This is a genomic window from Streptomyces gottesmaniae, from assembly GCF_031845845.1.
Taxonomy (GTDB): Bacteria; Actinomycetota; Actinomycetes; order Streptomycetales; family Streptomycetaceae; genus Streptomyces; species Streptomyces akebiae.
This window is the reverse complement of sequence record NZ_JAVRFJ010000005.1, coordinates 230,185-287,855: the sequence shown is the minus strand read 5'-3', so window position 1 is coordinate 287,855 and position 57,671 is coordinate 230,185. Positions and strand designations below refer to the sequence as shown.

General features: G+C 72.0%; 48 protein-coding genes (2 of these 48 only partly in view). 33 read left to right on the top strand and 15 right to left on the bottom strand.

The window, feature by feature from the left end; translation table 11 throughout:
• Positions 1-1,540, top strand: partial view of a DNA repair protein RecN gene (recN, locus tag RM704_RS08705; protein ID WP_033528912.1) — the 3' portion only. 185 nt of this gene lie to the left of the window's left edge; only the last 1,540 of its 1,725 coding nucleotides appear in the window; the start codon falls outside the window, past its left edge; the stop codon is at positions 1,538-1,540.
• 290 nt (positions 1,541-1,830) lie between these two features.
• Positions 1,831-2,967, top strand: a complete 1,137-nt coding sequence (locus tag RM704_RS08700; RefSeq protein WP_033528901.1) for a glycosyltransferase family 4 protein — start codon at positions 1,831-1,833, stop codon at positions 2,965-2,967.
• A gap of 22 nt (positions 2,968-2,989) precedes the next feature.
• On the opposite strand, the gene RM704_RS08695 is transcribed toward RM704_RS08700, so the two are convergent.
• The 3 genes from RM704_RS08695 to RM704_RS08685 all read right to left on the bottom strand — a co-directional run bounded on the left by RM704_RS08695 (position 2,990) and on the right by RM704_RS08685 (position 8,049).
• A complete protein-coding gene (locus RM704_RS08695; protein WP_033528900.1) occupies positions 2,990-4,639 on the bottom strand; it encodes a PucR family transcriptional regulator in 1,650 nt (549 codons plus the stop codon).
• 21 nt (positions 4,640-4,660) lie between these two features.
• Positions 4,661-6,043: an FAD-binding oxidoreductase gene (locus RM704_RS08690; RefSeq protein WP_033528899.1), complete on the bottom strand. Its 1,383-nt coding sequence runs from the start codon at positions 6,041-6,043 to the stop codon at positions 4,661-4,663.
• Between the two features lie 203 nt (positions 6,044-6,246).
• Positions 6,247-8,049, bottom strand: coding sequence for a glycoside hydrolase family 15 protein (locus RM704_RS08685; protein WP_033528898.1), 1,803 nt, complete (start codon positions 8,047-8,049; stop codon positions 6,247-6,249).
• A gap of 566 nt (positions 8,050-8,615) precedes the next feature.
• Here RM704_RS08685 and pyrG point away from each other — a divergent pair.
• The 12 genes from pyrG (at position 8,616) to RM704_RS08625 (ending at position 22,553) form a co-directional block, all read left to right on the top strand.
• On the top strand, positions 8,616-10,274 hold the full coding sequence (gene pyrG / locus RM704_RS08680; protein WP_033528897.1) for a CTP synthase: 1,659 nt from the start codon (positions 8,616-8,618) through the stop codon (positions 10,272-10,274).
• A 95-nt stretch (positions 10,275-10,369) separates the two neighbouring features.
• The gene (locus RM704_RS08675) at positions 10,370-10,996 is read left to right on the top strand and encodes an NUDIX domain-containing protein (RefSeq protein WP_033528896.1); all 627 of its coding nucleotides are present in this window, start codon (positions 10,370-10,372) and stop codon (positions 10,994-10,996) included.
• A gap of 267 nt (positions 10,997-11,263) precedes the next feature.
• Positions 11,264-13,354: a tetratricopeptide repeat protein gene (locus tag RM704_RS08670; protein WP_311590409.1), complete on the top strand. Its 2,091-nt coding sequence runs from the start codon at positions 11,264-11,266 to the stop codon at positions 13,352-13,354.
• A gap of 166 nt (positions 13,355-13,520) precedes the next feature.
• The gene (ald, locus tag RM704_RS08665) at positions 13,521-14,645 is read left to right on the top strand and encodes an alanine dehydrogenase (RefSeq protein ID WP_033528895.1); all 1,125 of its coding nucleotides are present in this window, start codon (positions 13,521-13,523) and stop codon (positions 14,643-14,645) included.
• Positions 14,646-15,092: 447 nt separating this feature from the next.
• Positions 15,093-16,220, top strand: a complete 1,128-nt coding sequence (locus RM704_RS08660) for a ParA family protein (protein WP_078937234.1) — start codon at positions 15,093-15,095, stop codon at positions 16,218-16,220.
• Complete coding sequence (locus RM704_RS08655) at positions 16,205-16,774, top strand: hypothetical protein (RefSeq protein ID WP_033528893.1); 570 nt, start codon at positions 16,205-16,207, stop codon at positions 16,772-16,774. The genes RM704_RS08660 and RM704_RS08655 overlap by 16 nt, the downstream gene beginning before the upstream one ends.
• Before the next feature lie 18 nt (positions 16,775-16,792).
• Complete coding sequence (locus tag RM704_RS08650) at positions 16,793-17,953, top strand: segregation and condensation protein A (RefSeq protein WP_078937233.1); 1,161 nt, start codon at positions 16,793-16,795, stop codon at positions 17,951-17,953.
• On the top strand, positions 17,950-18,627 hold the full coding sequence (scpB, locus tag RM704_RS08645) for an SMC-Scp complex subunit ScpB (RefSeq protein ID WP_033528892.1): 678 nt from the start codon (positions 17,950-17,952) through the stop codon (positions 18,625-18,627). The genes RM704_RS08650 and scpB overlap by 4 nt, the downstream gene beginning before the upstream one ends.
• Complete coding sequence (locus tag RM704_RS08640; protein ID WP_033528891.1) at positions 18,627-19,766, top strand: pseudouridine synthase; 1,140 nt, start codon at positions 18,627-18,629, stop codon at positions 19,764-19,766. The genes scpB and RM704_RS08640 overlap by 1 nt, the downstream gene beginning before the upstream one ends.
• 262 nt (positions 19,767-20,028) lie before the next feature.
• Entirely contained in the window at positions 20,029-20,754 is a 726-nt protein-coding gene (locus RM704_RS08635) for an NUDIX hydrolase (protein ID WP_033528910.1), read from the top strand.
• A complete protein-coding gene (locus RM704_RS08630) occupies positions 20,754-21,776 on the top strand; it encodes an ADP-ribosylglycohydrolase family protein (RefSeq protein ID WP_033528890.1) in 1,023 nt (340 codons plus the stop codon). The genes RM704_RS08635 and RM704_RS08630 overlap by 1 nt, the downstream gene beginning before the upstream one ends.
• A gap of 15 nt (positions 21,777-21,791) precedes the next feature.
• A complete protein-coding gene (locus RM704_RS08625) occupies positions 21,792-22,553 on the top strand; it encodes a nucleotidyltransferase domain-containing protein (RefSeq protein WP_033528909.1) in 762 nt (253 codons plus the stop codon).
• Here RM704_RS08625 and RM704_RS08620 read toward each other — a convergent pair.
• Both RM704_RS08620 and RM704_RS08615 read right to left on the bottom strand, forming a co-directional pair.
• Entirely contained in the window at positions 22,470-23,321 is an 852-nt protein-coding gene (locus RM704_RS08620; protein ID WP_033528889.1) for a nucleotidyltransferase domain-containing protein, read from the bottom strand. The two genes, RM704_RS08625 and RM704_RS08620, sit on opposite strands and share 84 nt — an antisense overlap.
• A gap of 22 nt (positions 23,322-23,343) precedes the next feature.
• Positions 23,344-23,769 (bottom strand): Rieske (2Fe-2S) protein, encoded by a 426-nt coding sequence (locus RM704_RS08615; protein ID WP_033528888.1) that lies wholly within the window; start codon positions 23,767-23,769, stop codon positions 23,344-23,346.
• Positions 23,770-23,985: 216 nt separating this feature from the next.
• Here RM704_RS08615 and aroH point away from each other — a divergent pair, with 216 nt between their 5' ends.
• From aroH to der, 6 genes are all read left to right on the top strand, one after another.
• A complete protein-coding gene (gene aroH / locus RM704_RS08610) occupies positions 23,986-24,348 on the top strand; it encodes a chorismate mutase (protein WP_033528887.1) in 363 nt (120 codons plus the stop codon).
• Positions 24,345-25,430 (top strand): prephenate dehydrogenase, encoded by a 1,086-nt coding sequence (locus tag RM704_RS08605; protein ID WP_311590401.1) that lies wholly within the window; start codon positions 24,345-24,347, stop codon positions 25,428-25,430. The genes aroH and RM704_RS08605 overlap by 4 nt, the downstream gene beginning before the upstream one ends.
• A gap of 101 nt (positions 25,431-25,531) precedes the next feature.
• The gene (locus tag RM704_RS08600) at positions 25,532-25,660 is read left to right on the top strand and encodes a hypothetical protein (RefSeq protein ID WP_311590400.1); all 129 of its coding nucleotides are present in this window, start codon (positions 25,532-25,534) and stop codon (positions 25,658-25,660) included.
• Between the two features lie 388 nt (positions 25,661-26,048).
• The gene (gene cmk / locus RM704_RS08595; RefSeq protein ID WP_033531538.1) at positions 26,049-26,726 is read left to right on the top strand and encodes a (d)CMP kinase; all 678 of its coding nucleotides are present in this window, start codon (positions 26,049-26,051) and stop codon (positions 26,724-26,726) included.
• A complete protein-coding gene (locus tag RM704_RS08590) occupies positions 26,723-27,418 on the top strand; it encodes a lysophospholipid acyltransferase family protein (protein WP_033531539.1) in 696 nt (231 codons plus the stop codon). The genes cmk and RM704_RS08590 overlap by 4 nt, the downstream gene beginning before the upstream one ends.
• Before the next feature lie 108 nt (positions 27,419-27,526).
• Positions 27,527-28,987, top strand: a complete 1,461-nt coding sequence (der, locus tag RM704_RS08585) for a ribosome biogenesis GTPase Der (protein ID WP_033531540.1) — start codon at positions 27,527-27,529, stop codon at positions 28,985-28,987.
• A gap of 74 nt (positions 28,988-29,061) precedes the next feature.
• On the opposite strand, the gene RM704_RS08580 is transcribed toward der, so the two are convergent.
• On the bottom strand, positions 29,062-29,445 hold the full coding sequence (locus tag RM704_RS08580) for a hypothetical protein (RefSeq protein ID WP_033531725.1): 384 nt from the start codon (positions 29,443-29,445) through the stop codon (positions 29,062-29,064).
• A gap of 142 nt (positions 29,446-29,587) precedes the next feature.
• Positions 29,588-30,358 carry a DUF8842 C-terminal domain-containing protein gene (locus tag RM704_RS08575; RefSeq protein ID WP_033531541.1) on the bottom strand — a complete coding sequence of 257 codons (771 nt, stop codon included), beginning with the start codon at positions 30,356-30,358 and terminating at the stop codon, positions 29,588-29,590.
• 537 nt (positions 30,359-30,895) lie between these two features.
• On the opposite strand from RM704_RS08575, the gene RM704_RS08570 reads away from it, so the two are divergent.
• Complete coding sequence (locus RM704_RS08570; RefSeq protein WP_033531542.1) at positions 30,896-31,564, top strand: LysM peptidoglycan-binding domain-containing protein; 669 nt, start codon at positions 30,896-30,898, stop codon at positions 31,562-31,564.
• 94 nt (positions 31,565-31,658) lie between these two features.
• Here the strand turns inward: RM704_RS08570 and RM704_RS08565 are convergent, their stop codons facing one another.
• From RM704_RS08565 to RM704_RS08555, 3 genes are read right to left on the bottom strand one after another with little or no spacing between them, the layout of a single operon-like run.
• Entirely contained in the window at positions 31,659-32,300 is a 642-nt protein-coding gene (locus tag RM704_RS08565) for an ATP-binding cassette domain-containing protein (RefSeq protein ID WP_033531543.1), read from the bottom strand.
• Positions 32,297-34,996 (bottom strand): ABC transporter permease subunit, encoded by a 2,700-nt coding sequence (locus RM704_RS08560; protein WP_033531544.1) that lies wholly within the window; start codon positions 34,994-34,996, stop codon positions 32,297-32,299. The genes RM704_RS08565 and RM704_RS08560 overlap by 4 nt, the downstream gene beginning before the upstream one ends.
• Positions 34,996-35,484 (bottom strand): hypothetical protein, encoded by a 489-nt coding sequence (locus RM704_RS08555; protein ID WP_033531726.1) that lies wholly within the window; start codon positions 35,482-35,484, stop codon positions 34,996-34,998. Before RM704_RS08555 ends, RM704_RS08560 begins: the two co-directional genes overlap by 1 nt.
• 133 nt (positions 35,485-35,617) lie before the next feature.
• On the opposite strand from RM704_RS08555, the gene RM704_RS08550 reads away from it, so the two are divergent.
• The 4 genes from RM704_RS08550 to RM704_RS08535 all read left to right on the top strand — a co-directional run bounded on the left by RM704_RS08550 (position 35,618) and on the right by RM704_RS08535 (position 39,741).
• Complete coding sequence (locus RM704_RS08550) at positions 35,618-36,202, top strand: MTB12 C-terminal domain-containing protein (RefSeq protein WP_192829831.1); 585 nt, start codon at positions 35,618-35,620, stop codon at positions 36,200-36,202.
• The gene (locus tag RM704_RS08545; RefSeq protein ID WP_033531545.1) at positions 36,177-37,469 is read left to right on the top strand and encodes an ABC transporter substrate-binding protein; all 1,293 of its coding nucleotides are present in this window, start codon (positions 36,177-36,179) and stop codon (positions 37,467-37,469) included. Before RM704_RS08550 ends, RM704_RS08545 begins: the two co-directional genes overlap by 26 nt.
• A 173-nt stretch (positions 37,470-37,642) precedes the next feature.
• On the top strand, positions 37,643-38,905 hold the full coding sequence (locus RM704_RS08540) for a glycosyltransferase family 4 protein (RefSeq protein WP_033531546.1): 1,263 nt from the start codon (positions 37,643-37,645) through the stop codon (positions 38,903-38,905).
• A complete protein-coding gene (locus RM704_RS08535) occupies positions 38,902-39,741 on the top strand; it encodes a hypothetical protein (RefSeq protein ID WP_033531547.1) in 840 nt (279 codons plus the stop codon). Before RM704_RS08540 ends, RM704_RS08535 begins: the two co-directional genes overlap by 4 nt.
• A 177-nt stretch (positions 39,742-39,918) precedes the next feature.
• Here RM704_RS08535 and ctaD read toward each other — a convergent pair whose 3' ends face one another.
• Positions 39,919-41,649 (bottom strand): aa3-type cytochrome oxidase subunit I, encoded by a 1,731-nt coding sequence (ctaD, locus tag RM704_RS08530; RefSeq protein ID WP_033531548.1) that lies wholly within the window; start codon positions 41,647-41,649, stop codon positions 39,919-39,921.
• 384 nt (positions 41,650-42,033) lie between these two features.
• On the opposite strand from ctaD, the gene RM704_RS08525 reads away from it, so the two are divergent.
• The gene (locus RM704_RS08525) at positions 42,034-42,249 is read left to right on the top strand and encodes an I78 family peptidase inhibitor (RefSeq protein WP_033531549.1); all 216 of its coding nucleotides are present in this window, start codon (positions 42,034-42,036) and stop codon (positions 42,247-42,249) included.
• 106 nt (positions 42,250-42,355) lie between these two features.
• Here the strand turns inward: RM704_RS08525 and RM704_RS08520 are convergent, their stop codons facing one another.
• Together RM704_RS08520 and RM704_RS08515 are read right to left on the bottom strand one after the other, a co-directional pair.
• The gene (locus tag RM704_RS08520; protein WP_033531550.1) at positions 42,356-43,381 is read right to left on the bottom strand and encodes a phosphatase PAP2 family protein; all 1,026 of its coding nucleotides are present in this window, start codon (positions 43,379-43,381) and stop codon (positions 42,356-42,358) included.
• A gap of 238 nt (positions 43,382-43,619) precedes the next feature.
• On the bottom strand, positions 43,620-44,837 hold the full coding sequence (locus RM704_RS08515) for a glycosyltransferase family 39 protein (protein ID WP_033531551.1): 1,218 nt from the start codon (positions 44,835-44,837) through the stop codon (positions 43,620-43,622).
• 326 nt (positions 44,838-45,163) lie between these two features.
• Here RM704_RS08515 and RM704_RS08510 point away from each other — a divergent pair, with 326 nt between their 5' ends.
• Together RM704_RS08510 and RM704_RS08505 are read left to right on the top strand one after the other, a co-directional pair.
• Entirely contained in the window at positions 45,164-46,774 is a 1,611-nt protein-coding gene (locus tag RM704_RS08510) for an MFS transporter (RefSeq protein WP_033531552.1), read from the top strand.
• A 92-nt stretch (positions 46,775-46,866) separates the two neighbouring features.
• On the top strand, positions 46,867-48,036 hold the full coding sequence (locus RM704_RS08505; RefSeq protein ID WP_033531553.1) for an acyl-CoA dehydrogenase family protein: 1,170 nt from the start codon (positions 46,867-46,869) through the stop codon (positions 48,034-48,036).
• A 53-nt stretch (positions 48,037-48,089) separates the two neighbouring features.
• Here RM704_RS08505 and RM704_RS08500 read toward each other — a convergent pair whose 3' ends face one another.
• Positions 48,090-48,533 carry a cell division protein SepF gene (locus RM704_RS08500; protein ID WP_033531554.1) on the bottom strand — a complete coding sequence of 148 codons (444 nt, stop codon included), beginning with the start codon at positions 48,531-48,533 and terminating at the stop codon, positions 48,090-48,092.
• A gap of 303 nt (positions 48,534-48,836) precedes the next feature.
• Here RM704_RS08500 and RM704_RS08495 point away from each other — a divergent pair, with 303 nt between their 5' ends.
• The 5 genes from RM704_RS08495 (at position 48,837) to RM704_RS08475 (ending at position 56,749) form a co-directional block, all read left to right on the top strand.
• Positions 48,837-50,078 carry a DUF5685 family protein gene (locus tag RM704_RS08495; RefSeq protein WP_078937447.1) on the top strand — a complete coding sequence of 414 codons (1,242 nt, stop codon included), beginning with the start codon at positions 48,837-48,839 and terminating at the stop codon, positions 50,076-50,078.
• A 472-nt stretch (positions 50,079-50,550) separates the two neighbouring features.
• Positions 50,551-52,317 carry an FAD/NAD(P)-binding protein gene (locus RM704_RS08490; protein WP_033531555.1) on the top strand — a complete coding sequence of 589 codons (1,767 nt, stop codon included), beginning with the start codon at positions 50,551-50,553 and terminating at the stop codon, positions 52,315-52,317.
• 271 nt (positions 52,318-52,588) lie between these two features.
• Positions 52,589-53,542, top strand: a complete 954-nt coding sequence (locus RM704_RS08485) for an LLM class flavin-dependent oxidoreductase (protein ID WP_033531729.1) — start codon at positions 52,589-52,591, stop codon at positions 53,540-53,542.
• Between the two features lie 494 nt (positions 53,543-54,036).
• The gene (locus RM704_RS08480) at positions 54,037-54,939 is read left to right on the top strand and encodes a S1 family peptidase (protein ID WP_033531556.1); all 903 of its coding nucleotides are present in this window, start codon (positions 54,037-54,039) and stop codon (positions 54,937-54,939) included.
• 730 nt (positions 54,940-55,669) lie between these two features.
• Positions 55,670-56,749 carry a S1 family peptidase gene (locus RM704_RS08475; protein ID WP_052146476.1) on the top strand — a complete coding sequence of 360 codons (1,080 nt, stop codon included), beginning with the start codon at positions 55,670-55,672 and terminating at the stop codon, positions 56,747-56,749.
• Between the two features lie 7 nt (positions 56,750-56,756).
• Here the strand turns inward: RM704_RS08475 and RM704_RS08470 are convergent, their stop codons facing one another.
• Positions 56,757-57,671 carry the 3' portion of an ABC transporter permease gene (locus tag RM704_RS08470; RefSeq protein ID WP_033531558.1) on the bottom strand. 144 nt of this gene lie beyond the right edge of the window, so 915 of the gene's 1,059 nt are visible here — the last part of the coding sequence; the start codon falls outside the window, past its right edge — the gene reads right to left on this strand; its stop codon occupies positions 56,757-56,759.

Here is a 57,671-nt window from a genome sequence, read left to right as displayed (position 1 = left end):
CCGGATCACCGTGCCCGAGGGCGCGGCGGCGGCGGTCCGGGCCGAGGAGGCCGGGGCCGAACTCGACGACGGGGCGCTGTTGATCAGCCGTACCGTTTCCGCCGAGGGACGGTCCCGGGCACATCTGGGCGGGCGTTCCGTCCCCGTGGGCGTGCTCGCCGAGCTGGCCGACGAACTCGTCGCCGTGCACGGGCAGACCGACCAGCAGGGGCTGCTGAAGCTGTCCCGGCAGCGGGCGGCGCTCGACCGGTACGCGGGCGACGCGGTGGCCGTACCGCTCACCAAGTACGGCGAGGCCTACCGGCGGCTGCGGGCCGTGGCCGGTGAACTCGACGAGATCGTCACCCGGGCGCGGGAGCGGGCCCAGGAAGCCGACATGCTGCGGTACGGCCTGGACGAGATCGCCGGCGTCGAGCCCCGGGCCGGTGAGGACGTGGAGCTGGCCGAGGAGGCCGAGCGGCTCGGGCACGCGGAGGCGCTGGCCTCGGCGGCGACGGCCGCGCACGCCGCTCTCGCGGGCAATCCCGAGGACCCGGAGGGCGTGGACGCCGTCACCCTCGTCGCGGGCGCCCACCGCGCGCTGGAGGCCGTGCGGTCGCACGACCCGGCGCTGGCCGTGCTCGCCGAGCGGATCGGGGAGGTCGGGATCCTGCTGGGCGATGTGGCCGGGGAGCTGGCGGGATACGCCGACGACCTGGACGCGGACCCGCTGCGGCTCGCGGCCGTCGAGGAGCGGCGGGCGGCGCTGACCGGGCTGACGCGGAAGTACGGCCACGGCCGTGACGTGGCCTCGGTGCTGTCGTGGGCCGAGGAGGGCGCCCAGCGGCTCACCGAGCTTGACGGCGACGACGAGCGCATCGGCGAGCTGACCGCCGAGCGGGACGCGCTGCGGGTCGAGTTGGGCGGCCTGGCCCAGGCCCTGACGGACGCCCGCGCCGAGGCCGCCGAGCGGTTCGCCGCCGCCGTCACCGCCGAGCTGGCCTCCCTGGCCATGCCGCACGCGCGCGTGTCGTTCGAGATCCGCCAGACCGACGACCCGGAGGGCGTCGAGGTGGGCGGGCGCACGGTCGCGTACGGGCCCTTCGGCGCGGACGAGGTCGAGCTGTTGCTCGCGCCGCACCCGGGGGCGCCGCCGAGGCCCATCGCCAAGGGCGCGTCCGGCGGTGAGCTGTCGCGGGTGATGCTCGCCGTCGAGGTGGTCTTCGCGGGGACGGACCCCGTGCCGACGTACCTCTTCGACGAGGTCGACGCCGGTGTCGGCGGCAAGGCGGCGGTCGAGATCGGCAGGCGGCTCGCTCGTCTCGCCAGATCGGCGCAGGTCGTGGTGGTCACGCATCTGCCTCAGGTGGCCGCGTTCGCCGACCGGCAGTTGCTGGTGGAGAAGACCAACGACGGTTCCGTGACCCGGTCGGGTGTGAAGGTCCTGGAGGGAGAGGACCGGGTGCGCGAGCTGTCGCGCATGCTCGCCGGTCAGGAGGACTCGGAGACGGCCCGGGCTCACGCGGAGGAACTGCTGGCGGCGGCTCGCGCGGACGCCTAGGGCGGGATGTGCCGACGCGGGGGTGGGACGCAAGTGGTGTGGTGGGGCAACCTCGTGCGGGAGTTCACTCGTGTGGGTGACCCTGAGTCCGGGGTTGCCCGGACCTCCGGCTCGCCCCCCGTCCGGCTGTCCCGGAACACCCTTGCGGCCTGGCATCCTTGGACGGGAACGACGTAGCGGGACGTGCCGCGTGGACCGTGCGGAAGCACCTCGTAGGGTCCACCCCGCGGCGGAATCCCTCTGTGCGTTCCTTCGTGACCGTCCGACCCCGAACCAGGAGCCCCGGCCACGTGAGTCACGTGAGCAGCCACTCACCGCACGGCCAGGCGCCGCTGCGGACCGTGCAAGTGCTCGGCGGCGGCAGCGCAGTGAGTAGCACGCATGTGCGATCGCTGACCTCGGGGCTGGTCGCCAGGGGCGTTCGGGTCACCGTCTGCGCCCCCAGCGAGGCGGACGGCCTGTACGACTTCACCGGAGTCGGCGCGCACCACGTCCATGTGCCCCGCAGCAGCGACCCGGCCTCGGTGGCCGGCCTGCGCAGCGCCTTCGCGGACGCCGACCTGGTGCACGCGCACGGACTGCACGCCGGCTTCCGCGCCACTCTCGCGCTCGGCCGGCGCACCACCCCGCTCGTCGTCACCCTGCACACGCGGTCGTACGCCGAGGGGGCGCGGGCGCATCTGCTGCGGCTGCTGGAGCGGCGGGTCGCCAAGGCCGCCGCCGTGGTCCTCGGCACCTCCTCCGACCTGGTCGACCAGGCCCGCAGCCGCGGCGCGCGCGACGCCCGGCTCGCCGCCGTCGCGCTGCCCGTGCCGCGCCGGGTCGTGGCCGGTGAGGACCCGGACCGGCCCGCGTCCAAGGTCAGGGCCGAACTGGGCGCCACGGAACGCCCGTTGCTCATGACCGTCGGCACACTCGACCGCCGGCGGGGGTACGACACCCTCCTCGACGCCGCCCGGGAGTGGCGCGGTCTCGACCCGGCCCCGCTGCTCGTGGTCGCGGGCGAGGGACCGTTGCGGGGGACGCTGCAGCGGCGCATCGAGGACGAGGAACTGCCCGTACGGCTCGTCGGGCGGCGCGACGACGTCTCCGAGCTGGTCGCGGCCGCCGACCTCGCGCTGCTGCCCGGCGGACCCGAGGCCCGCTCGGTCCTCGCGCAGCAGGCGCTCCACGCGCGCGTGCCGCTCGTCGCCGCCGCTGTCGGATCGCTGCCCGACCTGGTCGGCGACGGCGCCGAACTCGTCCCGTACGGCGACGCCGGGGCGCTCGCCGGCGCGGTCGCACGCCTCCTCGGGGACCCCGCCCGCTGCGAGACGTTGCGGGAGCGGGGCACCAGGCAGGCGGCCACCTGGCCGACCGAGGACGAGACGGTGGCCCAGGTGCTCAGTGTCTACGACGAGTTGACGCAGCTCAGGCCCCTGACCTGACCCGCAAGCGAAGGGCCCGGCCTCAGCCGACGTGTCTGCGTGCCCGCAGGGCCAGGCTCAGGGCCAGCACCGCCTGCGGGTCGTCCAGGTCGGTGCCGAGCAGTTCGCCGATGCGGGCGAGGCGGTTGTAGAGGGTCTGGCGGTTGAGATGCAGCTCGCGGGCGGTCTCCGCCTTGCGGCCGGCGTGCGCGAGATAGGCCTCCAGCGTCGGCAGCAGCGGGGGCCTGGCCCGGTCGTCGTGGTCGCGCAGGGGGCCGATCGCGCGGTCCACGAAGGCGGCCAGGTCGGGATGGTCGCGCAGCCGCCACAGCAGCAGGTCGATGTCGAGGCGCCGGGCGTCGTACCAGAGGCGGTCGGCGAGGCCCTGCGCGGCCGTCGCCGTCTCCGCCGCGTGCCGGAGGCCCGCCGAGGCGGCCGCCCAGCCGCCGGGCGCCCCGACGACCACCACGGGCGGCCGTCCGCCCGGCCTCTGCATCCCGGCCCGCTCCACGCCGGCCCGGAGCGCCGACGCGACCTTGTCGGCCACCGGCTGGCGCTCCGACTCCGCGCGCAGGCCCAGCAGCAGCGGTACGCGGCCCTCGACGGGGCGTACGCCGAGCAGGACGGGTACGCCCACGGAGGCCAGCTCCTCGGCCACCGCGCGGGCCAGGACGGCCCAGCCCCCACCGGGGGAGAGGCCGTCGGCGAGCCGCATCACGACGGGCAGCAGGGGGCCGGCGCCCGGCTTGAAGCCGAGGACGCGGGCCTGTGCGGGCGCGTCCTCGGCCCGGACCCGGCCCTCGGCGAGGTCGGTGAGGAAGTCGCCGCGTCCGCGCGCCGCCAGTTCCTCCTCCTGCCGGGCCTGCATCAGGACGACGGCGAGGATGCCGGCCGCGCGTTCGGCCGCCATCCGGTGGACGGGCGCCGGCGGGGCCACGACGGGCAGGAGGACCAGACGGGCCCGTACCGAGCCGGTGCCGGGGCCGCCACCCGGTACGTCGACGAGGGTCGACCCGGCGGGCGGCTCGTCCTGGTGCCGGTCACGCAGCCCCTCCCACACCTGGAGCGGATCGGTGTCGGCCGGACCGGTCCCGGCGGCGTACAGGAGCTGTCCGTCGGGGGTCTCCAGGAAGACCGGGTTGCCGCTGAAGTCGGCCAGGATGCCGAGCACCTGCGGGACTCCGCCGCCCCCGAGCAGGGCCTCGGTGCAGCGGCGGTGGACCTCCTCGGCCTGCTGGAGGAGCGCGTAGTGGCCGTTGACGATCTCGGTGTGGATCTCCTCGGTGACTGTCACGAAGGCCACCTCGCGGTGCAGTTGGACGAGCGGGAGCCCGGCCGAGCGCGCCGTCTCGACGAGGGCCGCCGGGAGGCGGGCGAAGCGCGGGCCCAGTTCGACGACCAGGGCCGAGATCCCGCGCTCGGCGAGGGTCCGGACGAACGCCCGCTGGTCGGCGGGGCGGGTGCCGAGCCCGTAGCCGGTGGTCAGCAGCAGCTCGCCGCCCTTGAGGAGCGAGGCGATGTTCGGGACCTCGCCCGCGTGCACCCAGCGCACGGTGCGGTGCAGCCGGTCGCCGCCCGCCAGGACCTCCGGCAGCCCGCCGCGCAGTCCGGGCAGCTCCAGCGCCCGCCGCACGGTGATGCCGCCCTGCGCCTCGCGTCCGTCACCTGGTTCGCGGCCTCCACGGGTGTCCATGGAGCGGACGGTACCCGGTCGTCAGGCCGGTGGGATGTTGTGGTTGAAGCGGAAGACGTTGTCGGGGTCGTACGCGCTCTTCACCGCCGTCAGCCGCCGGTAGTTGTCGACGCCGAGACCGGCGACGACCCGGTCGGCGCCCTCGTCGCCGACGAAGTTGAGATAGACGTCGCCGGTGCTCCACGGGCGTACGTCGGCGCGCACGTCCCGTACCCACCGGACGCACCGGTCGTCGTCCTCGGGGCTCTCCCAGACGCCGAAGGGGTGGACGACCCAGGGGGAGTCCCGGTAGGGCACGGGGTAGTGGGCGGGGCCCTCCGGTATCGCGCCGCCGAGCGGGAAGAGCACGTGCTGGGTGCCGGTCGGCACGGGCATCGACCAGGCGCGGGTGGCGAGGACGTCCACCAACTCGTCCGGCAGACCGGTCAGGTACTCCGCCGACCAGTAGTTCCGCATCCCCGGCGGATCGTCGATCATGCACTGCACGTCCGCGTACGGCATCGCGCCGACCATCTCGGCCTCGTGCGGCATCGCCAGGAGCGGCTGGGCGACCTTGCGCATGTCGTCCTCGGTGCCCGCGTACGTCAGGAGCACGGCGCAGGTGAGCCCGCCCACCAGATGCCCGGGGACGAACTCCTCGGGCGGGGCGGTGAGATAGAGGACACCGCCGCTCGCCTCCCGCGGGCCGGTCTCGATGACGTCGCGGTACACGCGGATCACCTCGGGGCCGTGTTCCGGGGGGTAGAACAGCAGGGCGACGGAGAAGGCGGGCAACTCGTGCAGCCGGAGGGTGAGCGCGGTGGCCACCCCGAAGTTCCCGCCGCCGCCGTGCAGCGCCCAGAACAGGTCCGGGTTCTCCTCGGCGCTCGCGCGGACGGTGTGTCCGTCGGCGGTCACCATTGCGACGCCGAGCAGGTTGTCGACGGCGAGCCCGAAGGTGCGGTCCAGCCAGCCGCTGCCGCCGCCGAGCACGAAGCCGCCCACACCCGTGGTCGACGCCCGGCCGCCGGTGGTCGCCAGGCGGTGGGGCTCGGTGGCGCGGTCGAGGTGGCTCATGGTGGCGCCGCCCCCGACCCGGGCGGTCCTGGAGGCGGGGTCGACCGTGACCCCGTGCATCCGGCGGAGGTCGATGACGAGTCCGTTGTCGTTCAGTGCCATTCCGGCCACGCTGTGGCCGCCGCCGCGCACCGCGATCGGCAGGTCGAGGTCGCGGGCGAAGCACACCGAACGGACGACATCGGTCTCGTCGGTGCACTGAGCGACCACGGCCGGACGCCGGTCGATCATGGCGTTGAACACCGTGCGGGCGTCGTCGTACCCCGGGTCGCCCGGCGCGAACACCTCGCCGGCCAGATCCTCGCGCAGTGCGGCGAGGGCCGCCCGCGCCTTCGAGAGGGGAGCCATGGTGAGCCGCCCCCTTTCGGTCAGGGGACAGGGCTCCTTCCAGGCTAGGTGGGGCAGACGGATCGGGCCTGTTCGGTCGGTCGCCCGGCAACGGTGGCGACCGGGGCGGCGCAAGCACCCGTACCAGGGGCGCAAGCGCTTGCCGTGCGCGCCTGCGCGCGCCCCGGTCCGCCGCCGTGCGCGCCGGACCGGAGGGCGCGCGCTCAGCCTCCGTACGCCCCCGAGGCGGTCAGCCGCAGGGCCGTGTCGATGAGGGGGACGTGGCTGAACGCCTGCGGGAAGTTGCCGACCTGGCGCTTGAGCACCGGGTCCCACTCCTCGGCGAGGAGGCCCAGGTCGTTGCGGAGGGCGAGCAGCTTCTCGAAGAGCTTGCGGGCCTCATCCACGCGACCGATCATCGCCAGGTCGTCGGCCATCCAGAACGAGCAGGCGAGGAACGCGCCCTCGTCGCCCGGCAGCCCGTCCACGCCCTCGTCCTCGCCGGAGGTCGGGTAGCGCAGGATGAAGCCGTCCGGGGTCGACAGCTCCCGCTGGATCGCCTCGATGGTGCCGATCACCCGCTTGTCGTCCGGCGGAAGGAAGCCCATCTGCGGGATCAGCAGCAGCGAGGCGTCCAGCTCCTTGGAGCCGTACGACTGTGTGAAGGTGTTGCGCTCCTTGTCGTAGCCCTTCTCGCACACGTCCCGGTGGATGTCGTCGCGCAGCTCGCGCCACTTCTCCAGCGGGCCGTCCGCGTCACCGGACTCGATGAGCTTGATCGTGCGGTCCACCGCGACCCACGCCATGACCTTGGAGTGCACGAAGTGGCGGCGCGGCCCGCGCACCTCCCAGATGCCCTCGTCCGGCTCGTCCCAGTGGTCCTCCAGGTAGCGGATCAGCTTCAGCTGGAGGAGCGAGGCGTAGTCGTTGCGGGCCAGGCCCGTCATGTGGGCCAGGTGCAGGGCCTCGGTGACCTCGCCGTACACGTCCAGCTGGAGCTGGTGCGCGGCGCCGTTGCCGACCCGGACCGGTGCGGATTCCTCGTATCCGGGCAGCCACTCCAGCTCGGCCTCGCCCAGCTCCCGCTCACCGGCGATCCCGTACATGATCTGCAGGTTCTCCGGGTCGCCGGCGACGGCGCGGAGCAGCCACTCACGCCAGGCGCGGGCCTCGTCGCGGTAGCCGGTGCGCAGCAGCGAGGAGAGGGTGATGGCCGCGTCGCGCAGCCAGGTGTAGCGGTAGTCCCAGTTGCGGACGCCGCCGATGTGCTCCGGGAGGGACGTCGTCGGAGCGGCGACGATGCCGCCGGTCGGGGCGTACGTCAGGGCCTTCAGCGTGATCAGGGAGCGGATCACGGCCTCGCGGTACGGGCCGTGGTACGTGCACTGCTCCACCCAGTCACGCCAGAACTCCTCCGTGGCCTGGAGCGACGGCTCGGGCTCCGGCAGCGGCGGGGGCTGCTTGTGCGAGGGCTCCCAGGAGATCGTGAACGCGATCCGGTCCCCCGGTGTCACGGTGAAGTCGGCGTAGGTGGTCAGCGCCTTGCCGTAGGTCTCGCACTCCGTGTCGAACCACACGGAGTCCGGCCCGGCGACGGCCACCGTGCGCCCCTCGTGCTTGTGCACCCAGGGCACCACCCGGCCGTACGAGAAGCGCATCCGCAGCGCCGAGCGCATCGGCACCCGGCCGCTGACGCCCTCCACGATCCGGATCAGCTGGGGGGCGCCGTCACGCGGCGGCATGAAATCCGTCACACGGACCGTGCCGCGCGGGGTGTCCCACTCGGATTCCAGGATCAGCGAGTCGCCGCGGTACCTGCGGCGGGAGGCCGTGGGCGGCTCGGCGTCGGCCGCGTGCGCGGGACCCAGTCTCCAGAACCCGTGTTCCTCGGTGCCGAGCAGTCCCGCGAAGACGGCGTGGGAGTCGAAGCGGGGCAGGCACAGCCAATCGACCGTGCCGTCCCGGCAGACCAGCGCGGCGGTCTGCATGTCTCCGATGAGTGCGTAGTCTTCGATGCGCCCGGCCACGTGCAACTCCAGTCGAACGGCCACGTCGTCGCCCCCCGAGGGGCGGTCGCTGTGCGGTGTGCGGTCAAGGGACCCAAGGGATCGGCAAAGGAACCATGCTTCCAGAGTGATCCAAGGGACGGTGTCATGCGATGTCGCTCAACGATCCTCAACGCATATGAGGCGATCGTTGCTCAACGGACTGACGAGCTCTCATGATTACCGGAGACGGGCGGGGGTGTTGCCGTCGCGGCGGCCGCGCTCGGCAGCGAGTGTCCGAAGAGGATACGACGCACCGGAGGGCTCCGCGTGCCGCTCGAGGCAACACGAGTGAGCCGAACGGGTGAGCTAACGGTGAAGGCCGACCGGGATTCGCCGATGGTCGTACGAGCTCCGTGTCGGCCCGTGCGCGGAGCGTGGCCGGAAGCGATCGTGTCCTGTCGCTGATACCCTGGTAGCCCGTGGACCGGTGGGCGCCCCGACGCAAGAGGGACCCCCGAACCGCAGCGAAGGCACCCCCGAAGGATGAGTTCGGGCGGCGGCCGACCCGCACACCGAACCGCGACCACGGGAGCCCCCTCTTGGCCATGCCGCCCGCTGCTTTTCGAAACACGACGACAAAGCACATCTTCGTCACCGGGGGTGTCGCCTCCTCGCTCGGCAAGGGTCTGACCGCCTCCAGCCTCGGCATGCTGCTCAAGGCCCGCGGCCTGCGTGTCGTGATGCAGAAGCTCGACCCCTACCTGAACGTCGACCCGGGCACGATGAACCCCTTCCAGCACGGTGAGGTGTTCGTCACCAACGACGGCGCCGAGACCGACCTGGACATCGGCCACTACGAGCGCTTCCTCGACCGCGACCTGGACGGCTCGGCCAACGTCACCACCGGCCAGGTCTACAACACCGTCATCGCCAAGGAACGGCGCGGCGAGTACCTCGGCGACACCGTGCAGGTCATCCCGCACATCACCAACGAGATCAAGCACCGCATCCGGCGCATGGCCTCCGACGAGGTCGACGTCGTCATCACCGAGGTCGGCGGCACCGTCGGCGACATCGAGTCGCTGCCGTTCCTGGAGACCGTCCGCCAGGTCCGTCACGAGGTCGGCCGCGACAACGTCTTCGTCGTCCACATCTCGCTCCTGCCGTACATCGGGCCGTCGGGGGAGCTGAAGACGAAGCCGACCCAGCACTCGGTTGCGGCTCTGCGCAACATCGGTATTCAGCCAGATGCGATCGTGCTGCGCTGCGACCGCGAGGTGCCCGCCGCGATCAAGCGCAAGATCTCCCTGATGTGTGACGTCGACGAGGCCGCCGTGGTCGCGTGTCCCGACGCCCGCTCGATCTACGACATCCCGAAGACGGTGCACGGCGAGGGCCTGGACGCCTATGTGGTCCGCAAGCTGGACCTGCCGTTCCGCGACGTGGACTGGACGACCTGGGACGACCTGCTCGACCGCGTCCACAACCCGCTCCACGAGATCAACCTGGCGCTCGTCGGCAAGTACATCGACCTGCCCGACGCCTACCTCTCGGTCACCGAGGCGCTGCGCGCGGGCGGCTTCGCCAACAAGGCCCGCGTGAAGATCAAGTGGGTCACCTCGGACGACTGCAGGACCCCGGCCGGCGCCGCGGCCCAGCTCGCCGACGTCGACGCCATCTGCATCCCCGGCGGCTTCGGCGACCGGGGCGTCTCCGGCAAGGTCGGCGCCATCCGGTACGCCCGCGAGAACAAGATCCCGCTGCTCGGCCTCTGCCTGGGCCTGCAGTGCATCGTGATCGAGGCCGCGCGCAACCTGGCCGACATCCCGGACGCCAACTCCACCGAGTTCGACGCCGCCACCGCGCACCCGGTCATCTCCACCATGGCCGAGCAGCTCGACATCGTCGCCGGTGAGGGGGACATGGGCGGCACGATGCGGCTGGGCATGTACCCGGCCAAGCTCGCCGAGGGCTCGATCGTGCGCGAGGTGTACGACGGCAAGGAGTACGTCGAGGAGCGCCACCGCCACCGCTACGAGGTGAACAACGCCTACCGCGCGGAACTGGAGAAGAAGGCCGGTCTGCAGTTCACCGGCACCTCGCCCGACGGCAAGCTCGTCGAGTACGTCGAGTACCCGCGCGAGGTCCACCCGTACCTGGTCGCGACCCAGGCGCACCCCGAGCTGCGCTCCCGTCCGACCCGCCCGCACCCGCTGTTCGCGGGGCTGGTGAAGGCCGCCGTGGAGCGGAAGACCGGCAAGTAAATCCGAGCGGCGCGAGAGCTGTACGGTGACCGGGGTGCGCGTCTTTCGGGACGTGTGCCCCGGTTTTTTTCGCATGTGTGGGAGGACGAGTCGACATGACGATCAAGGACACCGCCGAGGCGTGGGAGGTCCGGGCGAGCGAGACTCCGTTCGTCGGCAAGAAGACCTCCGTGCGCACGGACGACGTGGTCATGCCCGACGGGTCGGTCGTCCGCCGTGACTACCAGGTGCACCCCGGGTCCGTCGCCGTCCTCGCCGTCGACGACCAGGACCGGGTGCTGGTCATCCGGCAGTACCGCCACCCGGTCCGCGAGAAGCTCTGGGAGATCCCGGCGGGCCTGCTGGACGTGCCCGGCGAGAACCCCCTGCACGCCGCCCAGCGCGAGCTGTACGAGGAGGCGCACGTCAAGGCGGAGGAGTGGCGGGTGCTCACCGACGTCTACACCACGCCCGGCGGCTGCGACGAGGCGGTGCGGATCTTCCTGGCCCGGGATCTCTCCGAGGCCGAGGGGCAGCGGTTCGAGGTGGAGGACGAGGAGGCCGACATGGAGTTGGCCCGGGTGCCGCTGGACGAGCTGGTGCGGGGGGTGCTCGCGGGGGAGCTGCACAACAACTGCCTTGTGGTGGGGGTCCTTTCCCTGGTGGCCGCGCGGAGTGCGGGCGGGGTGGAGTCGCTGCGGGCGGCCGAGGCGCCGTGGCCTGCGCGGCCGTTCGAGAACTAGGTCCGGGGGCGTAGGTGAACTGCGTCGGCTCTGGCTCGGCGCGCAGTTCCCCGCGCCCCTCGCGGGGCACGGTCGTCGGACCCTGAAGGAGACGCGGGGCGTCTTCACGGCCTCCTGATCATGCCGGTCGTACGATCTGTTGATCCGATCGAGCGATCTCACCGCCCTGCTCCGCCCAGATCGTCGCAGAGCGTGAACTAGGCTCGGGAAACGCCCGAACCGGAGTCCCGGCGGGCTTGCTCGTGCGGTGGGACGGGAGAGTGGCCCGTGGCGGATCAGGCGGTGGACCTCGGGGGTGCCCGGGTGTCCGGTACGGGGCGGCCCCCGGCTGTCGAGGCCGCCCCCACGGAGAGTCAGTTCCTGGGCCGCACAAGAGAGTTGAAGGAACTGCGGGCCGACATCGGCCGGGCCGGGCTCAACACCCTCGCGGGCCGCAAGGCGCCCCACGCGCGGGTGCTGCTCATCGCCGGCCGGCCCGGTTTCGGGCGCACCGCGCTCGCCGAGGAACTCGTACGGCAGGTTACCGACGGTTACCCCGATGGGGTGCTGCGGACCCGGCTCACCGAGCCCGACGGCACCCGGGTACCGGTCGAGCGCGCGGCGCGGGAACTGCTCGAGGGGCTCGGGCTGCCGGCGCCGGCCGGGGCCGACGAGGACGATCTCAGCGAGGCCCTGCGCGAGGCGCTGGCCGACCGCCGGGTGGTGCTCCTGCTGGACGACGCGGCCGACGCCGAGCAGGTCGACGCACTGCTCCCGGACACCCCCGACTCCCTGGTCGTGGCGGTCTCAGGCGGGCCGCTGACAGGCATCTCCGACGTCCGGCCGTGCACCCTGGGCGGACTGGACACCAAGTCCGCCGTGGAGTTGCTGGAACGCTTCAGCGGCTCGGTGCGCATCACCGTGGACCCCCGCTCGGCCGAGGGGCTCGCCGAGGTGTGCGGGGCCCAGCCGGCCGCGCTGCGGCTCGCCGGGGGCTGGCTGGCCGCCCGTCCCTCTGCCGCCGTCTCCGACCTGGCCAAACAGCTGCGTGCCGACGAGGACGACCGCCCGCCGCTCGCCAAGATCTTCAAGCTGTCCTCCGTCTCGCTGCCGACCGCCGCCGCGCGGATGCTGCCCCTGCTCGCCCTGGCCCCCGCCGGCCTGGTCGACCCGCACATCGCGTCCGGCCTCGCCGGCTGCTCGGTCGACGCGGCCCGCGGCACACTGGACGACTTCGTGGCCCTGGGCTTCCTGCACGAGGTCGACTCGTCGCTGCCGCAGTACGAGGTTCCCGGCTGTCTCCAGCCGCTGCTGCGGTCCCTCGCCGAGAGCCAGGAGCGGCCGGGCGAGCTGCAGCTGGCTCGTGCACGGATGCTGGAGCGGATCGTGCGGCTGCTGCAGTCCTGCCGCGCCATCACCGAGACCGACAGCTCGCTGGCCCGCGAGAAGCTCCTCGCGATGCCCAAGGCGCTGCGGTTCCCGACCCCCCGGGCCGCCGAGGAGTGGCTGCGGGTGAGCCGTCCCGCGCTGCTGGCCGCGGCCCGGCTCGCGGTCGCCGACGGCGAGCTGGACACCCTCGCCCGGCGCCTGATGTCGCAGTTGGTCCGGGCCCTGGTGGCGCACTTCGGCACCCGGGCCGCCGCCTGCGACCTGTACGACCTGCACGGCCTCGTCCTCGATGTCGCCGAGCGCCGTGAACTGCCCCGCGAGCAGGCGGCCGCCCTGCTGAACCTCGGCGACCTGGACGCCCGGACCGGCCGTACGACGTCGGCGCTGGCCCGCTACCGGGCCGCGCTCGACGCCGGACGGCGGGCGAACGACCCGTACGCGACCGGCCGCGCGATGGAATCCGTAGGCGGCGCCCATCAGGAGCTGGAGGACTACGAACGGGCCGCCGACTGGTACGGCAGGGCGCTCGCCCAGCGGCTCGCCCGTGACGAGCGCGAGGACGCCGCCAGGCTGTACGGCCGGATCGCCGCCGCGCACACCTACGCGGGCCGGTACGGCGAGGCGCTGCGCAGCTGGAGCTCCGCGCTCACCGGCCACCGCCGGCTCGGCGATGTGGCCGGCCAGGCAAGGGTGTTGAGCGAGATGGCACGCGTCCAGGAGTACGCCGGCCGGCCCGAGGAGGCGCTGCGGACGTGCCAGGAGGCCGCGGAGTGGGCCCGGCGCGCCGACGACGTCCGGCTGCAGGCCGCGATCCAGCTGCGGATCGCCGACACCCTGGAGCGGCTCGGCGACCCGGCGGCGGCCCGGCTGCACCGCGCGGCGGCCGAGCGACTGCTCGGCGACGAGGCCCCCGCCCCCCAAACCAACGAGATCGAGCCGGAACAGGGTGCTAACGCCTGCGAAATCCGTAGTGCATCCGCGAAAGATTGATGCATTGAAAGGCTAGACAGCGGGGACACCTTCATTAGACTGGCTGCGCCGCCGGTTCTCCTGCGGTGTCTCCCGGTGCGCTCAGATGCGTACGGGTATGTCCTGCATTAGGTGGGCATGTTCCGCCTGTGCGTGCGAGCCCCCACACCCCTGCGAGCCAAGGACCGTGATCGACGTGAAGGTCGGCATCCCCCGCGAGGTCAAGAACAACGAGTTCCGGGTGGCCATCACCCCCGCCGGCGTGCACGAGCTCGTGCGCCACGGCCACCAGGTCGTCATCGAGCAGGGCGCCGGAGTCGGCTCGTCGATCCCGGACGTCGAGTACGTCGCCGCCGGCGCCGAGATCCTGGCCACGGCCGACGAGGTGTGGGCCGCGGCCGACCTGCTGCTCAAGGTCAAGGAGCCCATCGCCGAGGAGTACCACCGCCTCCGCAAGGACCAGACGCTCTTCACCTACCTGCACCTGGCCGCCTCCAAGGAGTGCACGGACGCCCTCGTCGAGTCGGGCACGACCGCGATCGCATACGAGACCGTCGAGCTGCCGAACCGCGCGCTGCCGCTGCTCGCGCCGATGTCGGAGGTCGCGGGCCGGCTCGCCCCCCAGGTCGGCGCGTACCACCTGATGCGGGCCAACGGCGGGCGCGGCGTGCTGCCCGGTGGTGTGCCGGGGGTGCTGGCCGGGCGGGCCGTCGTCATCGGCGGTGGTGTGTCGGGCTGGAACGCGGCGCAGATCGCCATCGGCATGGGCTTCCACGTGACCCTGCTCGACAAGGACATCAACAAGCTCAAGGAGGCGGACAAGGTCTTCGGCACCAAGATCCAGACCGTCGTCTCCAACGCCTTCGAGCTGGAGAAGGCCTGCCTGGAGGCCGACCTCGTCATCGGTGCCGTCCTCATCCCGGGGGCCAAGGCCCCGAAGCTGGTCACCAACGAGCTGGTGTCGCGGATGAAGCCGGGAAGTGTCCTTGTCGACATCGCGATCGACCAGGGCGGCTGCTTCGAGGACTCCCGGCCCACCACGCACGCCGAGCCGACCTTCCCGGTCCACGAGTCGGTCTTCTACTGCGTCGCCAACATGCCCGGCGCGGTGCCCAACACCTCCACCTACGCGCTGACCAACGCCACGCTGCCGTACATCGTCGAACTCGCCGACCACGGCTGGGCCGAGGCGTCACGCCGCGACCCGGCGCTGGCCAGGGGGCTCAACACCCATGACGGCAGGGTCGTTTACCGCGAGGTGGCCGACGCGCACGGCCTGGAGCACGTCGAGTTGGCGTCGCTGCTCGGCTGATCCGCCGGCGACGGACTCGCCTTCGGGGGTGTCGACGCCCCGCTGACCGGCTGCTTTAAGTCACCTTTCGGTAAAAGGCGATACGTCAACACAGGTCGTCAACAGCACCTTCCCGGCCGGATCTTGCCCGACAAGGTCCGGCCGGATGTGTGTATGGTCACTTTGCGACACTCGCGCAACTCGCCTCGAACATAACCGTTCGGATGTTTCGCGCACCGGTGAAACCTGCCGTGCGACGGCCCTACGCCCTTGACAGCCGCATGTTTCATTGCCGACACATCGGGCCGGGTCCGGCGGATTGTGTTGCTGCGGACCGCCGACACGCCATAGAGTCGCCAACCGTCGGCATGGTGCCACGCTGACCTATCTAGAAGTTTCCTGGTCACCAAGGAGGTAAGACGACTTGTGAATGAGTCGACATTTACTCCCGGGGGTGGTCAACCAGGAATGCCTGCGCCGGTCTCGGGCCCTATGGGGTTCGCGGCTGTCGGCTCCGTCGCTGTCCGCACCTTCGCAGCCCACCAGAGTCCGCAGGCAACTCCGACAGCACTCCAGAGCATGGATGGCCAACACGTGAACGCCATGGCCGGCGACGGAAGTGGCGGGGTCCACAACCACTTCGCCGACTACGACGAGCTGCCCGACGGGCACTTCTACGACCCCGACGCCGAGTACGAGCCCGATCCGGAGTACGCGGCCACGCTCGCGCCCGACGCGGCCCGTCAGCGCCGCGAGCGCATCGGTCCGACCGGTCGCCCGCTGCCCTACTTCCCGATCCCGGGCCCGCTGACCGACCACGGTCCCGCGAAGATCATCGCGATGTGCAACCAGAAGGGCGGCGTCGGCAAGACGACGTCGACCATCAACCTGGGTGCCGCGCTCGCGGAGTACGGCCGCCGGGTCCTGCTCGTCGACTTCGACCCGCAGGGCGCCCTCTCGGTCGGCCTCGGGGTGAACCCGATGGAGCTCGACCTCACGGTCTACAACCTGCTCATGGAGCGGGGCATGTCGGCCGACGAGGTCCTGCTGAAGACCGCGGTCCCCAACATGGACCTGCTGCCGAGCAACATCGACCTGTCCGCGGCCGAGGTCCAGCTGGTCTCCGAGGTCGCGCGCGAGTCGACGCTCCAGCGCGCCCTGAAGCCGCTCATGGCCGACTACGACTACATCGTGATCGACTGCCAGCCCTCGCTCGGTCTGCTCACGGTCAACGCCCTGACGGCCGCGCACAAGGTGATAGTGCCTCTGGAGTGTGAGTTCTTCGCTCTCCGCGGTGTCGCGCTGCTGACCGAGACCATCGAGAAGGTCCAGGAGCGGCTCAACCCGGAGCTGGAGCTCGACGGCATCCTCGCCACGATGTACGACTCCCGCACCGTGCACAGCCGTGAGGTCCTCGCGCGTGTCGTCGAGGCGTTCGACGAGCACGTCTACCACACGGTCATCGGGCGCACGGTCCGCTTCCCGGAGACCACGGTCGCCGGTGAGCCGATCACCACGTACGCCTCCAACTCCGTCGGCGCCGCCGCCTACCGTCAGCTCGCCAGGGAGGTGCTCGCCCGGTGTCACGCCGAGTGAGTCTGCCGGGGGCCGACGAACTCTTCCGTACGACAGGGGGAACGGCGCTGCAGCCGTCCGCTCCCCGGCGGGGGCCGGGCGGAGAAGCCCGTGTGCCCGGTCCCGCCGGGGAGAGCGACGGGGCCGCCGGCGCGGAGGACGCGCCGCCGTCCGTGCCCGTGCAGGGCGGTGACGGCGAGGGGTCCGAGCACGTGGCCGCGGACGCCGAGTCCGACGGCGAGCAGCCGCGCAGCCGTAACGCCGCGGCGGGGGCCGAGCGGGCCGCCGCCGGGCGGCAGCCGAAGCCGCAGGAAGGTTCTGCCGCTCCCCGGAAACGGGGACGCGCCTCCGGGCGCCGGCCCAGCGGACGGGAGCGGCACGACGAGAAGATCACCGTGTATGTCTCCGCCGAGGAGCTCATGGACCTCGAACACGCGCGGTTGGTGCTGCGGGGCGAGCACGGACTGGCCGTCGACCGGGGGCGGATCGTACGGGAGGCCGTCGCCGTGGTGCTGGCGGATCTGGAGTCCCGTGGGGACGCGAGCATCCTCGTACGACGGCTGCGGGGGCGGTAGAGGTAGCCTGCGGGGGCTATGACCTCGTATGACTCCTCTGGCTCGGCTTCCGGTGGTTCCGGTGGTCGTCGGCGTGCGCTGGGGAGGGGGCCGACGGCTCCGCCCTCGGCTCCGCCGGTCGAGCCGGTTTCGAGCGAGTCCCCGGCCGGGGAGCGTACGGCGGCCGACGCCGGTCGGGCGTTCCCCCCATCCGTTCCGCCCTACGAGACGCCTGCCCGCGACGACGGCGGCGGCGGAGGCGACGAGAGGCCGCCGGTTGCCGTCCCGGCCGAGGCCGAGGCCGAGCCTGAAGCAGCGGCCGGAGCCGAAGCCGAAGTCCCAGCTGACGCCGAGCCCGGAGCCGGAGCCGGAGCCGGAGCCGAGGCTGGTGGTGGGGGTTTCAAGGTTCGGCTGGCCAACTTCGAGGGGCCGTTCGACCTGTTGCTTCAGTTGATCTCGAAGCACAAGATGGATGTCACCGAGGTGGCGCTGTCCAAGGTCACCGACGAGTTCATGGCGCACATCCGGGCCATGGGGCCGGACTGGGACCTCGACGAGACGACCGAGTTCCTCGTCGTCGCGGCGACGCTGCTGGATCTGAAGGCGGCGCGGCTGCTGCCCGCCGCCGAGGTCGAGGACGAGGCCGACCTCGCGCTCCTCGAAGCCCGGGACCTGCTGTTCGCCCGGCTGCTCCAGTACCGCGCCTACAAACGGATCGCGGACATCTTCAACCAGCGGCTCGACGAGGAGGCCCGGCGCTATCCCCGGACCGTCGGGCTGGAGCCGCACCATGCCGAGCTGCTGCCCGAGGTGGTCATCAGCATCGGGGCGGAAGGATTCGCCAGGCTCGCGGTGAAGGCGATGCAGCCGAAGCCGAAGCCGCAGGTGTACGTCGATCACATCCACGCGCCCCTGGTGAGTGTGCAGGAGCAGGCCGGGATCGTGGTCGCGCGGCTGCGGGAGCTGGGGGAGGCGTCCTTCCGTGTGCTCGTCGAGGACACCGACGACACCCTGACCGTCGTCGCCCGCTTCCTCGCGCTGCTGGAGCTCTACCGGGAGAAGGCCGTGGCGCTGGACCAGGAGACGGCCCTCGGGGATCTCATCGTGCGCTGGACCGGCGGTGAAGGGAACGCCGAGCCCGTGGTCACGGACGAGTTCGACCGGCCGCCCGAACCGCCGAAGGAGGAGACGAAGGCATGAGCGAGGAGACGACCAGGGGAACTGCGGAGGGGGCGACCGAGGCGCCCGCGGGGTCGCGTTCCGTCGCCGGCCTCGACCTCAAGCCCGCCCTGGAGGCCGTCCTCATGGTCGTGGACGAGCCCGCGACGGCGGAGCATCTGAGCAAGATCCTGGAGCGGCCGAAGCGGCAGATCTCCAAGGCGCTCAGGGAGCTCGCCGACGAGTACGCGACACAGGGGCGCGGGTTCGAGCTGCGGCTGATCGCCGGGGGCTGGCGGTTCTACACCAGGCCCGAGTACGCCGCCGCCGTCGAGAGGTTCGTCCTCGACGGGCAGCAGGCGCGGCTGACCCAGGCCGCGCTGGAGACGCTGGCCGTGGTCGCGTACCGGCAGCCGGTGAGCCGGAGCAGGGTCTCGGCCGTACGAGGAGTCAACTGCGACGGGGTCATGCGCACCCTGCTTCAGCGGGGGCTGGTCGAGGAGGCGGGCGCGGAACCCGAAACAGGTGCGATCCTGTACAGGACGACGAACTACTTCCTGGAGCGGATGGGCCTGCGCGGCCTGGACGAGCTCCCGGAGCTCGCGCCCTTCCTCCCGGAGGCGGAGGCGATCGAGGCCGAGACCCAGGAAGCCGTACCGTCGTTCGATCCGGATGCTCCGGATTCCGAGGACACAGACGACAAGACGGAACTTTGATGCGAAGCAGCAGCGGCAGGAACAGCGGCGGAAACAACGGCGGGAGCCGTGGTGGCAACAGCGGCGGCCGCGGCGGGAGCAGTGGTGGGCGCGGCGGGAGCGGTGGTGGCCGCGGCAACTACCGCGGCGCCGGGAACGACCGCGACGACAAGCAGGGCGGTCGGCCGAAGAAGCCCCGTCCCGAAAAGCGCCGTTACGACGTGGGCCCCGGCGCCGCCCAGGACGGTCCCAAGTCCGGGCGCGGCGCCTCGGCGCGCGGCGGAGCCAAGGGCGGTCCGAAGCAGTCCCAGCAGCAGCGCGGCCGGTCGGCCCCGGCGACCTCGCGCGAGTACGACGCGCGTGCCGAGGAGCGCAACCGGGAGCGGTACGCGGGCAAGAAGGACTTCAAGCTGCCCAAGACCTTCCCGGGTGCCGAGCAGGAGGGCGAGCGGCTGCAGAAAATCCTCGCGCGCGCGGGCTACGGCTCGCGGCGGGCCTGTGAGGAGCTGATCGAGCAGGCGCGGGTCGAGGTCAACGGCGAGATCGTGCTGGAGCAGGGCAAGCGCGTCGACCCGGAGAAGGACGAGGTCAAGGTCGACGGTCTGACCGTCGCCACGCAGTCGTACCAGTTCTTCGCGCTGAACAAGCCCGCCGGTGTCGTCTCCACCATGGAGGACCCCGAGGGCCGGCAGTGCCTCGGCGACTACGTGACCAACCGCGAGACGCGGCTGTTCCACGTCGGACGGCTCGACACCGAGACCGAGGGCATCATCCTGCTCACCAACCACGGCGAGTTGGCGCACCGGCTGACCCACCCCAAGTACGGCGTCAAGAAGACGTACGTCGCGCACATCGTGGGCCCGATCCCGCGCGACCTGGGCAAGCAGCTCAAGGACGGCATCCAGCTGGAGGACGGGTACGCGCGCGCGGACCACTTCCGTGTGGTGCAGCAGACCGGCAAGAACTACCTCGTGGAGGTCACCCTCCACGAGGGGCGCAAGCACATCGTGCGCCGGATGCTGGCCGAGGCCGGCTTCCCCGTCGACAACCTCGTCCGCACCGCCTTCGGGCCGATCACCCTCGGCGACCAGAAGTCGGGCTGGCTGCGCCGGCTGTCGAACACGGAGGTCGGGATGCTGATGCAGGAGGTCGACCTCTAGGCCTTCCTAGGCCTTCCTAGGCCTTCTTCCTCCTGGGCCTTCCTGTGCCTTCGGAGATCTCGGGCTTCGCCGCGGCGCGCGGCGCGTTCGAGCAGGAGCCGGTCCCCGCTTTGCCGTCGGGGCCGGCTCTTTGCCGTTCCCGGCGCCGCTCTTGACGCCGTTCTTGGCGTTCCTTTCCTCGTAAAGGGCTTGTGGCCCGTGGCCCGTCCCTTTATAGTCGTAATGACTATTAGTCATGGTGACCATAAAGGAGGCGATGGGCATGACCTCACCCGAGGGCTACGACAAGTACGCCTTCGAACCCTTCGCCGTCACCGTCGACCTGGCCGTCTTCACCGTCCGCGCGGGCACCCTGCAGGTGTTGCTCGTCGAGCGCGGACAGGAACCGTACGCGGGCCGCTGGGCGCTGCCCGGCGGGTTCGTGCTGCCGGACGAGTCCGCGGAGGAGGCCGCCTGGCGCGAACTCGCGGAGGAGACCGGCCTCAAGGACGACTCCGGACTCCACCTGGAGCAGTTGCGCACCTACAGCGAGCCCGGCAGGGACCCCCGGATGCGGGTCGTCACCGTCGCGTTCGCCGCTCTGCTCCCGGACCCGCCCGTCCCGCACGGCGGAGGTGACGCCGCGCAGGCCCAGTGGCTGCGTTTCAACGCCATCGGCCCGCTCGCCTTCGACCACGACCGCATCCTCGCCGACGCCCACGACCGCGTCGGCGCCAAACTCGAATACACCTGTCTCGCCACCTCCTTCTGCCCGCCCGAGTTCACCCTCGGCGAGCTGCGGCAGGTCTACGAGACCGTGTGGGGCACTCCGCTCGACCGGCCCAACTTCCGGCGCAAGGTGCTGGCCACGCCGGGCTTCGTCGAACAGGTGCCCGGCGCCGCCCGCCTGACCGGCGGCCGCGGCAAGCCCGCCGCGCTGTACCGGGCGGGCGGGGCCACCGCCCTGCACCCGCCCCTGCTGCGACCCACCACGGAAGGACGGCCCTGATGACCATGACGCTCCGTACGAAGCGCTCCGCCACCGGCTCCCTGCTCGGACTCGCCCTCGGAGACGCCCTCGGCTACCCGACGGAGTTCAACGACATTCCGTCGATCCTCGCCAAGTGCGGCCCCTGGCGGAAGATGGAGCTGCCGAAGCCCGCGATCGTCACCGACGACACCCAGATGACGCTGGCGCTGGCGCACGGGCTGCGCACGGCCATGGACCGCGGATCGCTCGGCGCCGAGGCGCTGGAGCGGGCCGTCCGCAAGGAGTTCGTGGAGTGGTCCCGCTCCCCGGAGAACAACCGCGCCCCCGGCAACACCTGCCTGGTCGCCTGCGACCTCCTCGCGGTCGAGCGGCACCCCTGGCAGCTCGCCAGCCAGATCCACTCCAAGGGCTGCGGCGCCAACATGCGGGTCGCGCCGCTCGGTCTGATCGGCCCGCTCAGCGACGAACAGCGCGCGGGCGCCGCCCAGTTGCAGGCCGGCCTCACCCACGGCCACCCCACCGCGCTCGCCGCCTCCGACCTCACCGCCCACGCGATACGGCTGCTCGCCCAGGGCGCCGAACCGATGGGTCTGGTCGGCCTGCTGCGCTCGTACGCGTACGAGAACCGCTCCCGCTACCACGCGCGCTGGCTCGGCGACCTGTGGACCTACAGCCAGGACCCCTCGCCCGAGCACTACATCGCCCGGGGCTGGGACGAGTGCCTGGAGGCCCTGGACCGGGTGCAGAGCGCCCTGCGGCTCCCGTCGCCCGAGACGGACCCCTGCCTGGCCACGGGGGAGGGCTGGATCGCCGAGGAGGCCCTCGCCACCGGGCTGTTGTGCTTCCTGCTCTTCGTCGACGAGCCCGTCACCGCGCTGCGCCGCGCCGCCTGCACCTCGGGTGACTCCGACTCCATCGCCTGCCTCACCGGTGCCTTCGCGGGCGCCTACCACGGGCCGGACGCCTGGCCCGCCGAGTGGGCCGACCGGATCGAGTACCAGGGTGACCTCGTCTCGCTGGGAGCCCTCTGGGACGCTTGAGGGATGACCGACGCCCTGACCGACGCCCTCGACATCGACCTGGCCTCCGTGGTCGCCGAACAGCCCGACCCGCTGCTCTTCGCGACCGTCTCCGGAGCCCACCTGTACGGCTTCCCGTCGCGCGACTCGGACGTGGACCTGCGCGGTGTGCATCTGCTGCCCACGGCCGAACTGCTCGGGCTGCGCGAGCCGGAGGAGACCCGGTCGCGGATGTGGGACCGGGACGGTGTCGAGATGGACCTCGTCACGCACGACCTGCGCAAGTTCGTACGGTTGATGCTGCGCCGCAACGGCTATGTGCTGGAGCAGTTGCTCTCCCCGCTCGTCGTGCACAGCGGTGAGGCGCACCGCGAACTGGTCGCGCTCGCCCCCGGGGTCCTGACCCGGCATCACGCCCACCACTACCGCGGGTTCGCCATCACCCAGTGGCGGCTCTTCGAGAAGACCGGCGAACTCAAGCCGCTGCTCTACACGTTCCGCGTACTGCTCACCGGTATCCACCTCATGCGCAGCGGCGAGGTGCTGGCCCATCTGCCCACCCTGGTACCGCTGGTGGACGAGGCACCCGGGTATCTGCCCGACCTCGTCGCGGCGAAGGCGGCGCTGGAGCACGGCAAGGCCGAGGTCGACCAGGAGCGCGTCGCGCAGGACGTGGAGCGGCTCCAGGGGGTCCTGGACCAGGAGCAGGCGCTGTCACCGCTCCCGGAGAGCCCCTCCGCGTACGACGCCCTGCACGATTTCGTCGTCCGGGTCCGGCTCGACGCCACGAGGGGCTGAGTCGGTCCCGAGGTCTGTGACGGTCCCGAGGTCTGTGACGGTCCCGAGGTCCGGGTCGGTCCCGAGGTCCGGGCGCGCACGGAGGGCCGACGCGTGCCGGGTGCGTACGACGAAGTCCTCGACCCGGGCCCGGTCCGGCTCCGGCGGCAGCGGGCTGCGGTGCACCGCCTCCTCGGCCTCCGTCGCCAGCCGGGCCATCCAGGACTCGACCCTGGCCCACGCCACCTCGCCCCGCTTCACCGCCAGCAGGGGCTCGCGCTGGTCGCCCACGTCGACGGTGAGCGTGCCCGTGCGCAGCAGGTCACGGCAGCTCATCAGCAGGCGGAGGAGATGCATGGCGTGCTTCCAGCGCGGGGCGCCGTGCGTACGGACGTCCGCGTCGAGCTTCTTGCGCTGGCCCAGGGCGTAGCGGGCGAACGTCTCGTGGGCCTGCCGGGAGAGGAACGCCCCGCGCAGCGCGAGCAGTTCCCGGCCGGTGGCGTCGACGTGCTCCACCAAGGGGGAGTGCAGGCACTCCAGGATGTTCGGGTTGGCGCGCAGGGCCAGATTGCAGAAGCGTTCCAACTCCCAGCCGAACTGCTCCTCCGCCGGACCCTCCACGTGGGTCGGCGGCTTGTCGAAGCGCCAGAACAGTTCGGTGGGGGCGAGGAAGACGCCCCGCCGGTCGGTGTCGCTGTCGTCCGTCGCGAGACCGAAGGCCCGCGACCCCATCACACAGGCGTAGATCGTGTGGTCGCGGACCAGGGTGTGGGGATGCGGGGGCTGCATGCCCGGGAGCGTACGTGGTGCCTCAGGCCAGCTGAATCGAATTTCCCGCGACCTTGATCTCCTCGGCGGGCAGCGGCTCCGTGGCCGGGCCCTGCACCACCGCACCATCCGTGATCTTGAACTTGCTGCCGTGGCAGGCGCAGTCGATCGTCTCGTCCGAGACGCTGCTGACGATGCAGCCCTGGTGCGTGCAGACCGCCGAGAAGGCCTTGAAGTCACCCTCCTGCGGCTGTGTCACGACGACCTTCTGGTCCTTGAAGATCCTGCCGCCGCCCACCGGGATGTCGGCCGTCGTGGTCAGCTCCTCACCGGCACCGCCCGTGCCGGCGTCCCCGGGCGAGGTCTCCTCCTGGGAGTCGCCGCCGTCGCCGCCGCATCCCACCAGCAGCGCCGCCGTGCCTGCCGCGCCGGTCGCCAGCACCGTGCGCCGCGTCGAACCCATCGTCATGTCGTCACTCCGAACGTACGGAAGAACCCAACCCGGGAGAGATTGCCATAAAAGGCACCATTCGTACGTCCGGAACCTCCGGGGGCGTGCAGGCGGCGCACCGCCGTCGGCCTCCCGGCGGGCGTCTCGGCAGGCGGGCGCCGCGTACCGGCCGGGGGCGGGCTGACTAGGCTGGTCGTACAACGAGTCGGCAGTAGATCAGCGAGGAGCAGAGTCGTGGCGGTACGAGCGGTCCGGGGCGCCGTCCAACTCGAACGGGACGAGGCGGGGCACATGGACGAGCAGGTGGGCGAGCTGCTCACCGCGGTCCTGGAGCGCAACGGGCTCGGCCCGGACGACCTGATCAGCATCTGGTTCACGGCCACCCCCGACCTGCACAGCGACTTCCCGGCCGCCGCGGCCCGCAAGCTCGGCATCGTCGACGTCCCCCTGATCTGCGCGCAGGAGCTGGACATCGAGGGCGCCATGCCCCGGGTCGTACGGATCCTCGCGCACATCGAGTCCGACCGGCCGCGCTCCGAGATCGCGCACGTGTACCTGGGCGCCGCGGCCGCGCTCCGCAAGGACATCGCCCAGTGAGAACCGCACTCGTCATCGGCACCGGGCTGATCGGCACCTCCGCCGCCCTCGCTCTCGCCCAGCGCGGGGTGATCGTCCACCTCACCGACCACGACCCCGAGCAGGCCCGTACGGCCGCCGCGCTCGGCGCCGGCACCGACGAGGCACCCGAGGGCCCCGTGGACCTCGCGATCGTCGCCGCCCCGCCCGCGCACGTGGCCGCGATCCTCGCCGACGCCATGCGCCGGGGTCTCGCGCGCGGCTACCTCGACGTGGCGTCCGTGAAGGGCGGCCCCCGCCGGGAGCTGGAGGCGCTGGGCCTCGACCTCTCCTGCTACATCGGCTCCCACCCCATGTCGGGCCGCGAGAAGTCGGGGCCGCTGGCCGCGACCGGTGACCTCTTCGAGGGCCGCCCCTGGGTGCTCACCCCCACCCGGGACACCGACACCGAGGTCCTGAACCTCGCCCTGGAGCTGGTCTCGCACTGCCGGGCCGTCCCGGTGGTCATGGACGCGGACGCCCACGACCGGGCCGTCGCCCTGGTCTCGCACATGCCGCACCTCGTCTCCAGCCTGGTCGCCGCGCGGCTGGAGCACGCCGAGGAGGCGGCCGTACGGCTGTGCGGGCAGGGCATCCGGGACGTGACCCGGATCGCGGCCTCCGACCCCGGCATGTGGATCGACATCCTCTCCGCCAACCCCGGCCCGGTCGCCGACCTCCTCACGGATGTCGCCGCCGACCTCGGCGAGACCGTCCAGGCCCTGCGCGCCCTCCAGGCCTCCGACGAGGCCAAGCGTCGCGAGGGCGTCACCGGCATCGAGGACGTCCTGCGCCGCGGCAACGCCGGCCAGGTCCGGGTCCCCGGCAAGCACGGGTCCGCGCCGCGGAGCTACGAGGTGGTGGCGGTACTGATCGACGACCAGCCGGGCCAGCTGGCCCGCATCTTCGCCGACGCGGGGGCCGCCGGCGTCAACATCGAGGACGTCCGCATCGAGCACGCCACCGGGCAGCAGGCGGGTCTGGTGCAGTTGATGGTGGAGCCGAAGGCGGCGGTGGTGTTGACGGGGGCGTTGCGGGAGCGGGGTTGGGCGATCCGGCAGTAGGGCGGGTGTTTCGGGCCGGTGGGGCGGCGGTCGAAGGCCTCCCCGCAGCTGTTCCGCTGCCCGGGGCGCCTGGGTGCCGAGTGGTGCGAGGGCGGAGTCCAGTGGGGGTCGTCCGCGTCCAGCGCGCCATCGGGCGGCAGGCGGGTCTGGTGCGGTTGATGGTGGAGCCGAGGGCGGCGGTGGTGTTGACGGGGGCGTTGCGGGAGCGGGGCTGGGCGATCCGGCAGTAGGGCGGGTGTTTCGGGGCGGTGGGTCGGCGGTCGGAGGCCGCCGCAGCTGTCCTGGTGCCCGGGGGCGCCTGGGTGCCGAGTGGTGCGAGGGCGGAGTCCAGTGGGGGTCGTCCGCGTCCAGCGCGCCACCGGGCAGCAGGCGGGTCTGGTGCGGTTGATGGTGGAGCTGAGGGCGGCGGTGGTGTTGACGGGGGCGTTGCGGGAGCGGGGTCGGGCGATCCGGCAGGAGGGAGGGAGCTGCCCGTACGGCGCCTGGGAGGGCCACAGGCCGACGAGGGCCGGGGGCGTGGCCCCGGGCAGGGCCGGACGGGGTACGCGTAGCCAGTACCCTTGTGCGGGGCCTCCTCCGTCCCGCCCCACCATCTCGGACCAGGAAAGGTGCTCCCCAGTGGAACGCGCCACAGTGATCGTTGCCATCGACGGCCCCTCCGGCACGGGCAAGTCGAGCACCTCGAAGGCCGTGGCCGCGCAGCTCGGGCTGAGCTACCTGGACACGGGCGCCCAGTACCGGGCGATCACCTGGTGGATGGTCACCAACGGCATCGACATAGAGGACCCCTCGGCGATCGCCGCCGTGGCGGGCAAGCCGGAGATCGTCTCGGGGACCGACCCGTCCGGGCCGACCATCACCGTCGACGGCACGGACGTCGCCGGGCCGATCCGCACCCAGGAGGTCACCTCCAAGGTCAGCGCGGTGAGCGCCGTCCCCGAGGTGCGGGCCCGGATCACCGAGCTGCAGCGCTCCATCGCGTCGGGCGCCGAGCGCGGCATCGTCGTCGAGGGCCGGGACATCGGCACGACCGTCCTGCCGGACGCCGACCTCAAGATCTTCCTCACCGCCTCCCCGGAGGCCCGCGCCGCCCGGCGCAGCGGCGAGCTGAAGGGCTCCGACGTGCAGGCGACCCGTGAGGCGCTCCTCAAGCGGGACGCGGCCGACTCCAGCCGCAAGACCTCCCCGCTCGCCAAGGCGGACGACGCGGTCGAGGTGGACACCTCCGACCTCACCCTCCAGCAGGTCATCGAGTGCGTGGTCACCCTCGTCGAGGAGAAGCGGGCGGGGAAGTGAGCGAGGCATCGGCGGACCGGGCGACCTCGGCCGGGACGACGTCGGTCGAGGTTCCTTCGGCGCTCGGTGCCGACGTGGGCCGCCGTATCGGTGTCGGCCTGATGTACGGGCTGTGGAAGCCGCGCGTGCTGGGTGCCTGGCGGGTCCCCGCGACCGGCCCGGTGATCCTCGCCCCCAACCACTCCCACATCGTCGACGGCCCCATGGTCATCGGCGTGGCGCCCCGGCCCTCGCACTTCCTGGTCAAGAAGGAGGCGTTCGTCGGTCCGCTCGGCCCGTTCATGCGCGCCGTCGGCCAGGTCGAAATCGACCGCTCGACCGCCGACCGCACCGCCATCACCCGCGCTCTCGCCGTCCTGGCGGGCGGCGGAGTGCTCGGCATCTTCCCGGAGGGCACCCGGGGCGAGGGCGACTTCGCCTCGCTGCGTGCCGGGCTCTCCTACTTCGCCGTGCGCAGCGGAGCGCCGATCGTCCCGGTCGCCGTACTGGGAAGCACCGAGCGGCGCGGACGGTTGATCAAGGGGCTGCCCCCGCTGCGGTCCCGCGTCGACGTCGTCTTCGGCGACCCGTTCGAGGCGGGCGACGGCAGCGGGCGGCGGACCCGCAAGGCGCTGGACGAGGCGACCGTGCGCATCCAGCAACAGCTCGGCGCACACCTGGAGCATGCCCGGCGGCTCACCGGCCGTCGGTAAAACGCCGGGCGTCCGATCGGGCGCTGGGCGACACTGAGTAGTGGACCAGCCGGCCGACGAGCCGGACGCTCCACCGATCACCACGATGAACTACGAGGTACGGACTTCATGAACGACCAGTTTCCCTCCGAGCACGAGCACGGAGAGCTTGGCGACGCCGAGTACGCGGAGTTCATGGAGCTCGCCGCGGAAGAGGGCTTCGACATCGAGGACGTCGAGGGCGCGATCGAGGAGGCGGGCCACGGCCCGCTGCCCGTCCTCGCCGTCGTCGGCCGTCCGAACGTGGGCAAGTCGACCCTCGTGAACCGCATCATCGGCCGCCGCGAGGCGGTCGTCGAGGACAAGCCCGGCGTCACCCGCGACCGTGTCACCTACGAGGCCGAGTGGGCGGGCCGCCGCTTCAAGGTCGTCGACACCGGCGGCTGGGAGCAGGACGTCCTCGGCATCGACGCCTCCGTCGCCGCCCAGGCCGAGTACGCCATCGAGGCCGCCGACGCCGTCGTCTTCGTCGTCGACGCCAAGGTCGGCGTCACCGACACCGACGAGGCCGTCGTCCGGCTGCTCCGCAAGGCCAACAAGCCCGTGGTGCTCTGCGCCAACAAGGTCGACGGCCCGAGCGGCGAGGCCGACGCGACCGCTCTGTGGTCCCTCGGCATCGGCGAGCCGCACCCGGTCTCCTCGCTGCACGGCCGCGGCACCGGCGACATGCTGGACGCCGTGCTGGAGGCCCTTCCGGAGGCGCCCGAGCAGACCTTCGGCACGGCGGTCGGCGGCCCGCGCCGTATCGCCCTGATCGGCCGCCCGAACGTCGGCAAGTCCTCCCTCCTGAACAAGGTGGCGAACGAGGAGCGCGTCGTCGTCAACGAGCTCGCGGGCACCACCCGTGACCCGGTCGACGAGCTGATCGAACTCGGCGGTGTCGTCTGGAAGTTCGTCGACACGGCGGGCATCCGCAAGCGCGTCCACCTGCAGCAGGGCGCCGACTACTACGCCTCGCTGCGCACCGCGGCCGCCGTGGAGAAGGCGGAGGTGGCGGTCATCCTCATCGACGCCTCCGAGTCCATCTCCGTGCAGGACCAGCGCATCGTGACGATGGCCGTCGAGGCCGGCCGCGCGATGGTCATCGCCTACAACAAGTGGGACACCCTCGACGAGGAGCGCCGCTACTACCTGGAGCGGGAGATCGAGACCGAGTTCGCTCAGGTCGCCTGGGCGCCCCGGGTCAATGTCTCGGCACGCACCGGCCGTCACATGGAGAAGCTGGTCCCCGCGATCGAGACGGCCCTCGCCGGCTGGGAGACCCGGGTCCCGACCGGCCGGCTGAACGCCTTCCTCGGTGAGCTGGTCGCCGCCCACCCGCACCCGATCCGGGGCGGCAAGCAGCCCCGCATCCTCTTCGGCACCCAGGCCGGCACCAAGCCGCCGCGCTTCGTCCTCTTCGCCTCCGGCTTCATCGAGGCGGGCTACCGCCGCTTCATCGAGCGCCGGCTGCGCGAGGAGTTCGGCTTCGACGGCACACCGATCCACATCTCGGTGCGGGTGCGCGAGAAGCGCGGCAGGAAGAAGTAGGCGACGCCCCCCACGACACGAGGAGGCGGCCACCCGGTCCGGGGTGGCCGCCTCCTCGTGTGCTGTGCTCCGCTTCAATGACCTCTGCGTGGGCCCGGGGGCAGCGGGGACGGGATGTGGTGCATCCCGGTGTGCCCGGTGGGGATACGCCCCACCGGCTGCCACACGGCCGTCGTCGTGGTCGTGTGACCGGGCTGGCTCTCGCGCTGGGTGGCCAGGTGTCCCGCCGCGTGCCGGGAGCCGTACGAGCCGGATGCGAACGACCCGGTGGCGAACGACCCGGTGGCGCGCTGTCCGCCGGAGCCGTGCGACAGGCTCCCGAAACCTGTGAACCCCAGGTCCTCCTCCCCGTGCCGGTCGCCGGGCAGGGTGCGATAGGTCCTGACCCACTCCGCGTAGAGCGAGTCGTAGATGGGCGTGGCCGATGGCCCGCCCGACGGATCCTGATTCGGCCGCATGGACGGGATCGGCTGATAGGACTGGCGGCGAGGAGCGTCGTATGCGTGCACGTCTGTGCCAACGACCCCGCAGCGGAAGAGATGCGCTGCCTCAACCATTCAGCCTCCGGCCCGGGTTGGCACGGCTCGCCGACCGGAGCGATCAGGTGCCGGCCAGCGGCAGCGTGGCCGCGACCAACTTCCCGTTCGCCGCCGCCTTGTCGAGCGCGTCCCGCAGCAGATCCTCCCGCGGCTGCCGCCCGATCGATCCCACCGGCGCCGCGAACATCAGCACCTGCTGATGCTTGTTCGCGGCCGCCCGCCAGGCGTCGGCGACCTGCAGCGCCTGATGGGCCTGCCACCACGCGACCGGCGAACCGCCGGTGGTGCCCGGCTGCAGGATGGCGTGCAACTGCCCCATGGCGAGCAGCACGGACCAGCCGTGCAGCACGGGAGGCACGGAGTCGATCTGGGGGAGCGGCATGAAGCCCTGCTCGATGAGCAGCGGCAGGAAGTCGTCGCCCGCGCCGGTCGTGCCCGGGCGGGCGATGGGGGCGGTCGGCTCGACGACCAGCGCCGGGTGCAGCTCGCCGCTGAGCAGGATCAGTCCGCTGGTGACACCGAGCACGGCCTGCTCGGGCGCGGCCTGGGCCTGGCTGTCCCCGGCGATGGAACGGGCGGCGCCCTGCAGCTGCTCCTCGGTGACCTGGACGACCTGGGAGGGCAGACAGGTGGCGTGGGCGAAGGCGAGTACGGCTGTCTCGTCGCCGACGAAGAGGACGGTGCTGGTGCGCTCCTGCTCGGAGTCGCCGGGGGTGCGGCACGACGTGCAGTCGTAGCCGCCGGGCGCGTTCTCTCCGGCGAGCAGCCGGTCGGCCTCTTCGTCGCCGATCTCGGCGCGTACCTCGTCGCTGACCTCGAGCATGCGCGGCACGGGTGGCTCCTCGGGATGCGGTGCGTGTCGGTGCCGGGTGGCGCCCGGCCCATGAGCACGGAGGTTCCGGCTCATGCAGAAGACAACGGAGGATCTGTGGCCGGAGTCACGCCCGGGGACGAACGGAATCGAACCAACCGAAGCGCAGGGTGAATCCCTGGGCGGAATCGGTTACTCCGCGCCAACTTCCCGAGGGCCCTGCGAAGTTGGCGCGGTGAAGTGGGTCACAGGCCGTCGAGGTCACCAGCCGACATATCAGGAAATCAGGGAATGAAATGGGTGGCCTGAATTGGTCGCTACCCCGGGTAACCATGAACTGGCCTCGCACGACGGGCGATTGCTTGCTGACACCCCGTCGACCTCCCTACATTCCCGGCCGTGTGCAACGAGCACCGCTCGGGTACGTCCGCCGACCGCGCAGAGCCAGAAACAGCGCGCAGCACCACCTCCGGCGGACGGGGCGGAGCGCGACACCCGCGTCCATGCGCGGGAAGCGCCCCGCTCGGGGGGACCCCGGGTCCGTGGAGAGGGATCTTCATGTCCGAATGTGCCGATACCACGCGCGGCAGCGCCCTGAAGACGCGTACGACGGCGGTTCTCGCCGGGGCGGCACTGCTCGCCCCGCTCGGGCTCCTGGCCGTCACCGGCAGCGCCTCGGCGGCCGACAGCGGAGTGTGGGACCGCATCGCCAAGTGCGAGAGCGGCGGCAACTGGCACATCAACACCGGCAACGGCTACTACGGCGGTCTGCAGTTCGCCGCCTCGACCTGGCGTGCCTACGGCGGCACCGCCTACGCGGCCACCGCCGACAAGGCCTCCAGGGCCCAGCAGATCGCGATCGCCACGAAGGTCCAGCGCGCCCAGGGCTGGGGAGCGTGGCCCACCTGCTCCGGACGCGCCGGAGCGTCCGGCAGCGCGCCCGCCGCGCCCTCCACCGGCTCGGCCTCCGCCGGGTCCACCGGGTCGGCCACGGCCTCCGGGGCCGGGAAGTCCGCCAAGTCGGCTCCCTCGAAGGTGCCGTCGCGCTCCGCCGGTCACCCCGACCGCAGCGCGTCCCGCGGCGACTACACCGTCCGGCAGGGTGACTCCCTGAGCGGCATCGCCGCCCGGCACGGCACCACCTGGCGGCAGGTCTACGCCGCCAACAAGGACGTGATCGGCGGCGACCCCGACCTGATCGTCCCCGGGCAGCGTCTCGACCTCTGACCCGTGCGCCCCGCCCGCTGACCGCCGGGCCCGCGGCTCCCGCGTCGAGGTCCCACCCGGCACATCGGCCGGGTGGGGTCCGCGCCGTGCGGCGTCAGGCGAGCTCGACCGCCTCCCCGCCGAACGCCAGTGCCCCGCGCCGGAGTTCGTACACGAGGACACCCGGTACCTCGCGCAACCCCGGCGGCAGGCGCTGCTCGGCGACGACCACGCAGGCGTCGAGGCCGCCCAGCAGCTCGTACGTGCGGGCCGCGACCGCGGGCGACATGCCCTGGGCGGGTTCGTCGACGAGCACGACACGCGACCGTGCCGACAGGGCCCTGGAGAGGGCGAGCATCCGCTGCTCGCCGCCGGAGAGGGTGCCCGCGCGGCGGGGGAGCAGGGGTTCGAGCGCCGGATAGGCGTCCAGGGCGCGGGAGAGGTCGGGCGCGGCGAGTTCGAGGTTCTCGCGCACGGTGAGGGCGCCGAAGACGGCCCGTCGTTCCGGTACGAGGAGCAGGCCCCGCCGGGCGCGCTCGTGCGCGGACGTCCTGGTGATGTCCGACCCGTCCCACACCACGGCACCCCCGGAGAGCGGGACCGTGCCGGCGAGGGCCCGCAGCGCGGTCGTACGACCGGAGCCGTTGCGGCCCAGCAGCACCGTGAGGCCGGGGCCGGGGGCGGCGAGGGTGAGGCCGTGCAGGGCCTCCAGGGGGCCGTGGCGGACGCGGGCGCGGCGGAGGGAGATGAGGGTCATCGTCCGGCCTCCGGGCCGAGGACGCGGTCGGCCGGGCCGGAGGCGACGATGCGGCCGGCCGCCATGACGTGGACGACGTCGGCGAGTTCCGCGACGAGGTCGAGGTCGTGCTCGACGACGAGCAGGGCGGTGCCGTCGTCGGCGAGTGCGCGCAGTACCCGGGTGAGGGCGGCCACCTCGGCCGAGTCGAGACCGGCGGCGGGCTCGTCGAGCAGCAGCACGCGGGGGCTGCCGGCGAGCGCCCGCGCCAGCTCGACCCGCCGCAGCGTCCCGGTCGGCAGCCCGGCCGCCGGTGCGCTCCGCACGGCCCCGTCCAGCGCGAACAGCCGCAACGCCCGCTCCACGGCCCCGGGATCGGCGACCCGACCCTGCTCGGCGCCGACGCGTACGTTGTCCGCCACGCTCATCGACGGGAAGACCGCCAGCTGTTGGAACGTCCGTGCGATGCCGAGTCGGGTACGGGCGTGCGCGGGCAGCCGGGTGATGTCCCGCTCGCCGAGGCGCACCTGCCCGGCGTCGGGGCGCAGCGTTCCGGCGAGACAGTGGAAGAGGGTGCTCTTCCCGGCGCCGTTGGGGCCCACGACCGCGCTGACCCGTCCCGGGAGGACGTCGAGGTCGACACCGTCGAGGGCGGTGAACTCGCCGTAGCGGAGCCGGAGGCGGCGGGCTCGGAGGGAGGGGGCGGGGGCGGGGGCGGTGACGTCCGGGCCGGTGCCGATGCCGGGCCCGAGCGGCTGGGGCGTGGCACTCTCGCGCGTGCCCCTCCCCGCGTCCGGCTTCCCGAGCTTCCCGGCCCCTTCGCGCGCACCCACCGGCCCCTTCCGCCCCACCCCGGCCGACGCCCCCGTCCGCACCCGTTCCCGGGCGCGTGCCCCCGCCGGTGTCAGCTCGTGTCGGGCCCCGTGCCGCAGCCGTGCGAACCCCGTCCGCACCGCCTCGTGGGGGCCGCCGGGGAAGCGGCCCACCAGGACCGCCAGGACGCCGATGACCACGGTGGCCACGCCACCCTCGGTACCCGCGTCCAGGCCCACCAGCAGGGCGGCCGCCGCGAGGGCGCCGAGGGAGCTGTCGGCGCCGAGGACGACGATCGCGGCGAACCAGAGGAGACTGCGGACGGGGTCGTAGGCGGCGGGGTCGAAGGCGCGGACACCGATCGCGAGCATGCCGCCGCCGAGCGCGGCGAGGGCGGCACCCGTGACGAACGCCGCGAGTTTCAGCGACGGGACGCGCACGCCCGCCGCCGACGCCCCCGACTCGTGGTCCCGCACGGCGGCGAGCGCTCTGCCCGTGCGGCCCCGGCGCAGCGCGTGGGTGGCCAGGAGTGCCAGGCACAGCAGTCCCAACTCCAGGACGTAGTACGCACGGTCGCCCTCGAAGCCCGGCGGACGCGAGAGGCTGAGGCCGGAGGTCGCGTACGGCTGGGCGAAGACGAATCGGCTCACGCCGACACCCACGGCGAACGTGGCCAGCGCCAGTGCCAGGCCGTGGCGGCTGATGGCGGGCCAGCCGGTGAGCAGGCCGAGGGGAGCCACCAGGAGGACGGCCACCAGGAGCGCGGCCGGGGCGGGGAGGTCGGGGAGGAGCGGGAAGCGGCCCGCCGCCAGGAGGGCCGTGAACAGGGCGCCCAGACCCGCGTAGGCGGCCTGGCCCAGCGAGATCTGTCCGCCTCGGCCCGTCACCACCACCAGGGAGAGCAGGACCACGCCCAGCGCCGGCACCTGCACGGCCGTGTGCAGGTCCTGGCCCGCGAAGCCCAGCGGGATCAGGAACAGCAGGAGGGCCACGATCCACGCGCCGGCGGGTGTGCCGACCCGCGCGGTCGCCGTGCGGGGCAGCGCGTCGCGGTCGCCCACGCCCGGCAGGACCAGGGCCGCCACGAGAAGGGCGACCACGAAGAGGTTGGCGCCCACGGCCTGGAGCAACGGTTCCGCCCAGCCCGACGGGTGGAACCGGGTCAGCTGACTCTGCGCGACCGCGACGCCCAGCGCGACCAGCACGGCCACCGGAAGGCTCCGCATCCGGGCGGCGACCGCCACCGCCACCACCTCCATCACCAGCAGCGGCATGCCGTACGGGTCGAGGCGTACGTACGGGGCCAGCAGGACGCCGGTGAGGCCCGCCGTGAACGAGCCGAACGCCCAGCCCGCGGCGGCGACCCGGTCCGCGTCGATGCCGCCGAGCACGGCGAGGGAGCGGTCGTCGACGACGGCGCGCAGCTCCCGGCCGAAGCGCGTCCAGCGCGTGACCGCGCCCACGGTGGCCGCGACGGCCACGGCCACCGCCAATGGGCCCCACGGGTCGGCGGCGAGCAGGGTCGGGGCGTCGTCCCGCGCCCCCTGCCCCCACAGCAGCGCGGTCCCGCCGACGAGGAGGACGAAGACGCCGATGGAGGCGACGAGGGTCTGCGCCGGGTCACCGCCGAGCACGGCGAGCGGGCGGAAGACGAAGCGTTCCAGGACCAGGCCGATCGAGGGGGCCACCACCAGCAGGGTCACCACCGCACCCGGCCAGAGGGGCCACCCCCACTCCACGGTGAACTGGCGCAGCAGATACGCGCACACCACGGCGATCGCCCCGTGCGCGAAGTTCAGCACGCCGGTCGCGCGGTAGGTCACGATCAGGCCGATTCCGGTGAGGGCCGCCGCGCCGCCCACCGACAGCCCGGCCAGCGTGAGGTCGTACGTCAGTGACGCCATCAGCTCTCCGCGAGGTCGCCTCGGGAGGGGGCCTCACAGATCGGGCACGGCCGCAGTTCGCCGCTGTCGAGCACCCGGGAGTCCACCGGCACCGCTTCCGCCTTCCCAGCCACCAGCGGGCAGTCGGCGCGGTGCCAGAGGGTGCCGCCGGGCACCATCAGCAGGGTGCCGCTGGTGGCGAGGGGGCCGACCGGCACCTGCGGGGACGCCTCGTCGTCGGCGGGCTCGGCGGCGACCAGGAGGCCGTACAACTCCTCGACCCGCGAGGCGGCCAGGGCGTTCCTGCCGTGGGCGAGGAGGACCGCGCCCGCGACGATCAGCGCGGCGCCGGGGATCGTGCAGGAGGCCAGGTAGGGGAGTTGCCGTTCGGCGAAGCGCTCGCCGGAGACGCCGTACCAGCCGACGACGCACAGCACCGCGCCGCCGGCGAGCGCGGCCCAGCCGGCCCAGAGGACGGGGTGCGCGGTCCGCGGTCGGGCTGTCCGCATCCGGGGCATCCGGGGCTCCCCACACGTCGTGTGTCTGTCCATCACAGCCGATGGCTTGCACTATGCCTTCTGCAAGCTGACCCTGAAAGAACCGGGCGCATGCCGCCCGGACCGACACCCGGTGGTGAGCCAGATGGTTCTCGGGAGCGACCTCAGGCGGGCGAACGGACGCGGGTCCGGGGCGGCGGGACGGGGAACGGCCCTGGCGGCCGCCCTGGTCCTCCTCCTCGCCCCGGCCCTCGCGGCGTGCAGCGACGACAGCGGTGGCGGCGGCGACAGCGCCCCGCCCACCCCCTCCGTGGAACGGACGACGAGCGAGCCCGCCGAGGACACCACGAGCGCGTCCGCGAGCGCGCCCGCGGACACGGCGGCGGCCGAGGAGGAGATCAAGAAGAACTGGAAGGCGTTCTTCGACCCGGCCACCTCCACCGAGGAGAAACAGGCCGTTCTGGAGAACGGCGACGAGATGGGCCCGGTCCTCGCGGCGTTCAGCGGTGACGAGCGCGGCGGGCAGGTCGAGGCGGAGGTCCGGAAGGTCGCGTTCACCTCCGCGACCGGCGCCGACGTCACGTACACCCTGCTGCTGGAGGGTGCCACGGCACTGCCGGACGCGGCGGGCACGGCCGTCGAGCAGGACGGCACCTGGAAGGTGTCCGTCAAGACCCTGTGCGGGCTGGTCGCGCTGAGCGGCAATGCGACACCGGGCCCGGGCTGCTGAGGCGGCCGTCGCGGGCCTGCTGCTCCTGCTGGTCGCGGCCTGCGGCAGCCGGCTCCCGGAGAGCGACTTCGAGCGGGGCGGCGCCACGCCCGCCCCGTCGCTCCGTGAGCCGCTGCGCGTCGGGATCATCACCAGCGTCACCAGCCCGGTCGGCGGCGCGGCGTTCACCGGGCCGCGCGACGGCGCGAAGGCCTACTTCGCCGCGCTCAACGCCCGCGGCGGCGTCGACGGCCGTCGCGTCGAGGTGCGGGAGTGCGACGACGGGGGCAGCGGTGTCGGCAACAACGAGTGCGTGCACCGGCTCGTCGAGGAGGACGGCGTGGTGGCGCTGGTCGCCACCACCGCCCTCGACTACGCGGGCGCCGCCCGGGTCGCACGCGCGCGCGTGCCCGACATCGGGGGCCAGCCCATCGGACCGGCGTACGACACGTACCCGTATCTGTACAGCGTCTACGGCAGCCTGGCGCCCCGGGACGGCACGACCGGCTGGGACGGGAAGCAGTACGGCGGCACCGAGGTCTACCGCTACTTCAAGCGCGAGCACGGCGCCCGTACCGCCGCCGTGGTCTCGTACAACCAGTCGGCGTCGGCCGCCTACGCCCGCCTGGTGGTCCAGGGGTTGAGGGCCGAGGGATACGAAGTGGTCACCGAGCAGGTCGACTTCGCGCTGCCCAACTTCCGCGCGGCCGCCGCCGACATCAAGGAGCAGGGCGCCGACCTGGTCTTCGACGCCATCGACGGCCACGGCAACGCCCGCCTCTGCCAGGCGATGGACGACGTGGGCGCCGACGTCACCGCCAAGGTCACCAACGTCCAGAACTGGAGCTCCACGGTCGCCGAGGACTACGAGGACGCCCCGCGCTGCCGCAACGCCCTGTGGGCCACCGGCTCCAGCCGCAACCACGCGGACGTCGGCGACGCGGCCGTACGGGAGTTCCGGGACGCGACGAAGGACCTGAAGACGCACTCCCAGTGGCAGTTGGAGGGCTGGGCGGCGGCGATGTGGTTCACGGACGCGGCGAGATCGTGCGTGGGGAGCGCGGAGGGCGTCACGCGCGCGTGCGTCGACCGGTTCATGAACCGCGACGAGCCCTACAGCGCCGACGGACTGCTCGTCCCCGTCCGCTTCGAGCGGCTCGCCGAGCCGCCGGCGACGCGCCGGACCTGTGTGTCGGTGGCCCGTTGGCGGGACGGGGAGGGGTGGGTGAGCCAGGGCGACATGAACGACACCTGCTTCGACGTTCCGCAACTGCCCTACAGGCCCTGATGCGTTGCGAGGTGAACAGGTTGCCTCGTCCGGCTATCGATCGGACAACCGTTCAGGAACAAGTTGATGATGAAGTCCAACCATTGCCCGGGGTGCCGGGTCTAACCGTATGGCGCTGGACCAGCAGCGCCATTGATGGATGACCAGGTAGGACAGAGGGTTTCGGGGGACGCATGCAGATTTCTTTCCTCATACACAACGCGTACGGGATCGGGGGAACGATCCGGACGACGTACAACCTTGCGAACGCTCTGGCCGAACAGCACGACGTGGAGATCGTCTCCGTCTTCCGCCACCGTGACGAGCCGGTCTTCCACATCGACCCGAGGGTCCGGCTGCGCGGCCTCGTCGACATCCGGGAGGGCGGCGCCGACAAGGGCCACGCCGACCTGGAGCGCCCCGCCAAGGTCTTCCCGCGCGCCGAGGGCCGCTACGGGCAGTACAGCGTCATGACCGACCGGCGCATCGCCGAGCACCTCGCCTCGGTCGACGCCGACGTCCTGGTCGGCACCCGGCCCGGACTGAACGTGCACATGGCCCGGCAGACCCGACGCGGCCCGATCCGCGTCGGCCAGGAGCACCTCACGCTCGACAGCCACTCCCCGGCCCTGCGCGCCACCCTGCGTGGCGTCTACCCGAGGCTCGACGCCCTCACCACGACCACCGAGGCCGACGCGCGGGCGTACGGCTCGAAGATGCGGCTGCCCGGCGTCCACCTCCAGGCCGTGCCGAACCCGGTGCCCGCACCGGGCATCGACCCGGCGGACGGCACCGGCAAATGGGTCGTCGCCGCCGGGCGACTCGCCCCCGTCAAGCGGTACGACCTGCTCATCAAGGCCTTCGACAAGGTGCGCGAGGAGCGGCCCGACTGGCGCCTGCGGATCTACGGCGGCGGCAAGCAGAAGGACAAACTCCGCGCCCTCGTCGACAAGTTGGGCCTCTACAACCACGTCTATCTGATGGGCCCCGCCAACCCCATCGAGCCCGAGTGGGCCAAGGGTTCCCTCGCCGCCGTCACCTCCAGTCTCGAGTCGTTCGGCATGACGATCGTCGAGGCCATGCGCTGCGGTCTCCCCGTGGTCTCCACCAACTGCCCGCACGGCCCCGGCGAGATCATCGACGACGGCGTCGACGGCCGCCTGGTCAAGGTCGGCAGCGTCAAGGCGATCGCCGACGGCCTCCTGGAACTCATCAACGACGACGACAGGCGTCAGCAGATGGCGCAGGCCGCGCTCAAGGACTCCGAGCGCTTCGACCCGTCCCGCATCGCCGAGCGCTACGAGACGCTCTTCGGTGACCTCGTCGCCCGCGGCGGCGCCTCCTCGGTGGGCCGGATGCGCGGCTCACTGCACCGCACCCGTGGCGCCCTGCTCGGCAGCGCGTACGCCGTTCGGGACGCCGGACGTTCCGCCTTCAAGAAGGGGCGCACCGCATGATGACGCTGGCTCCGCAGCAGCCCACGGACCGCGACCACCAGGAGGACAGGACCACGACCCCCCGCACCGACTGCGTCGCCGACTTCGCGGGCGGCCTGACCTTCGAGGTGCCCGACCGCGGCGAGTCCGGCCCCGCCCACCTGCTCCTCGTCCTGCGCGACGGCGACCAGAAGGTGCGTCTGCCGCTCACCCCGGCCGGCGACGGCCTGCTGAGGGCCGCGCTGCCGACCAGCGTGGACGTCCCCGAGGGCTTCTGGGACGTGTACCTGCAGACGGCCGAGGGCGAGCCGCGGCGTCTGGCCCCGGGCGTCAACGACCTGCGCTCCCTCGTCGACCGTGTGCCCGCCGCGTCCTCCGAGCGGATCGTCGTCCGCATCCCGTACGGCACCAAGCACGGCAACCTCACCATCCGCAGTTGGGAGCGCTCCCCGCACGCCGAGGCCGGCGAACTCCACATCGGCGACGGCCGGCTGGAGGTGACCGCCCGGCTGTACGGCGCCGAGCCCACGTCCGACGCGTACGTCGAACTCACCGACCAGAACGGGGTGCTGAACGCCGTACGGACCGATCTCACCGCGCAGGACGCCGGGGGTGAGGTCCGCTTCACCGTGGCCTACGGCGAGCTGCGGCCCGGCCACTGGGACCTGTGGGTGCGGCCCCGGGGCGAGAGCGGCCCGAACGTGCGGATCGCCCGGCTGCTCGACGACGTCGTCGACAAGCACCCGGTCTTCGTCTACCCCGGGAGCCGGGCCGAGTCCGGGCAGGGCCCGGTGGAGGGCGAGCCGTACTACACGGCGCACAACGACCTGTCCGTCACGGTGGTCGCCGTCGACTGAGCCGGAAGCCGGAAGCCGGAAGCCGGAAGCCGGACGGCGGACCCGGACGGCGGACACCGGACGCCGAGCGACGACCGCGCCTTCGGTCGCCGCCGCTCTCGGCGGTCGAGGACACACCCTGTCCTCGACCGCCGCTGCCCGCCGAGCGGGCCGGACCGGAGGGGCTGACCGACCCGATCAGGGCCCTTCGGAACCGCCTGTCGGCCGCTCCTGACCGAACCGGGGGTGCGGTGTCCGCTCCTGGCCCTTCCGGGTCTGCGGAGGTGTGATCGCCGCGAACCTCGGGTGGTGCAGGTCGAAGGCCGGGGACTCCGAGCGCACCCGGGGCAGCGTCACGAAGTTGTGGCGCGGCGGCGGGCACGAGGTCGCCCACTCCAGCGACCGGCCGTAGCCCCACGGGTCGTCGACGTCGACCCGCACGCCGTACCGGGAGGTCTTCCAGACGTTGTAGAGGAACGGCAGCGTGGACAGCCCCAGCAGGAACGAGCCGATCGTCGAGACCGTGTTGAGGGCCGTGAACCCGTCGGCGGCCAGATAGTCCGCGTACCGCCGGGGCATGCCCTCGGCGCCCAGCCAGTGCTGCACCAGGAACGTGGTGTGGAACCCGACGAAGAGCGTCCAGAACTGGATCTTGCCGAGCCGTTCGTCGAGCATCTTCCCGGTGAACTTCGGCCACCAGAAGAAGAACCCCGCGAAGGTCGCGAAGACGACCGTGCCGAAGACGACGTAGTGGAAGTGCGCGACCACGAAGTAGGAGTCGGTGACGTGGAAGTCCATGGGCGGCGAGGCCAGGATGACCCCGGTGAGCCCGCCGAGGAGGAACGACACCAGGAAGCCGGTCGCCCACAGCATCGGTGTCTCGAACGACAGCGAGCCCTTCAGCATCGTCCCGGTCCAGTTGAAGAACTTCACCCCCGTCGGCACGGCGATCAGGAAGCTCATGAACGAGAAGAACGGCAGCAGCACCGCGCCCGTGGCGAACATGTGGTGCGCCCACACCACGACCGAGAGCCCGGTGATCGCCATCGTGGCCCCGACCAGCGTCAGATAGCCGAAGATCGGCTTGCGGCTGAAGACCGGGATGATCTCTGTGATGATCCCGAAGAAGGGCAGGGCGATGATGTAGACCTCCGGGTGGCCGAAGAACCAGAACAGGTGCTGCCACAGCAGCGCGCCGCCGTTGGCCGCGTCGAAGACCTGCGAGCCGAACCGTCGGTCCGCCTCCAGGACCAGCAGCGCCGCGGCGAGCACCGGGAACGCCATCAGGATCAGGATCGACGTGAACAGCGTGTTCCAGGTGAAGATCGGCATCCGGAACATCGTCATACCGGGGGCGCGCATCCCGATGATCGTGGTCAGGAAGTTCACCGCGCCGAGGATCGTCCCGAACCCGGACAGCGCCAGCCCCATGATCCACATGTCGGCCCCGATCCCCGGCGACCGTTCCACACTGTTCAGCGGCGCGTAGGCGAACCACCCGAAGTCGGCGGGCCCCGAAGGCACCAGCAGCGAGCCCATCACGATCAGTCCGCCGAACAGGAAGAGCCAGTACGACAGCATGTTCAGCCGCGGGAAGGCGACATCGGGCGCGCCGATCTGGAGCGGCATGATCTCGTTGGCGAACCCGGCGAAGGTCGGTGTCGCGAAGAGCAGCAGCATGATCGTGCCGTGCAGGGTGAACAACTGGTTGAACTGCGTGTTGTCCACGATCTGGGTGCCCGGCCGGGCCAGCTCGGCGCGCATCACCAGCGCCATCAGACCGGCGGCCAGGAAGAACAGGAAGGACGTGACCAGGTACAGATGGCCGATCTTCTTGTGGTCGGTGGTGGTCAGCCAGTCGACCACCACGCGTCCCGGTTTCCTGGTCCGTACGGGTCGTGCCGGTGCCTGTACGGTCTCGGTCCCCATCGCTCGCCCCTTCGCTGCCGCGTCCTGGGCCCGTGATGCACGCACGCCATGATGCTCGTGCCCCCGCCCGCTCCGACAGGGGGCGTACGGGGGAAGTGTGTGGGAACCGTGTATTTCCCATGAGCCGGGGCTTCCGGGAGCCGTCCGGGAATCGGTGGGAAAAGGCCGGACATGCGCCGGACGCACACGGCCCCGGACATGCTTTCCGACGGGCTATTCGCGATGGTGTCGAAGCGGTCGGGAATTACGTTCACCAGCACGCGGAAGGCGTAAGGAACCGCTCGTACGTGTGACTGGGTTGGGCCGAAACGGGTGTCGTGGTTCTGTGACAGAAGCGTGACTGCGGGAGGACAGCGGGGCCTCCGTCCGCCTACCGTGGCGGTCATGGCACCCATTCCCACCCCTTCCGAAGAGCCCCGGGACGACCCCGACGCCTACGTCGGTCTGGAGGCGCCGCAGGCCGAGCGCCGCGCCGCGGAACGCGGCTGGTCCACGGTCAGAAAGCTGCCGCCGGGCGCGATCATCACCATGGAGTACCGCTTCGGCCGACTGAATCTGGAGGTCGAGGACGGCCGGGTGAAGCGAGCCTGGAAGGGCTGAACCCGAGCGTCGGCGATCGAGGACGGGCGAAGGCCCGGCTCCGAAGGGAGCCGGGCCTTCGCCGTGCGGGGCATGGGCTGTGCGTACCGGGCCCCGCTGTCTCGTGTCAGCCGCCTCCGACCGGTCGGGCCGAGGTCGCGTTGCGCGCCACCCGGTCCGCGTGGGGCGGCCTACGGGTGCCGAGCGGGGTCACCGGGGTCCGCTCCGACCTGGTCAGATGCGGGCCGGGGGCGAGGTGCAGCGGCACGATCGAGGGGTGGGCGGCGCGGGCCGCGATGCCGGTCTCCCGGGCGCTCGCGGGCTCCTCCTCGGGCGCGCGCAGCGGGGCCGTGCCCACGGCGGGCGTCGGCGCGGACACCGGGGCGGGCGCCGTACGACGGTCGCGCCAGGCGTCCCGCAGCGAGAACAGTCCGACCTCCGCGCGGGCGATCAGCGGCTCGAACCAGGGCAGCGCCAGCATGATCAGCAGACCGGCGGCCCAGCCCAGCAGGACGTCGCTCAACCAGTGCGTACCGAGGTAGACCGTGGTGAGACCGACGCCGAGCGAGATCACGGCGGACAGCGCGGACAGCCAGCGCCTGGCCCTCGGCGTCGACGCCAGATAGGCCAGGATGCCCCAGGTCACCACGGCGTTGGCGGTGTGTCCCGAAGGGAATATGTCGCCGCCCAGCCACATCTCGTTGGAGCCGATCTCGGTGGCGTAGTGGGGACCGAGCCGGCCCATGCCGAGCTTGGCGGCGCCGACGGTGATGTTCAGCAGCAGCAGCGACACGCCGAGGGCGAGCATCGGTCGCAGGGTGTGCTGTCTCCAGGAGCGCCAGCCCAGCCAGGCGGCGACCATCACGGCGGTGGGGCCGCGCTGGCCCAGGACGACGTAGTAGTCCAGGAAGGCGTGGATCTGCTGCCACTGCTGGTACGGCCGGAAGAACATGATCTGCCAGTCGAGCCGGACCAGCCAGGACGTGATGACGACGGCCCACACGATGGCGACGTAGAAGGCCAGGGTGGAGGCGAACAGCACCACCCGGTGGCGGGTCATCACCGGTACATCGATGTGGGCCGGCCGTTCCGGCTCACGGTCCAGCCTTGAGAAGACCCGGTCCAGACGGGTCGGCTTTAGTTCGGTACGCACTCAATCGACGTTACAGCGAGTGAGCTCCGACGCGGCGTGAATCACCGGCTTTGTGATGACGCCGTGATGTGGGATTCATCTCAGAATGATGTTTATTTCTGCTGAATGATGAATCGTTGCGCCACTCGGCCTTCAATTCCATGGCCTAATACTGAGCAGTCGTTTTGTGGCCCTTTTGAATTCGTTCACCCATTGCTCGCACGGAATTACCCCGCCGCTCGCTGACCGTCGCCGCCGGTCACGGCGGACCGGAACCATTCAGCCAGAACGCCCCGTAGACCGCCGACACCACCGCGACACCGCCGAGAATCGTCGCTGACCTGGGCGGACGCGCGCCGGCGAGCGCGCGCGAGAGAGGCAGCAGCAGGGGGAAGGCCGGCATCAGCAGCCGGGGCTTCGAGCCGAAGTAGCTCGACGCGCACAGCGCCAGCGCGGTGACGACCCCCGCGTAGACCAGCAGCGGGAGCGGCTGCCCCTGACGAACGCAGACCGCGTACAGCCAAATGATCGACGCGACCCCGATGATCAGCCCGACACCCGCCAGGGCCGACGGGAACGACGTGAACTTGTCGGCGACGAAACGCGCGAAGGCGTAGCCGCCGTCGAAGCCGTTGCGCCACCCCGCCTGGACGTCGAGATAGCCGAGCGGGCCCTTGCCCGTACGACGGCCGACCCACAGGACATAGCCGACGGCACCCAGTGGCGCGAGGAGCATCCCGAGCGCGCGCGGCCACGAACGAGCGCCGCCCCATGACTCCGCACTCCGGTTTCGTACGAACGGGGGACGGGGGGTGGGGTCTTCGGCGCGCGGGAGGGCGGATCGCCGCTCCCGTACGTACGACACGATCGCCGCCGCCCACACCGCCGCCACCACCGCGAGCCCCACGGGCCGGGTCAGCCCCGCGAGCGCCGCGAGGACGCCCGCGGCCACCCAGCGGCCGGTCAGGACGGCGTACAGCGACCAGGCGGCCAGCGCGGTGAACAGGGACTCCGTGTACGCCATCGACTGCACCACCCCGACCGGCAGCACGGCCCACAGCAGCACCGCGCACACCCCGACCCGCGGCCCGTACACCCGGTCCGCGACCGCGAAGATCCCCCAGGCCGCCGCGAGCGAGGCGAGGGTGCCGACGGCGAGACCGGCGTGGGCGTACGACAGCGGGGTCACCGCGGACACCGCCCGCTCCAGCCAGGGCAGCAGCGGAAAGAAGGCCAGGTTCGAGTGGATGTCGCCGTTCGGCAGCCGCACCTCGTAGCCGTAACCGAGTTCGGCGACGCGGGTGTACCAGAGCGAGTCCCAGCGGGCCGACAGCAGCGTCAGGGCGCTCGTGTCGCGCGCCGCGCTCCACACGGCGAGGACGACGAGGCCCAGGGCGCGCACGGCCGCGTACCCGAGGAGCGCGGGGGCGGCCCGCCGCAGAAGGGGCGCCGCCGGGCGCGTGGCGAGATCGGTCACGCGCTCGATTATCGACGGCACCGGGAACCGGCCGGGACGCCCTCACGTGGTGGCCCGTGATGGACCGTGACCGAGGAACCACGGACGAGTGATGAAGGAGCCATGAAGGACCGGTGGACGGCCCGGCGCGTGGCGTATGCCACACGTCACATGAGGGTTCCATGAGACACCCACCACGTTCCACCGGCGGGAACTCGCGTACGCTGACGGCTCGCTCGCCTTTCGTTGCGCGGGTCCGGGACACCGCTCCTCCCGGGCCGTGACCGCCGGGGACTCCCCATCCCGCCGGTTCCGCCGGACGCGAGAGCATTCTGGGAGGTACGTACATGTCCGGGACGCCCACGGCCGCCGCACCACGCCGTCGGGACGCCGGGGCCGGTGCACACCGCTGGGTCGTCCTCGTGGTCCTCTGCGTCAGCCTGCTGCTCGTCGCCGTCGACGCCACCGTGCTGCACGTGGCGGTGCCCGCCGTCACCGAGGACATCAAGCCGAGCGCCATGGAGCTGCTCTGGATCGTCGACGTCTACCCGCTGGTCTGCGCCTCGCTGCTGATCCTCTTCGGCACGCTCGGCGACCGGGTCGGCCGCAGACGGATCCTTCTCCTCGGCTACGCCCTCTTCGGCGTCGCCTCCGGCCTCGCCGCCTGCGCCGACAGCCCCCAGGTGCTGATCGCCGCCCGCGCCCTGCTCGGCGTCGGCGGTGCGATGATCATGCCCGCCACGCTGTCGATCCTCCGGCAGGTCTTCCCCGACCGCCGCGAACGGGCGCTAGCCATCGGCATCTGGAGCGCGGTCGCCGCCGTGGGCGCGGCCGTCGGCCCCCTCCTCGGCGGGTTCCTGCTGGAGCACTTCTGGTGGGGCTCGGTCTTCCTCGTCAACATCCCGCTGATGCTGGTCAGCCTGCCGATCGGACGCCTGCTGCTCCCCGAGTCGACGGGCGACCGCGACGGCCCCTGGGACGTGGTGGGCGCCCTGATGGCCGCGGTCGGTCTCTTCGGCATCGTCTTCGGTGTCAAGCGGCTCGGCGGCGGCCACCCGCCGCTCGACCCGGGCACCGCGCTCGCGCTCCTCGGCGGTGGCGCCCTGCTGATCGCGTTCGTCCGACGGCAGCGGCGCAGGAAGCATCCACTGGTCGACCTGCGGATGTTCGCGCGGCCCGCGTTCAGCACCTCCGTCGGCTGCATCGTCCTCGCGATGCTCGCGCTGGTGGGGCTCGAACTGATCGCCGCGCAGTATCTGCAACTGGTCCTCGGTCTGTCCCCGCTGGAGACGGGGCTGCGACTGCTGCCGCTGACCGTCGCCGCGATGGCCGCCGGACTCGTCGGCTCCCACCTGCTGCACCGCTTCGGGCCGCGCCGCATGGTGTCCCTCGGCTTCTGCCTCACCGCCTTCGCGGTCGTCCTGCTGACCGCGATGGGACGCCAGGACAACGCGGGGTTGCTGCTCGCCGGTTTCGTGCTGCTGGGCTTCGGCCTGGAGACGACGCTGTTCGGGGCGTACGAGTCGATGCTGAGCGAGGCGCCCGCGTCGTCGGCGGGCGGGGCGGCGGCGATCGGTGAGACCTCCTACCAGCTCGGCGCCGGCATCGGGATCGCGCTCCTCGGCAGCGTGATGAACGCGGCGTACGCGCCCGGGTTGGCGTCGGTGCCGGGAGTGCCCGGTCCGGCCTCCCAGGCCGCAGGGCACTCGCTGGGCGAGGCGTACGAGGTCGCCGACCGGTTGGGCGGCTCCTCGGGCGAGGCCCTGCGGCAGGCCGCCCGCGACTCCTTCGTCCACGGGTTGCACGTCACGCTGCTGGTGAGCGCGGCGCTGCTCGTCCTCGGCGCGGTGATGGCCCTGCGGCTGCCCCGGGGCATGGACTGCGCGGGCCCGGCGGAGGTGCCGGGACCGCGGGAGGCTTCCGGGGCGACGCCGGCGCGGGCGGAGTCGCTGCGCTGAGCCGCGCCCGGTCGTGCCGGGGGGCTGGGCCCCGGGCGAGGAGTGGGTACGGTGGTTAGCGTCGCTAGTTTTATGAGCCGGAGGTGCACCCCATGAGCTTCGACCCCACCGATCTCCTCGGCCTCGACGATCTGCTCGACCCCGAGGATCTCGCCGTGCGGGACACCGTGCGCGGTTGGGCGAGGGACCGGGTGCTGCCGTACGTGGCCGAATGGTACGAGCAGGGGGAACTGCCCCAGATCCGTGAGCTGGCGCGCGAGTTGGGGGCGATCGGGGCCCTGGGGATGTCGCTGCGGGGATACGGGTGCGCGGGCGCCGGCGCGGTGCAGTACGGGCTCGCCTGTCTGGAGCTGGAGGCCGCGGACTCGGGGATCCGGTCGCTCGTGTCCGTGCAGGGGTCGCTCGCGATGTACGCGATCCACCGGTTCGGCAGCGAGGAACAGCGGCAGACCTGGCTGCCGCGCATGGCCTCCGGTGAGGTCATCGGATGCTTCGGGCTGACCGAACCCGACCACGGGTCCGACCCGGCGTCGATGCGTACGTACGCCAAGAGGGACGGCTCCGACTGGGTCCTCACGGGGCGGAAGATGTGGATCACCAACGGGTCCGTCGCCGGGGTCGCCGTGGTGTGGGCGCAGACCGAGGAGGGTGTGCGGGGCTTCGTCGTGCCCACCGACACGGCCGGTTTCTCCGCGCCGGAGATCAAGCACAAGTGGTCCCTGCGTGCCTCTGTCACCAGTGAACTCGTCCTGGACGACGTGCGGTTGCCCGCCGACGCCGTGTTGCCGGACGTAATCGGGCTGAAAGGCCCGCTGAGTTGTCTTTCGCACGCCCGCTACGGAATCGTGTGGGGTTCGATGGGTGCCGCGCGGACCTGTTTCGAGTCGGCCGTCGAATACGCGAAGACACGGGAGCAGTTCGGGAAGCCGATCGGGGCGTTCCAGCTCACCCAGGCCAAACTCGCCGATATGGCGGTCGAGTTGCACAAGGGGATTCTGCTCGCCCACCATCTGGGGCGGCGGATGGACGCGGGACGGCTCCGTCCCGAGCAGATCAGCTTCGGCAAGCTGAACAACGTTCGTGAGGCGATCGAGATCTGCCGTACCGCCCGCACGATTCTCGGCGCGAACGGAATCTCCCTGGAGTACCCGGTGATGCGGCACGCGACCAACCTGGAGTCCGTGCTCACCTACGAGGGCACCGTCGAGATGCACCAACTGGTGCTGGGCAAGGCGCTCACCGGTCTTGACGCCTTCAGGTGAGCCGCGTCGGATGACCCGGGCACCGAAAGGACGGGCCGGCGAGCGGCCCTGCCTCAGCTCTGGTTGAAGAAGCCGTCCACCGGACGGCTCGCGACCTCGCCGCTGACGATCTCCGTGTCGGCGGGGGTCAGCAGGAACACACGGTTCGACACACGCTCGATCGATCCGCGCAGACCGAAGATCAGACCGGCCGCGAAGTCGACGACACGCTTGGCGTCGGCGGGCTCCATGTTCGTGAGGTTCATGATCACCGGGACGCCGTCCCGGAAGAGCTCGCCGATGTGCCGGGCGTCACGGAAGCTGTCCGGCGTGACCGTGCCGATCCGGCGGCCGTGCTCATGCGCCGACTCGGACGCGACCTTGACGCGAGGGTCGGTGACCCAGGCCTCGCCGGTGCCGGACTCCCGCTCATCGGCGTAGTCGTCGTCGTAGTAACGCTCGTCATCGTTGTCGTCGACGAGGCCAAGCCAGGCACTCGCCTTGCGCACCGATCCCATGGACGCCTCCTCTCGCAGCGGTCTTTCGTGCTTTCCGCATCCCTATCGTCGTCCATGATGCGGATGTCTCGCCAAGTGGATAGACGCCGCACGGGGGTTTCGTGACGGTACTGGTGCAGAACGAATTCGTCGAGAGTCCATGTGCCCCAAGGGCTCCGCTGTACACACGCGCTGACAGGGAGTGAAATAATATTGTTCACGGCGTTTGGGTGAGTCCTGCTGCGTCCGGGTGAACGTTCCGGCGGCTACGATGCGGCGACGCCGAGGGGCGTGCGGAGGCACCGGGAGACACGGGGGAGTGTCGTGTTCGGAATAGTGAGGCCCTGTAGCCATCGGCTGGGCGAGGGGCTGCGGACACAGTGGATGGCGCATCTGTGCGGGCTCTGTCTCGCGCTGCGCGGGGATCACGGGCAGTTCGCTCGAATCGTCACCAATTACGACGGTTTGCTGGTCTCGGTTCTGACGGAGGCTCAGGCCGAGCGCAGCACCGACTGGCGGCGCACCGCCGGGCCCTGTCCGCTGCGCGGGATGCGCACCGCCTCCGTCGCACAGGGCGAGGGCGCGCGGCTCGCCGCCGCCGTCTCCCTGGTGCTCGCCTCGGCCAAGGTGCGTGACCATGTCGCCGATGGGGATGGACTGCTCGCGCGCAAGCCGGTGGCGCACGCCGCGCGCCGGATCGCGACGAACTGGGGGCGCGCGGGGGCGCGTACGGGATCGGACATCGGGTTCGACACGGCGGTGCTGGTCGACGCCGTGGACCGCCAGCTCGGCATCGAGGCGCTCGCCGGTCCCGGCACACCGCTGCTGACGGTCACCGAACCGACCGAGACGGCGACCGCGGCGGCGTTCGCGCACACCGCGATCCTGGCCGGTCGGCCCGGCAACGCCGAACCGCTCGCCGAGGCCGGACGCCTCTTCGGGCGGCTCGCCCATCTGCTGGACGCGGTGGAGGACCGCGCCGCCGACGCCGCCGCCGGCGCGTGGAACCCGCTGACCGCCACGGGCACCTCCCTCACCGAGGCCCGACGGCTCGCCGACGACGCCCTGCACGGCATCCACCTCGCCCTGCGCGAGGCCGACTTCGTGGACGGCAAGCTGGCCCATCTGCTTCTCGTCCACGAACTGCGCAGGTCGGTGGACCGCGCGTTCGGAGCCGTACCGGTGTGCTCGGCGCATCAGCAGGGCGGACCGCATCAGCAGGGCGGGGCGCCGATGCCGGGCAATCCGTACGCGGGCGGCGCCGGTGACCCGTACGCCGGGGGCGGGGGGAATCCGTACGCCGGCGGTGGAGGAAATCCCTTCGGTGGTGGTGGCGCGGGCTACGGCGGTGGCGGGGGCGGTGGTTTCGGTGGGGCGCCCGCTCCGCAGCCGCCGCGGCGGCGCGGGTTCTGGGCGGGGTGCGGGATGTTCACACTGCTGTGCTGCACCTGTCAGATGTGTTGCGCGAAGGAGTACGAGGGCCCCTGGTCCCGGAAGAGGCGCGAGGGCATCTGCCGGGACTGCGACTGCTGTGACGCATGCGAGTGCTGCGGCTGCGACTGCTGAGAGGACAGCCGCGCGGGACCGGGTGACAGGGGAACGCGAGGGGAGGGGTGCGTGTGCGAAGGCCGAGGGAAAACGCGAACGGCGCCCCTCAAAACCGGGGCGCGCAGTGGGATCGGCTCAGCTCAACAGGAGGAGGACCACACTCGACCGAAGTCGATGTGGGAGCGCTTGACCAGCCACTGCTGCGGATGCATGGGCCAAGTTGAACAGGCATCCGAAGGCACGTCAACCGACTTGAGACGTGGCGCTCATAGTTCGGACACCCTTGACAGTGAGGGGAAAGGCCGCCGTACGCTCGGCGCAGACCGCTGCTGAGGGGCTCGGTCGCGCGCGTCCGTGTCACCGGACGTGCTCGTGTGAAGGCACCCGTGTTCGACTCGGACATCACGGAGCCTCTCGCATGCCGTCTGCCTCTTCCTCCCAGGCCTCCCATCCCTCTCGTCCCTCCCTGTCTTTCTCGCACCCGTCCCTGGTGATCGTCGGGGCCGGGCCACGCGGCACCGGGCTGATCGAGCGGATCGCCGCCAACGCCGGTGCGCTCTACGCGGGCACGGGTTTCGACATCCATCTCGTCGATCCCCATCCGCCGGGCGCCGGGCGTATCTGGCGTGCGGAGCAGTCGCCGTTGCTGTGGATGAACTCGCAGGCCGAGGACGTCACGATGTTCACCGACGAGACGGTGAGCATGGCGGGGCCCGTACGGGAGGGGCCCACCCTGCACGAGTGGGCGCACCTCGACGGGCGGGTCTTCCCGGACCGGCGGACCCAGGGCGAGTATCTGCGCTGGGTGCACGAGAGCGCGGTGGCCGATCTGCCCGAGGGGGTCACCGTCCACCATCATCCGCGGCGGGCACTACGGGTGACCGGTCCGCCCGACGGGCGTCAGCAGGTGTGGCTGGAGGGGCGCCCCCGTCCGCTGGACGCGGACCTCGTCGTCCTCGCGCTCGGCCACCTTGACGCCGAACTCGACGACGAGCAGCGTGAGTTGGCGGAATACGCCCGCACCCATGGGCTCGTCCACCTGCCACCCGACTTCACCGCGGACAGTGACCTGTCGTCGCTGGCCCCCGGGGAACCGGTGCTGGTGCGGGGCTTCGGGCTCGCGTTCGTCGACCTCATGGTCCTGCTGACGGAGGGGCGCGGCGGGCGGTACGAGGGGGACACCGACGGGGAGTTGACGTATCACCCCTCGGGACGGGAACCCGTGCTGTACGTCGGGTCGCGGCGCGGGGTGCCGTACCACTCGAAGATCGGGTACGACCTGGAGGGGGAACGGCCGCCGCTGCCACGGTTCTTCGGGCCGGCCGAGATCGACGCGGTGCTGGAGCGGACGGGCCGGGCCGGCCGGGTGGACTTCCGGCGGGACGTGTGGCCGACGGTGGAGAAGGAGCTGGGGTTCGCGCACTACCACCGGCTGTTCCATGCCCATCCCGGGAGGACCGCCATGGCCTGGGCGGACTTCGAGGAGAAGTACGCGGCGGCGGACGCGGGGGAGCGGGCGGTACTGGTGGCCTCGGCCGTGCCGGACGTGGCCGACCGGCTGGACCTGGCCGCGCTGGACCGCCCGTTGGAGGGCGTGCGGTACGGGTCGTACGAGGAGTTCCAGGACGCTCTGCGCGGCTATGTCGAAGCCGATCTGGCACGCCGTCATGATCCGGCTTTCAGCGCGGACCTGGGCGTCTTCTTCGGGCTGCTCTCCGTCTACGGGCAGTTGATCCGGCTCGGTGACGTCGGCTCCTGGTGGCACGGGTTCTTCAGCCACCTCGCCTCCGGGCCGCCCGGCCCCCGGCTGCGGCAGATGCTCGCGCTGTCGCGGGCCGGCGTCCTGAAGTTCGTCGGGGCGGACATGGCCGTGGCCGTCGGCGACGGGGTGTTCCGCGCGTCCGGTGCCACCGTGCCCGGGGGGTCGATCGAGGCGAGGGCGCTGGTCGAAGCACGGCTGCCGGAGCCGACGGTCGCCCGGGTACGGGACGGGTTGCTGCGCGAGCTGTACGAGGACGGGAGTGTCGTCGAGACGGCGGAGGGGCTGGTCGCCGTCGACCCCGGGGACGGACGCGTCCTGGACCGGGCCGGGCGCCCGCACCCCAGACGCTTCGCCCTCGGCCCCTACACGAACAGCCGCACGCCCGGCGCGTTCACCCGGCCGCGTACGGGTGGGCCGGCCTTTCGCCAGAACGACGCGACGGCCCGGGCCGTACTGGCGTTCCTGCGCGAGCTCGGGCACCGCGCCGCGGCGTGAGGACGGCCGAGGGGACTGCCGCCGGTGACGGGCGGACGGCGACGGTGGGCGAGCTGTGCGAGGCGACGGCGCCGGTGGTGAATGCGGCGCGGGGTGTGGAAAAGGCGGAAGGCGTTGCGGGGTGGGGGCTGCCTTCGGCGAGGAGGGCGTGGGGTGCCGCACGGTTCGGGGCGGTGAGGGTGGCGAGCGGCTCGGGCGGGTGGGGGTGGCGAGCGGCTCGGCGGGGTGCGGGGTCTGTGTTCGTGGTCGGAGGGGAGAGAGGTCGGTCGATATGGGGTCGTCGTACGGTCCGGGGCGGTTGCACCTGGGCGCAGCCATTGATCTGCGGGCGGAGGGCGACGCCGAGGCGTTCGTCGAGCTCGCCCGGCTCGCCGAGCGCGGGGCTCTGGACTTCGTGACGGTCGGGGACGCGGTCGAGCGGCCGGGGTTGGACGCGTTGGCGGTGTCGGCCCGGGTGGCGCCGGGGACGGGCCGGGTCGGACTCGTTCCGGTGGTGACGGCGACGCGCACCGAGCCGTGCCGGGTGCGGGCGGCCGTGGAGACGCTCGACCGGGAGAGCCGGGGGCGGGCCGGGTGGTGGATCGAGGCGCCGAGCACACAGGAGGAGAAGGGGCAGGTGAGGGCGTGCGTCGAAGCCGGGGGTGGCGCGGGTGCCGAGGGGGCCGGGCTCCCGGTCCTGGGGGCTTCGGCGGTGAGCGGGCCGCCGCGGGGGCGTCCCGTGCGGGTCGTCGACGCGACCGAGGGGGAGAGCCGTGGGACCGCCGCCCGCTGCGCGGATGTGGCACTCCTGCGGGTCGCCGACCCGGCCCACGCCGAGGCCGTACGGGCGGAGCTGCGGGACAGGGCGGACGGGGCCGGGCGGGACCCCGGCGGACTGCGGGTTCTGGTGAGTCTCCGAGTCGATCTCGGTGGTGGGGAGCACGCGGCCGAGCCGGGCCACGGCGGGGGAGGGCCACGCCGGACCGTGGACGGCCCGCTGTATCGGGGCGGCCCCGTCGCGCTCGCGGAGCTGATCGCCGACTGGCACCGGGCCGGGGCCACGGACGGCTTCCATCTCGTCCCCGTCGAGCCGCGCCGTGACCTGGAGCGACTCGTCAACGGGACGGTGGCGCTGCTCCAGCACCGGGGACTGTTCCGCACCTTCTACCCGGGCAGCACGCTCCGCGAGCACCTGGGCCTCGACCGGCCCGCCCACCGGAACGTCGTGACCGGGGGAGCGTCATGACACAGCGCCGCCCGGGAGCGGCTTGCCAAGTGCGGGCCGTGCTCGAGGCCTTCCATGACCCCGGGTGGCGGAACCGAACGGCTGAACGGCCCAACGCATCATTTCCGGACACCCCCGGGCGGTGGACCCGGGTACTCCGACCGGGCGCCTCGGGCGGTGGCCTCCACCGCGGCCGACGATAGTGGTGATCGACGCTTCCGGGCCCTGCGGCCTGCTCCGACGACCCGTCAGCCGATCCCTCCGGGAGCCGATGAGGATTCACACATAACCCGCACATATGGCCTGGTGGAATCAACTGGCATGGAGGGCGCGCCGGTTGGGTTCCGAGAGGCCGAAAGGCACCCTTGCGTGGGTCGGCGGTACGGCCGAATACTTCCCCCCAGCGCCTTGTCAGGGGCACGGCGTGTCCGGAATCCGGACCGATGCCCCTGATCTGCGCCTCACGGGCCCCGACCCCACGCGGGCCCCCGACTTCCCTTTGGAGGGAACGAACAGTGAGGATCAAGCGCACCACCCCCCGCAGCGGCATAGCGAGACGGACCCGGCTGATCGCCGTGACCGCCGGACTCGCGGCCGCAGCCGCCGTCACGGTCCCCACCGCCAACGCGGCAGGCACCCAGACGTTCAGCGCCTCCGAGCTCAAGAGCGCCAGCTCATCGGTGCTCAAGGCCGATATCCCGGGCACCGCCTGGGCGATCGACCCGGCGACGGACAAGGTCGTCGTCACCATCGACAGCACCGTCTCCCAGGGCGAGCTGGCGCGGATCAAGCAGGCGGCGGGCGACAACGCCGACGCCCTGACGATCAAGCGGACCCCGGGCAAGTTCAACAAGCTGATCAAGGGCGGCGACGCCATCTATGCGAGTAGCTGGCGCTGCTCCCTGGGCTTCAACGTCCGCAGTGGGAGCACGTACTACTTCGTGACGGCCGGTCACTGCACCGACGGCGCGGGCACCTGGTACTCCAACTCCGGCCGCACCACGGTCCTCGGCCCGACCGCCGGGTCGAGCTTCCCGACCAACGACTACGGCCTCGTGCGCTACAGCAACACGTCCATCGCCAAGGACGGCACCGCGGGCAGCGTGGACATCACCAGCGCGGCCACCCCGAGCGTGGGCACCAACGTCATCCGCACCGGCTCCACCACCGGTACCCGTACCGGACGTGTGACCGCCCTCAACGCGACCGTGAACTACGGTGGCGGCGACGTCGTCTACGGCATGATCCAGACCACGGTCTGTGCCGAGCCCGGCGACTCCGGCGGCCCGCTCTACGGCAGCAACGGCGTCGCGTACGGTCTCACCTCCGGTGGCAGCGGCAACTGCTCCTCCGGTGGCACGACCTTCTTCCAGCCGGTCACCGAGGCCCTGAGCGCGTACGGCGTCTCGGTCTACTAGGTCGGCGGATCGACACGCCGGCGGATCCACAGGTCGGCAGTTCGGCGGATCGACAGGTCGAGCGGGAGCCGGCGTACTTCCCCCCGGCGCCGACTCCCACCCGGCCGCAGCAGGCAACAGGCGAGCCCCCGCACACACCATGTGTGCGGGGGCTCGCCCTTGTTCCGGCGAAGGGGCGTGAAGGGGGCGATCCGGGGCTCTGTTCACGAAGGGCCGCAGGCTCCTTCAAGGGCGCGGGGCAGGGGCGCGGGGCAGGGGCGCGGGGCAGGGGCGCGGGGCAGGGGCGCGGGGCAGGGGCGCGGGGCAGGGGCGCGGGGCAGGGGCGGCGGGGGCGAGGAAACCGCCCGCCGGTCGGCCGGGAACCGATGCGGGAGCAACTTCAGCCCCGTGAGGCCCGTTTGCATCTGGACCTTCCCAGGGCGTTTTTCAGACAGGACTAGACCTCACCCGTTGCTGACGAGGTCATTGCTTCCTGTGTTTGCAGTGCGAATTCCCGGGACCGTCAGGTGGGGCGTTACCGGACGGTAATGACATAGGGGGCGCGCGCCCTCGTTGTGTGCTCGGCCTGAAGTCGACCTTGTGTGCTCCCTCTGCGCCTAGGAATAGTTGTCGCCGCACAGTTGGCATGGACGCGGCGTTTTTACAGCCTGTCGCCTCCTTGCCCGAACACCTTCCGGTCGAACGGGGCCCCCACGCCCCTCTCGGCCAACCCCCCACAGGAGGACGCGAGTTGAAGCACCGACGCATACCCAGGCGCCGTGCCGTCGTGACGGGTGCGGGCATCGCCGCACTGGTCGCCGCGGGAGTGACCTTCCAGACTGCGAACGCGAGTGAGACCGCGCCGGCCCCCCAGCCGAAAGCGCTCTCCATCACGGCGGCCGGAAAGCTCGCCCTGACCCTCGACGCCGACCTCGGCGCCGACGCGGCGGGAACGTACTACGACGCGAAGAGCAAGCTCCTCGTCGTGAACGTGCTCGACGAGGCCGCCGCCGAGACCGTCGAGGCGGCCGGCGCCAAGGCCCGCATCGTGGAGAACTCCCTCGCCGAGCTGAAGAGCGCCCGGACGACCCTCAAGGCGGACGCCACCATCCCCGGTACCGCCTGGGCCACCGACCCGACCACCAACAAGGTCGTCGTCACCGCGGACCGCACGGTCTCCGAGGCCGAGCTGGCGAGACTCACCAAGGTCGTGGACGGCCTCGGGGCCAAGGCCGAACTCAAGCGCACCAAGGGCGAGTACAAGCCCTTCGTCGCGGGCGGTGACGCCATCACCGGCGGCAGCGGCCGCTGCTCCCTCGGCTTCAACGTGGTCAAGGGCGGCGAGCCGTTCTTCCTGACGGCCGGTCACTGCACCGAGGGCATCTCCACCTGGTCGGCCGGCGGCCAGGTCATCGGCGAGAACGCGGACTCCAGCTTCCCCGGCGACGACTACGGCCTGGTGAAGTACACCGCCGACGTCGACCACCCCAGCGAGGTCAACCTCTACAACGGCTCCACGCAGGCCATCTCCGGGGCCGCCGAGGCCACCGTGGGCATGAAGGTCACCCGCAGCGGCTCGACCACCCAGGTCCACAGCGGCACGGTCACCGGCCTCGACGCCACCGTGAACTACGGCAACGGCGACATCGTCAACGGTCTCGTCCAGACCGACGTCTGCGCCGAACCCGGTGACAGCGGCGGCTCGCTCTTCTCGGGCGACAAGGCCATCGGCCTCACCTCCGGCGGCAGCGGCGACTGCACCTCGGGCGGCGAGACGTTCTTCCAGCCCGTCACCGAGGCGCTCTCGGCGACCGGCACGCAGATCGGCTGACGGCCGGTCAGCTGACCGGCAGGTCAGAAGTCGGCCGGCCCGTCGGCTTCTTCCTCAGGGCCGCCATCACCACGGTGATGGCGGCCCCCGCCGCTGCCCAGGCGGAGAGCACGAGCAGCGGGCCGGTGATGTCGTTGCCCTCGAAGTACGCGAGGGAGCGGGCCGCCCAGACCCCCGCGCCCGGTGGCAGTGCCGGGCCGATCGCCGCCCAGAACGGCGGGAGCAGCGGCGGCGGCAGCGCCCCGCCCGCGCTCGGATTGCCCGCGATCACCACCAGCAGGACGGCCACGCCGATGCCGGCGATCCCGAAGACGCACTGGAGCGCCAGCGTGGCCGCGCCCACCGCGAGGACGACCAGCGCCCCCAGGCCCCACAGCGCCGCCACGCCGCCCGGCAGGGCACCCAGGACGGGGCCGGCGATGACCGCGCCGCCGAGTCCGCCGATGATCGCGAACAGCGCGAGGGCGCCGAGGCGGATGATGCCGCGCCGGATGTTGGTGGGCCGTGCTCCCGCGCTCATCGCCAGCGCCGACGCGCACAGATAGCCGCCCACGCACCAGCCCACGACCAGATAGAAGGACGTGAGCCCGTTGGCGTCCCCGATGTCGGCCGGGGCCACGTCCACCGTCCGCACCGTGCGGCCCTCGGACCGCTCCAGCGCGGTGACGAGGGTGGTGAGCGCGTTGGCCAGGGTGCGCCCGCCGCCGGAGGCGACCAGCAGGGTGTCGGTGGTGCCGGCCGGGTCGATCAGCAGGGCGCCGTCGATCTCCCGGTCCATGATCCGCTCGCGCGCCGCCGTCCGGTCGGCCACCGCCCGAGGGTCCAGCGGCTCGCCCGGCAGCCGCTCCAGTTGACTCACCGCCTGCTCGGCGGCCGCGGGCCGCGGCGCGACCACACCGAACGGCACGTCCCTGAGCTTCGG

Bases quoted from the DNA above. Each gene is read 5' to 3' on its own strand.
- RM704_RS08650 (WP_078937233.1), top strand. From the start codon at position 16,793: ATGACCTCGTATGACTCCTCTGGCTCGGCTTCCGGTGGTTCCGGTGGT.
- RM704_RS08525 (WP_033531549.1), top strand. From the start codon at position 42,034: ATGGCACCCATTCCCACCCCTTCCGAAGAGCCCCGGGACGACCCCGAC.
- RM704_RS08690 (WP_033528899.1), bottom strand. From the start codon at position 6,043: ATGGCTCCCCTCTCGAAGGCGCGGGCGGCCCTCGCCGCACTGCGCGAG.
- RM704_RS08505 (WP_033531553.1), top strand. From the start codon at position 46,867: ATGAGCTTCGACCCCACCGATCTCCTCGGCCTCGACGATCTGCTCGAC.
- RM704_RS08540 (WP_033531546.1), top strand. From the start codon at position 37,643: ATGCAGATTTCTTTCCTCATACACAACGCGTACGGGATCGGGGGAACG.
- RM704_RS08485 (WP_033531729.1), top strand. From the start codon at position 52,589: ATGGGGTCGTCGTACGGTCCGGGGCGGTTGCACCTGGGCGCAGCCATT.
- RM704_RS08660 (WP_078937234.1), top strand. From the start codon at position 15,093: ATGCCTGCGCCGGTCTCGGGCCCTATGGGGTTCGCGGCTGTCGGCTCC.
- pyrG (WP_033528897.1), top strand. From the start codon at position 8,616: ATGCCGCCCGCTGCTTTTCGAAACACGACGACAAAGCACATCTTCGTC.
- RM704_RS08620 (WP_033528889.1), bottom strand. From the start codon at position 23,321: ATGCAGCCCCCGCATCCCCACACCCTGGTCCGCGACCACACGATCTAC.
- RM704_RS08555 (WP_033531726.1), bottom strand. From the start codon at position 35,484: ATGCGGACAGCCCGACCGCGGACCGCGCACCCCGTCCTCTGGGCCGGC.
- RM704_RS08675 (WP_033528896.1), top strand. From the start codon at position 10,370: ATGACGATCAAGGACACCGCCGAGGCGTGGGAGGTCCGGGCGAGCGAG.
- RM704_RS08510 (WP_033531552.1), top strand. From the start codon at position 45,164: ATGTCCGGGACGCCCACGGCCGCCGCACCACGCCGTCGGGACGCCGGG.
- scpB (WP_033528892.1), top strand. From the start codon at position 17,950: ATGAGCGAGGAGACGACCAGGGGAACTGCGGAGGGGGCGACCGAGGCG.
- RM704_RS08565 (WP_033531543.1), bottom strand. From the start codon at position 32,300: ATGACCCTCATCTCCCTCCGCCGCGCCCGCGTCCGCCACGGCCCCCTG.
- RM704_RS08500 (WP_033531554.1), bottom strand. From the start codon at position 48,533: ATGGGATCGGTGCGCAAGGCGAGTGCCTGGCTTGGCCTCGTCGACGAC.
- RM704_RS08615 (WP_033528888.1), bottom strand. From the start codon at position 23,769: ATGACGATGGGTTCGACGCGGCGCACGGTGCTGGCGACCGGCGCGGCA.
- der (WP_033531540.1), top strand. From the start codon at position 27,527: ATGAACGACCAGTTTCCCTCCGAGCACGAGCACGGAGAGCTTGGCGAC.
- RM704_RS08630 (WP_033528890.1), top strand. From the start codon at position 20,754: ATGACCATGACGCTCCGTACGAAGCGCTCCGCCACCGGCTCCCTGCTC.
- RM704_RS08535 (WP_033531547.1), top strand. From the start codon at position 38,902: ATGATGACGCTGGCTCCGCAGCAGCCCACGGACCGCGACCACCAGGAG.
- RM704_RS08560 (WP_033531544.1), bottom strand. From the start codon at position 34,996: ATGGCGTCACTGACGTACGACCTCACGCTGGCCGGGCTGTCGGTGGGC.
- RM704_RS08570 (WP_033531542.1), top strand. From the start codon at position 30,896: ATGTCCGAATGTGCCGATACCACGCGCGGCAGCGCCCTGAAGACGCGT.
- RM704_RS08550 (WP_192829831.1), top strand. From the start codon at position 35,618: ATGGTTCTCGGGAGCGACCTCAGGCGGGCGAACGGACGCGGGTCCGGG.
- RM704_RS08580 (WP_033531725.1), bottom strand. From the start codon at position 29,445: ATGCGGCCGAATCAGGATCCGTCGGGCGGGCCATCGGCCACGCCCATC.
- RM704_RS08640 (WP_033528891.1), top strand. From the start codon at position 18,627: ATGCGAAGCAGCAGCGGCAGGAACAGCGGCGGAAACAACGGCGGGAGC.
- RM704_RS08635 (WP_033528910.1), top strand. From the start codon at position 20,029: ATGACCTCACCCGAGGGCTACGACAAGTACGCCTTCGAACCCTTCGCC.
- RM704_RS08545 (WP_033531545.1), top strand. From the start codon at position 36,177: ATGCGACACCGGGCCCGGGCTGCTGAGGCGGCCGTCGCGGGCCTGCTG.
- RM704_RS08695 (WP_033528900.1), bottom strand. From the start codon at position 4,639: ATGGACACCCGTGGAGGCCGCGAACCAGGTGACGGACGCGAGGCGCAG.
- ctaD (WP_033531548.1), bottom strand. From the start codon at position 41,649: ATGGGGACCGAGACCGTACAGGCACCGGCACGACCCGTACGGACCAGG.